General features: G+C 64.2%; 51 protein-coding genes and 2 pseudogenes. 30 read left to right on the top strand and 23 right to left on the bottom strand.

Features of this window, described 5'->3' with window-relative positions:
• The 5 genes from IVB12_RS19735 to IVB12_RS19715 all read left to right on the top strand — a co-directional run.
• Positions 1–304, top strand: a 304-nt coding sequence (locus IVB12_RS19735; RefSeq protein WP_247301210.1) for an efflux RND transporter permease subunit, incomplete at its 5' end; no start/stop codon positions are given.
• Positions 305–461: 157 nt separating this feature from the next.
• Positions 462–3,044, top strand: coding sequence for an ATP-binding protein (locus IVB12_RS19730; protein ID WP_247301209.1), 2,583 nt, complete (start codon positions 462–464; stop codon positions 3,042–3,044).
• Entirely contained in the window at positions 3,041–3,430 is a 390-nt protein-coding gene (locus tag IVB12_RS19725; RefSeq protein WP_247279850.1) for a response regulator, read from the top strand. Before IVB12_RS19730 ends, IVB12_RS19725 begins: the two co-directional genes overlap by 4 nt.
• Positions 3,427–4,677, top strand: coding sequence for an adenylate/guanylate cyclase domain-containing protein (locus IVB12_RS19720; protein ID WP_247301208.1), 1,251 nt, complete (start codon positions 3,427–3,429; stop codon positions 4,675–4,677). Before IVB12_RS19725 ends, IVB12_RS19720 begins: the two co-directional genes overlap by 4 nt.
• A 9-nt stretch (positions 4,678–4,686) precedes the next feature.
• A complete protein-coding gene (locus IVB12_RS19715) occupies positions 4,687–5,433 on the top strand; it encodes a hypothetical protein (protein WP_247301207.1) in 747 nt (248 codons plus the stop codon).
• A gap of 70 nt (positions 5,434–5,503) precedes the next feature.
• Here IVB12_RS19715 and IVB12_RS19710 read toward each other — a convergent pair whose 3' ends face one another.
• The 12 genes from IVB12_RS19710 to IVB12_RS19655 all read right to left on the bottom strand — a co-directional run bounded on the left by IVB12_RS19710 (position 5,504) and on the right by IVB12_RS19655 (position 19,224).
• Entirely contained in the window at positions 5,504–6,388 is an 885-nt protein-coding gene (locus IVB12_RS19710) for an ABC transporter permease (protein WP_247301206.1), read from the bottom strand.
• Positions 6,389–6,392: 4 nt separating this feature from the next.
• Positions 6,393–7,334 carry an ABC transporter permease gene (locus IVB12_RS19705; RefSeq protein WP_247301205.1) on the bottom strand — a complete coding sequence of 314 codons (942 nt, stop codon included), beginning with the start codon at positions 7,332–7,334 and terminating at the stop codon, positions 6,393–6,395.
• Positions 7,335–7,344: 10 nt separating this feature from the next.
• A complete protein-coding gene (locus IVB12_RS19700; RefSeq protein WP_247301204.1) occupies positions 7,345–8,853 on the bottom strand; it encodes an ABC transporter substrate-binding protein in 1,509 nt (502 codons plus the stop codon).
• A 22-nt stretch (positions 8,854–8,875) separates the two neighbouring features.
• On the bottom strand, positions 8,876–9,982 hold the full coding sequence (locus IVB12_RS19695; RefSeq protein ID WP_247301203.1) for a dipeptide ABC transporter ATP-binding protein: 1,107 nt from the start codon (positions 9,980–9,982) through the stop codon (positions 8,876–8,878).
• Positions 9,982–10,971 (bottom strand): ABC transporter ATP-binding protein, encoded by a 990-nt coding sequence (locus tag IVB12_RS19690; protein ID WP_247301202.1) that lies wholly within the window; start codon positions 10,969–10,971, stop codon positions 9,982–9,984. Before IVB12_RS19690 ends, IVB12_RS19695 begins: the two co-directional genes overlap by 1 nt.
• A complete protein-coding gene (locus IVB12_RS19685) occupies positions 10,968–11,678 on the bottom strand; it encodes a DUF1028 domain-containing protein (protein ID WP_247301201.1) in 711 nt (236 codons plus the stop codon). The genes IVB12_RS19690 and IVB12_RS19685 overlap by 4 nt, the downstream gene beginning before the upstream one ends.
• A 9-nt stretch (positions 11,679–11,687) precedes the next feature.
• Positions 11,688–13,493: a gamma-glutamyltransferase family protein gene (locus IVB12_RS19680; protein ID WP_247301200.1), complete on the bottom strand. Its 1,806-nt coding sequence runs from the start codon at positions 13,491–13,493 to the stop codon at positions 11,688–11,690.
• A gap of 81 nt (positions 13,494–13,574) precedes the next feature.
• Positions 13,575–14,564, bottom strand: coding sequence for an oligopeptide/dipeptide ABC transporter ATP-binding protein (locus IVB12_RS19675; RefSeq protein WP_247301199.1), 990 nt, complete (start codon positions 14,562–14,564; stop codon positions 13,575–13,577).
• On the bottom strand, positions 14,561–15,547 hold the full coding sequence (locus IVB12_RS19670; RefSeq protein ID WP_247301198.1) for an ABC transporter ATP-binding protein: 987 nt from the start codon (positions 15,545–15,547) through the stop codon (positions 14,561–14,563). The genes IVB12_RS19675 and IVB12_RS19670 overlap by 4 nt, the downstream gene beginning before the upstream one ends.
• Before the next feature lie 13 nt (positions 15,548–15,560).
• Positions 15,561–16,532, bottom strand: coding sequence for an ABC transporter permease (locus IVB12_RS19665; protein ID WP_247301197.1), 972 nt, complete (start codon positions 16,530–16,532; stop codon positions 15,561–15,563).
• Between the two features lie 10 nt (positions 16,533–16,542).
• Positions 16,543–17,523 carry an ABC transporter permease gene (locus IVB12_RS19660; RefSeq protein WP_247279837.1) on the bottom strand — a complete coding sequence of 327 codons (981 nt, stop codon included), beginning with the start codon at positions 17,521–17,523 and terminating at the stop codon, positions 16,543–16,545.
• Positions 17,524–17,628: 105 nt separating this feature from the next.
• Positions 17,629–19,224, bottom strand: a complete 1,596-nt coding sequence (locus IVB12_RS19655) for an ABC transporter substrate-binding protein (protein WP_247301196.1) — start codon at positions 19,222–19,224, stop codon at positions 17,629–17,631.
• Positions 19,225–19,528: 304 nt separating this feature from the next.
• Between IVB12_RS19655 and IVB12_RS19650 the strand changes: the two genes are divergently transcribed.
• The 6 genes and pseudogenes from IVB12_RS19650 to IVB12_RS19625 all read left to right on the top strand — a co-directional run bounded on the left by IVB12_RS19650 (position 19,529) and on the right by IVB12_RS19625 (position 26,970).
• Positions 19,529–19,786 (top strand): DUF6489 family protein, encoded by a 258-nt coding sequence (locus IVB12_RS19650; protein WP_091891548.1) that lies wholly within the window; start codon positions 19,529–19,531, stop codon positions 19,784–19,786.
• Positions 19,786–20,586, top strand: coding sequence for an alpha/beta hydrolase (locus IVB12_RS19645; RefSeq protein WP_247301195.1), 801 nt, complete (start codon positions 19,786–19,788; stop codon positions 20,584–20,586). The genes IVB12_RS19650 and IVB12_RS19645 overlap by 1 nt, the downstream gene beginning before the upstream one ends.
• 48 nt (positions 20,587–20,634) lie before the next feature.
• Entirely contained in the window at positions 20,635–22,185 is a 1,551-nt protein-coding gene (locus IVB12_RS19640) for a wax ester/triacylglycerol synthase family O-acyltransferase (RefSeq protein WP_247301194.1), read from the top strand.
• A gap of 10 nt (positions 22,186–22,195) precedes the next feature.
• Positions 22,196–23,095 (top strand): annotated as a pseudogene (locus IVB12_RS19635) (alpha/beta hydrolase); the annotation flags it as partial.
• Positions 23,075–26,265: pseudogene (locus IVB12_RS19630) on the top strand (cytochrome P450). The pseudogenes IVB12_RS19635 and IVB12_RS19630, both read left to right, overlap by 21 nt.
• A gap of 30 nt (positions 26,266–26,295) precedes the next feature.
• On the top strand, positions 26,296–26,970 hold the full coding sequence (locus IVB12_RS19625) for a spermidine synthase (protein WP_247301193.1): 675 nt from the start codon (positions 26,296–26,298) through the stop codon (positions 26,968–26,970).
• On the opposite strand, the gene IVB12_RS19620 is transcribed toward IVB12_RS19625, so the two are convergent.
• A complete protein-coding gene (locus IVB12_RS19620) occupies positions 26,967–27,881 on the bottom strand; it encodes an alpha/beta hydrolase (protein ID WP_247301192.1) in 915 nt (304 codons plus the stop codon). The genes IVB12_RS19625 and IVB12_RS19620 overlap by 4 nt on opposite strands.
• Positions 27,882–28,045: 164 nt before the next feature.
• On the opposite strand from IVB12_RS19620, the gene IVB12_RS19615 reads away from it, so the two are divergent.
• The 16 genes from IVB12_RS19615 (at position 28,046) to IVB12_RS19540 (ending at position 42,151) form a co-directional block, all read left to right on the top strand.
• Positions 28,046–28,429: a hypothetical protein gene (locus tag IVB12_RS19615; RefSeq protein WP_247301191.1), complete on the top strand. Its 384-nt coding sequence runs from the start codon at positions 28,046–28,048 to the stop codon at positions 28,427–28,429.
• Entirely contained in the window at positions 28,426–29,508 is a 1,083-nt protein-coding gene (locus IVB12_RS19610) for an alpha/beta fold hydrolase (RefSeq protein WP_247301190.1), read from the top strand. Before IVB12_RS19615 ends, IVB12_RS19610 begins: the two co-directional genes overlap by 4 nt.
• Positions 29,505–30,098: a GNAT family N-acetyltransferase gene (locus IVB12_RS19605; RefSeq protein ID WP_247301189.1), complete on the top strand. Its 594-nt coding sequence runs from the start codon at positions 29,505–29,507 to the stop codon at positions 30,096–30,098. The genes IVB12_RS19610 and IVB12_RS19605 overlap by 4 nt, the downstream gene beginning before the upstream one ends.
• 195 nt (positions 30,099–30,293) lie before the next feature.
• The gene (locus IVB12_RS19600; protein WP_247301188.1) at positions 30,294–30,749 is read left to right on the top strand and encodes a phasin; all 456 of its coding nucleotides are present in this window, start codon (positions 30,294–30,296) and stop codon (positions 30,747–30,749) included.
• Between the two features lie 202 nt (positions 30,750–30,951).
• On the top strand, positions 30,952–32,238 hold the full coding sequence (locus IVB12_RS19595; protein ID WP_247301187.1) for a DUF445 domain-containing protein: 1,287 nt from the start codon (positions 30,952–30,954) through the stop codon (positions 32,236–32,238).
• Between the two features lie 196 nt (positions 32,239–32,434).
• Positions 32,435–33,205 carry an alpha/beta hydrolase gene (locus IVB12_RS19590; protein WP_247301186.1) on the top strand — a complete coding sequence of 257 codons (771 nt, stop codon included), beginning with the start codon at positions 32,435–32,437 and terminating at the stop codon, positions 33,203–33,205.
• 96 nt (positions 33,206–33,301) lie between these two features.
• Entirely contained in the window at positions 33,302–34,168 is an 867-nt protein-coding gene (paaX, locus tag IVB12_RS19585; RefSeq protein ID WP_247301185.1) for a phenylacetic acid degradation operon negative regulatory protein PaaX, read from the top strand.
• 73 nt (positions 34,169–34,241) lie between these two features.
• Positions 34,242–35,234, top strand: a complete 993-nt coding sequence (gene paaA / locus IVB12_RS19580) for a 1,2-phenylacetyl-CoA epoxidase subunit PaaA (RefSeq protein WP_247301184.1) — start codon at positions 34,242–34,244, stop codon at positions 35,232–35,234.
• Positions 35,235–35,243: 9 nt separating this feature from the next.
• Positions 35,244–35,531 carry a 1,2-phenylacetyl-CoA epoxidase subunit PaaB gene (paaB, locus tag IVB12_RS19575; protein ID WP_106942621.1) on the top strand — a complete coding sequence of 96 codons (288 nt, stop codon included), beginning with the start codon at positions 35,244–35,246 and terminating at the stop codon, positions 35,529–35,531.
• Positions 35,531–36,307: a 1,2-phenylacetyl-CoA epoxidase subunit PaaC gene (gene paaC / locus IVB12_RS19570; RefSeq protein ID WP_247301183.1), complete on the top strand. Its 777-nt coding sequence runs from the start codon at positions 35,531–35,533 to the stop codon at positions 36,305–36,307. Before paaB ends, paaC begins: the two co-directional genes overlap by 1 nt.
• Positions 36,301–36,804 carry a 1,2-phenylacetyl-CoA epoxidase subunit PaaD gene (gene paaD / locus IVB12_RS19565; protein ID WP_247301182.1) on the top strand — a complete coding sequence of 168 codons (504 nt, stop codon included), beginning with the start codon at positions 36,301–36,303 and terminating at the stop codon, positions 36,802–36,804. The genes paaC and paaD overlap by 7 nt, the downstream gene beginning before the upstream one ends.
• A gap of 137 nt (positions 36,805–36,941) precedes the next feature.
• Entirely contained in the window at positions 36,942–38,024 is a 1,083-nt protein-coding gene (paaE, locus tag IVB12_RS19560) for a 1,2-phenylacetyl-CoA epoxidase subunit PaaE (protein ID WP_247301181.1), read from the top strand.
• Between the two features lie 55 nt (positions 38,025–38,079).
• Positions 38,080–38,529 (top strand): hydroxyphenylacetyl-CoA thioesterase PaaI, encoded by a 450-nt coding sequence (gene paaI / locus IVB12_RS19555; protein ID WP_247301180.1) that lies wholly within the window; start codon positions 38,080–38,082, stop codon positions 38,527–38,529.
• A gap of 41 nt (positions 38,530–38,570) precedes the next feature.
• A complete protein-coding gene (paaK, locus tag IVB12_RS19550; protein WP_247301179.1) occupies positions 38,571–39,902 on the top strand; it encodes a phenylacetate--CoA ligase PaaK in 1,332 nt (443 codons plus the stop codon).
• A gap of 51 nt (positions 39,903–39,953) precedes the next feature.
• Positions 39,954–40,958 carry a zinc-binding alcohol dehydrogenase family protein gene (locus IVB12_RS19545; protein ID WP_247301178.1) on the top strand — a complete coding sequence of 335 codons (1,005 nt, stop codon included), beginning with the start codon at positions 39,954–39,956 and terminating at the stop codon, positions 40,956–40,958.
• Positions 40,959–41,071: 113 nt separating this feature from the next.
• Positions 41,072–42,151, top strand: a complete 1,080-nt coding sequence (locus tag IVB12_RS19540; protein WP_247301177.1) for a YeeE/YedE family protein — start codon at positions 41,072–41,074, stop codon at positions 42,149–42,151.
• Between the two features lies 1 nt (position 42,152).
• Here the strand turns inward: IVB12_RS19540 and IVB12_RS19535 are convergent, their stop codons facing one another.
• Genes IVB12_RS19535 through IVB12_RS19515 form a run of 5 tightly spaced genes read right to left on the bottom strand, consistent with a single transcriptional unit; the run spans position 42,153 to position 46,908 of the window.
• Entirely contained in the window at positions 42,153–43,376 is a 1,224-nt protein-coding gene (locus tag IVB12_RS19535; RefSeq protein ID WP_247301176.1) for a bifunctional alpha/beta hydrolase/OsmC family protein, read from the bottom strand.
• 28 nt (positions 43,377–43,404) lie between these two features.
• Positions 43,405–44,064, bottom strand: coding sequence for a sulfite oxidase-like oxidoreductase (locus tag IVB12_RS19530; protein ID WP_247301175.1), 660 nt, complete (start codon positions 44,062–44,064; stop codon positions 43,405–43,407).
• 3 nt (positions 44,065–44,067) lie between these two features.
• Positions 44,068–45,390 (bottom strand): MFS transporter, encoded by a 1,323-nt coding sequence (locus tag IVB12_RS19525; protein ID WP_247301174.1) that lies wholly within the window; start codon positions 45,388–45,390, stop codon positions 44,068–44,070.
• A gap of 30 nt (positions 45,391–45,420) precedes the next feature.
• Complete coding sequence (locus IVB12_RS19520; RefSeq protein ID WP_247301173.1) at positions 45,421–46,644, bottom strand: cytochrome P450; 1,224 nt, start codon at positions 46,642–46,644, stop codon at positions 45,421–45,423.
• Between the two features lie 54 nt (positions 46,645–46,698).
• The gene (locus IVB12_RS19515; RefSeq protein WP_247301172.1) at positions 46,699–46,908 is read right to left on the bottom strand and encodes a ferredoxin; all 210 of its coding nucleotides are present in this window, start codon (positions 46,906–46,908) and stop codon (positions 46,699–46,701) included.
• A gap of 135 nt (positions 46,909–47,043) precedes the next feature.
• On the opposite strand from IVB12_RS19515, the gene IVB12_RS19510 reads away from it, so the two are divergent.
• Complete coding sequence (locus tag IVB12_RS19510; protein ID WP_247301171.1) at positions 47,044–47,688, top strand: TetR/AcrR family transcriptional regulator; 645 nt, start codon at positions 47,044–47,046, stop codon at positions 47,686–47,688.
• Here the strand turns inward: IVB12_RS19510 and IVB12_RS19505 are convergent.
• The 4 genes from IVB12_RS19505 to IVB12_RS19490 form a co-directional block, all read right to left on the bottom strand.
• Positions 47,685–48,323, bottom strand: coding sequence for an aspartate/glutamate racemase family protein (locus tag IVB12_RS19505; protein WP_247301170.1), 639 nt, complete (start codon positions 48,321–48,323; stop codon positions 47,685–47,687). The two genes, IVB12_RS19510 and IVB12_RS19505, sit on opposite strands and share 4 nt — an antisense overlap.
• A 141-nt stretch (positions 48,324–48,464) precedes the next feature.
• Positions 48,465–49,478, bottom strand: coding sequence for an amino acid ABC transporter substrate-binding protein (locus tag IVB12_RS19500; protein WP_247301169.1), 1,014 nt, complete (start codon positions 49,476–49,478; stop codon positions 48,465–48,467).
• Between the two features lie 12 nt (positions 49,479–49,490).
• On the bottom strand, positions 49,491–50,840 hold the full coding sequence (locus IVB12_RS19495; protein WP_247301168.1) for an aspartate aminotransferase family protein: 1,350 nt from the start codon (positions 50,838–50,840) through the stop codon (positions 49,491–49,493).
• Between the two features lie 3 nt (positions 50,841–50,843).
• Positions 50,844–51,716, bottom strand: coding sequence for a MurR/RpiR family transcriptional regulator (locus tag IVB12_RS19490; RefSeq protein ID WP_247301167.1), 873 nt, complete (start codon positions 51,714–51,716; stop codon positions 50,844–50,846).
• Positions 51,717–51,803: 87 nt separating this feature from the next.
• Here IVB12_RS19490 and IVB12_RS19485 point away from each other — a divergent pair, with 87 nt between their 5' ends.
• Complete coding sequence (locus tag IVB12_RS19485) at positions 51,804–52,991, top strand: ABC transporter permease subunit (protein WP_346657736.1); 1,188 nt, start codon at positions 51,804–51,806, stop codon at positions 52,989–52,991.
• A gap of 2 nt (positions 52,992–52,993) precedes the next feature.
• The gene (locus IVB12_RS19480; RefSeq protein WP_247301165.1) at positions 52,994–54,100 is read left to right on the top strand and encodes an amino acid ABC transporter permease; all 1,107 of its coding nucleotides are present in this window, start codon (positions 52,994–52,996) and stop codon (positions 54,098–54,100) included.
• A gap of 68 nt (positions 54,101–54,168) precedes the next feature.
• On the opposite strand, the gene IVB12_RS19475 is transcribed toward IVB12_RS19480, so the two are convergent.
• Positions 54,169–55,587, bottom strand: coding sequence for an amidase family protein (locus IVB12_RS19475; protein WP_247301164.1), 1,419 nt, complete (start codon positions 55,585–55,587; stop codon positions 54,169–54,171).
• Between the last annotated feature and the right edge of the window lie 139 nt (positions 55,588–55,726).

Here is a 55,726-nt window from a genome sequence, read left to right as displayed (position 1 = left end):
ACGCCGCTCGGCCATCGAGATGTCGGCGCGCATTCGGCTGCGCCCGATCCTGATGACCACGGCCGCGATGGTGACGGGTCTGATCCCGCTCCTGACCGCCACCGGCGCCGGCGCGGCCAGCCGCTTCTCGATCGGTCTGGTCGTCGTGGCCGGCATGTCGATCGGCACGCTGTTCACGCTGTTCGTGCTGCCGGCGGTTTACGTGGTGTTGGCGACCGACCATCGCGCGGCCGCCGATTCGGAGCGGAACAAGCAGGTCAACGAGCTCGACCTGGGCTCCAACAAGGCCTTGCGGCCGACCTGAGGCTGTAGGCGCGCGAACCAGAGGGCGGCAGCGGTTTCCGTTGCCGCCCTTTTATTGTGTTTTTTGTGCGCCGGCGAGGCGCCGCACCGGCCATCGGGCGGCCGCTCCCGGGTGCTTGCGAGAGACAAGGTCCGCTCTTCTTGGTAGTTTCCGAGGGATGAGCCTTTCCGTCCATCCCGACACCCTGCAAGCCAGGTCGCTGCCGAGCGCGGCAGCGGCTGGCGTCACTGCCGGCGCGGCGACGGGGCAGGGGATCAGGAGCCGGTTGTTCACCAAATACGTCGCGCTGTTCGTGGCCGTGGTCACCGTCGCGCTGCTCGCCAACGGCCTGTTCGAGGTCTTCTTCTATTATCGCGAGCACAAGGCCTCGCTGATCCGGGTCCAGCATGAGCAGGCCGAGGCGGCCGCGGCCAAGATCGGCCAGTTCGTCAAGGAGATCGAGGGCCAGCTCGGCTGGACCACGCAACTGCCCTGGTCTGGGGGCTCGATCGAGCAGCACCGGTTCGACGCGCTGCGGCTGCTGCGTCAGGTGCCTGGGATCACCGAGCTTGCCCAGGTGGATTCGACTGGCAAGGAGCGGTTGCGGGTCTCGCGGCTGGCGATGGATGCGATCGACAGCGGCATCGACCTGTCGAGCGACGCAAAGTTTGCCGAGGCAGTCGCACACAAGGTTTATTACGGACCCATCTATTTCCGCAGGGAGTCCGAGCCCTACATGACGCTGGCGCTGGCTGGTGCGCGCAAGGATGCCGGCGTCAGCATCGCCGAGGTCAATCTCAAGCTGATCTGGGACGTTGTGTCCCAGATCAAGGTCGGTGAGCGCGGAGTTGCCTACGTCGTCGGACCGGAAGGGCGCCTGATCGCGCATCCCGACATCAGTTTCGTGCTGCGCAACACCGACATGTCTGGTCTCGCGCAGGTGCGCGCTGCGCAGGCCGGGGGCGGCGTCATGCCGGACGCATTGCAGGAGGCGACGAACATCCAGGGGCAGAAGGTTCTGACGGCCTCCGCCCCGATCGCGCCGCTCGGCTGGACAATGTTCGTGGAATTGCCTGTCGAGGAGGCCTACGCTTCGCTCTACGCCTCGTTGCAGCGCCTTGCGATCGTGCTGTCGGCGGCTTCGATTTTCGCGGTGCTTGCAGGGATCTTTCTCGCGCGCCGCATGGTCGGTCCGATCCAAGCGCTGCGCAGCGGCGCCGAGCGGATCGGCGCCGGCGATTTCTCCCAGCGCATCTCGATCAAAACCGGCGACGAGCTCGAAGGTCTCGCCGACCAGTTCAACGAGATGGGCGCACGCTTGCAGGAATCCTACGCCGACCTCGAAAACAAGGTCGAACGACGCACCGCGGAATTGAGCGAATCCCTGCAGCAGCAGACTGCGACCGCCGACGTGCTGAAAGTCATCAGCCGTTCGGCGTTCGACCTGCAAGTCGTGCTGAACACGCTTGTTGGCTCGGCAGCTCGCCTGTGTGACGCGGAGGAGGGAACGATTTTCCGGCCCAACGATGGCGTTTTCTATTTGGCGGCAAGCTGCGGGCTCGACGCCGAGCAGGAAAACAAGCTCCGGACTTTCGCGTCTGTACCTGAACGGGGAAGTGTGGTCGGCCGCACCCTGCTCGATGGCAAGACGGTCCATGTCCCGGATGTGCAGGCCGACCCGGAATACGCGCCCTCGTCCGCCCGAAGGCGCGCCCACGTACGTACGATGCTGGGTGTGCCCTTGCTTCGAGAGGGGACACCGATCGGCGTGTTCGTTTTGACGCGACACGATGTGCGGCCGTTTAGCGCGAAGCAGATCGAACTCGCCACGACCTTTGCAGACCAGGCCCTTATCGCGATCGAGAATGTCCGATTGTTCGAGGAGGTCCAGGAACGAACCAGAGAGTTGTCGCAGTCGCTCGACGACTTGCGCGCCGCCCAGGATCGCCTGATCCAGACCGAGAAGCTCGCGTCCCTCGGCCAGCTCACGGCGGGCATCGCCCACGAGATCAAGAATCCGCTCAACTTCATCAACAACTTCTCCGCGGTTTCGACCGAGCTGATCGACGAGCTCAAGGAGGCCCTGCAGTCGGCCGCGCTCGACGGCAAGACGAAGGAGGAGGTCGACGAGCTGACCGGCATGCTCAGGAGCAATCTCGAGAAAGTGGTGCAGCACGGCAAACGCGCCGATTCCATCGTCAGGAACATGCTGCTGCATTCGCGCGAGGGCTCCGGCGAGCATCGCGCCGTCGATATCAATGCAGTCGTGGAGGAGAGCCTCAATTTGGCCTACCACGGCGCGCGCGCCGAAAGACCGGCCTTCAACGTCACGCTCCAGCGCGAACTCGATCCCGCCGCCGGTATGGTCGATATCTATCCGCAGGAGATCACGCGCGTCTTTCTCAACCTGATCTCCAACGGCTTCTACGCAACCGCTAAGCGCAAGGAGAGCGCCGCTGACGCCTTCGAGCCGATCTTGCGCGCGGCAACGAAGAACCTCGGCGAGAGAGTCGAGATCCGGATCCGCGATAACGGCACCGGGATCCCGCCCGAGGTGAAGGAGAAGATGTTCAATCCCTTCTTCACCACCAAGCCGGCTGGCGAGGGCACCGGGCTCGGCCTTTCCATGAGTCATGACATCGTCGTGAAACAGCACGGCGGCACGATCGACGTGAACACCGAGCCCGGTGTATTCACCGAATTCATCATCACGCTGCCGCGCATGATGGCGGCAAGCGGAACTACTGGAGACGGGACTTGAACGTTTATATCCTGGTCGTCGATGACGAGCCCGACGTCGAGGCGCTGTTCCGGCAGCAGTTCCGGCGGGAGCTGCGCGCGGGACGCTTCCAGATGGAATTTGCGTCCTCTGCGCCAGATGCGCTGAGGCGCGCGGCCGAAGTTCGCGATCCCTCGCTGATTTTGATTCTCTCGGACATCAACATGCCCGGCATGAGCGGGCTCGACATGCTGCCGAAGGTGCGTGCCGCGCATCCGGATGTTCCCGTCATCATGATCACGGCCTATGGCGATGCCGAAACGCGCCGCAAGGCGATCGAGCGGGGCGCCGTCGGGCTCCTCACCAAGCCGATCGACTTTGCGCTGTTGCGGCAGGAGATCGACACGAGGCTCGAGCAAGCCGCATGACTGCGACCATCCTCTTCGTCGATGATGAACCGGATCTCGAGGTGCTGATTCTGCAAAAATTCCGCAGGCAGATCCGGGACGGGCTCGTCGACATCATGTTCGCGCGCGACGGTCTCGAGGCGCTGCAATCGCTCGAGCAGAATCCGCATGTCGACATGGTGGTCTCCGACATCAACATGCCGCGGATGGACGGGCTGTCGCTGCTCGCGAAGCTTCAGGAGGCCGAGGACAAGAAGTCGACCATCATCGTCTCCGCCTATGGTGACATGAGCAACATCCGTACCGCCATGAACCGCGGCGCATTCGACTTCCTGACCAAGCCGATCGATTTCGCCGATCTGGAAGCCACGATCGATAAAACCATTCGCCACGTCGAGATGCTGCGCGAGGTGCGGCGGCGCCAGATGGAAGCCGAGCGCGCCCATGCCTCGCTGTCGCGCTTCTTCTCGCCGGAGATCGCAAGGCGCCTGGCGGCGGATGTCGCCGGCGACGGCATGGAGGTGCAGTGGCGCGACGTCGCGACCATCTTCACAGATATCACCGGCTTCACCTCGCTGGTGGAGAGCGCACCGCCCCAGATGCTCGGCGAGCTCCTCAATGAATATGTCGGCGGCATGACCGAAATCGTCTTCGCGCATGAGGGGACGGTCACGAAAATCATCGGCGATGCGATCCAGGTGCTCTTCAACGCGCCGGGGGACCAGCCGGATTATGCGGCGCGTGCAGTCACCTGCGCACATGATCTCGACGCCTGGGCGGAGGCGTTCTCGGCGCGTTGGAGGGGCAGAGGCGTGAATTTCGGGACCACCCGGATCGGCGTGCATGCAGGCCCGGCGCTGGTTGGCAATTTCGGCGGCAATCGCTTCTTCGACTACACCGCCTACGGCGACACCATCAATATTGCGGCGCGGCTGGAGGCTGCCAACAAGCATCTGGGAACGCGCATGTGTGTCAGCATCAGCGTCGCCACGTCGGCCGATAACTTTCAAGGCCGCCCAATAGGCGAGCTGATGCTGCGCGGACGCAGCGAGCCGCTGCGCGCGTTCGAACCGCTGTCGGAGGCCAAATTCGAAGCGCCGGAAACCGCGCTATATTCCGATGCTTTTGCCAAGATGGAGGCCGGCGACGTCGCCGCCATGCCCGCATTCGCAGCGCTGGTCGGCATGCACGCCGACGATCCCCTGGCCGGCTTTCACCTGAGGCGCCTGCTCAACGGCGCCAAGGGCATTCGCATGCAACTGGAATAGGAGTCCGCCATGATTCGTGAGTTCTCGGCCGGCAATTATCGTTTCATTCCGTCCGTGTTCCAGTATTCGGCGGGTGCCGCCGCAGATGAGGGCTACGAGATCGAGCGCGTCCGGTTCGACCGCCTGGTGCCGCTTGCGGAAGGATTTGCGCTGACGGCAAAGTTCATCCGGGAGGCAGGGCGGCCGCTCACGGCGTTCTGTGCCTGCGAATTGCGCTCGCCGGCGGCCTTCAGCGAGGAAGGTTTTCGCGCGTTCAGCCTGCACTATGTGAAGACGCTGTCGGAATGGGGGATCTTCGACGGCACCACCAATCCCGTGGCACGCAGCAATGTCTGTCCCGAGATCGATCCGCCGTCGGAGCCGTCGTTCTACGCGTTCTCCTTCACGCGCCCGACCCCGTCGAAATCGCCGAGCTTCGTGATCGCCGGCGGAGCCGAGGCTCGCGAGGGCAGCGGCACCTATGTCGAGCGCACGGTGCGTTACCGCGACCTCAGCCCGGAAGGGCTGCGGGAGAAAGTACGCTTCACAACGACCGCGCAGATGGAGAACCGGATGGCGGCCTTCGGCTTCGGCTGGAAGGACACCACCGGCGTGCAGGCCTATTCGGTGCACGACTTCCATCACGCGCTGGTCGACGAGTTGGTGCGCCGCGGCGCGCTGCGCTCCGGCCTCACCTGGCATTTTGCCCGGCCGCCCGTGGTCGATCTCGAATATGAGATGGACTGCCGCCGCGTGATGCGGGAGGTCGTGATTTGAGGTCTATCGGCAGGTGATCTTTACCTCTCCCCAACGGGGAGAGGTGGAGGGCGGCAGCGTTGATCCAATCTCAGCGCTGGCGCGGGTCGAGCGCGTCGCGCAGGCCGTCGCCAAGCAGGTTCAGCGACAACACCACGAGAAAGATCGCGAGCCCCGGCCAGATCGCCATCCAGGGCGCCTGGGTCAGGAAGCGCTGTGCGGCATTGAGCATGCTGCCCCAGGACGGTGCCGGCGGTTGCTGGCCTAGGCCGAGGAACGACAATGCCGCTTCGGCGATGATGGCGGCGGCGATCGACAGCGTCGCCTGAACCAGCAGCGCCGGAAGGATGTTCGGCAGGATGTGCGAGAATGCGATCCGCCATGGCGGATTGCCGAGTGCGCGCGCGGCCTCCACATAATCCTCCGCCTTGACGCTCAGCACCTGACCGCGGGTCAGGCGGATAAAGATCGGAGTGGCCGAGATGCCGATGGCGATCATGGCGTTGCCGAGGCTCGGGCCGAGGAATGCCGCGAGCGCAATTGCCAGGATCAGGAACGGGCAGGCGAGCATTGCGTCCGTGATCCGGCTGATCAGTGCGTCGGTGAAGCCGCCGCGATAGCCGGCGAGGAGGCCCAACGGCACGCCGATGCCGAGCGCGATCGCAACCGAGATCAGGCCCGCGAGCAGCGAGGCGCGCGCGCCGTAGACGACGCGGCTCAGGATGTCGCGGCCGAGCTCGTCGGTGCCGAACCAGTGCGCGGCGGTCGGCGGCTTGCGCACCAGGCTCCAGCTCGTCGCGATGGGGTCGAAGGGAACGACGACCGGCGCAAGCACCGCAAGAAGGATGAACGCGATGATCACGATGAGGCCAAACACAGCGGCCTTGCGCTTGAACAGGCGCCGCCGCGCGCGGCGTGCCGGGCTGTCCAGCTCGTGAGCTTGCGTAGCGGGACTGGCCAGCGTCGTGTCGCTCATGGCACTAGCCCCGCAGCCGCGGATTGACGAGGATATAGGCGACGTCCGCAATGAGATTCAGAGTGATGTAGACGGTGGCTGTCACCAGCACCACGCCCTGCACGACCGCATAATCGCGGTTGAATACCGCATCCACGATCAGCTTGCCGAAGCCGGGGATGGAGAAGATCTGTTCGGTCAGCACGGCGCCTGAGAGCAGGGTACCGAGCTCGAGCGCACCGAGCGTGATGATAGGTGTCAGTGCGTTACGCATCGCGTGCTTGAGGATGACCGAGCGTTCCAACAATCCCTTGGCGCGCGCAGTGCGGACATAGTCGCTCTCCAGCACCTGGAGCATAGCGCTGCGGGTGTGCCGCATCAGGATCGCGGCAATTGCATTGCCGAGCACGAAGGCGGGCATGATGGTGGCAGCCAGGCTCGCGCGCCAATTTTCGGTGAGCGGCACATAGCCCGAGGCCGGCAACCAGCCGAGCTCGATCGAGAACAGGAAGATCAGCATGATGCCGAGCCAGAAGTTCGGCGTGGAGATTCCCCATAGCGCAAAGAAATTGGCGCCGTAGTCCCAGGCGGTGCCCTTCTTCACGGCCGCGACGATGCCGGCGGGGATGCCGATCAGGAATGCGATCAGGATCGCCATCGAGCCGAGCTGTAAGGTCACCGGCAGCTTCTGCGCGATCAGCTCGCGCACCGGCATCTTGTTGCGCAGCGATTCGCCGAAATCGCCGGCGAGTACGCCCTTGATCCAATAGGCGTACTGCACAGGGACGGGCTGATCGAGCCGGTACTGATGGCGGATCTGTTCGATCACGGCAGGATCGCGCTCTTCGCCCGCCATCACCAGCGCAGGATCGCCCGGCAGCAATTGCTGGAGCGAGAAGATCAGCACCGAGACGAAGAACAGTGTCGGCACGATCTGCACAAGGCGGCGGGCGAGGAACTTCAGCATCCTTTCATTGTCACTTCAGCTTGAGGCCGATAACGCGCACGAGCCCGTCGGGCATCTGCCGGTAGCCTTCGAGCTTCGTCGTATGCGCGATGATGATGCGGCGGTGGTAGAGGTACAGGAGGGGCTCCTCGTCCTGGACCAGCCTCGCCAGGACTTCGTAGCTGGCTTTGCGCTTGGTGGGATCGGTCACCGATCGCGCATCCTCCAGCGCCTTGTCGGCCTGCGCATTGTTCCAAGCGCCGTAATTCTGCGGCGCGCCGCTGTGCAGGAAGACGAAGGTGTTGCCGTCGGGATCGACGCGCCCGCTCCAGGCCAGCATGAAGGCCTGGTAATCGCCGGCCTCGGCCTGCTTCAGCCCGGTTGCAAATTCGGTGACGCGGAGCTTCATGTCGAACCCGGCTTCGGCCGCCATGGACTGGATCACCTGCGCCGGCGTTTCGGTCTCCGCGCCCTTCGATACCAGGAAATCGACGCTGACCGGCGGTGTCACGCCGGCTTCCTTCAGCAGCGCCTTGGCCTTCTCGACGTTGCGGGGACGGACCGGCAGGGATTTCTGATAATAGGGATGATCGGGATTGACCCATTGATTGCCAACCTGAAACTCGCCGTTGAACACGACCTGGTTGATCGCCTCGCGGTCGATGGCAAGGTCGAGCGCCTGTCGCACCTTGGCGGATTGGCTGAGTGGCCCCTTGGCCTTGTCCTTGCCGATGTTGAGCGTGATGCCCTGATAGCCGAGCTCGATGGCGGTCGCGACCTTCAGCCGCGAATCCGCGCGGACCTCCTTGAGGTCGGTGGCGAGCACGCGCTCGATCAGGTCCAGTCCACCGGATTTCAGGTTCGCGAGCCGCACCGTGGCATCGACGATCGGCTGGAACACGATACGATCGATGAAGACGTTGTCCTTGTTCCAGTAGTCCGCGAACCTCTCGAATACGATGCGGTCCTGCTGCACGCGCTCGACGAATTTATAGGGGCCCGCGCAGACCGGACGCAGGCCGAACTTGTCGCCGGCTTCCTTCGCCGCCTTCGGCGACATCATCATGCCGGCCCGATCGGTGAGCTGCGCGAGCAATGGCGAGAACGGCGGCTTCAGCACCAGCTTGATCGTGAGGGGATCGACGACCTCGACGTGATCGACCGAGGCCAGCTCCGGCTTGCGGAAGGAGCCGGGGAAGGTGAGGTGTCGTTCCAATGAGAACTTGGCGGCCTCGGCATCGAACGGCTCGCCGTCGTGGAATTTCACACCGGGGCGGAGCTTGATGACGAGCGCCTTGCCGTCGTCGGCCGTTTCGCTCGACAGCGCGAGCTGCGGCACGATGTTGAGCTTCTCGTCGATGTCGAACAGCTTGTCGCAGAATGCGGAGAACACGATGCGGCCGACATAGGTGCGCGCCATGGTCGGATCGAGGATGTCGGGGTCCTCGGCGAGGCCGATGCGCAGCGTGGTCTGGGCTTGCGCTGTTACGACCGACAGCAGGAAGGCGGTGGCCGTTGCGGCCAGGCGAAACATGTTCATCGGACAGTCCCCATTGCTTCGGCTACGTCGTTGTGGGCGCGGTGCCTTGTATACCAACCCCGGAGACCGCTGCGCCTTCCGTCTTTCGGCTGAAGGCCGCGACCAATTTCGCAAGTGCTGGCGAAAACCCGCCGGCTGCCGGCAGGATAGCGTCGGCGGACGGCAGCTCTGCCGTACGGTGACAGGCGGCGGCGTGGCCCGCGCTGTCTGCCACGAGCTCCGGCGCCTCAATGCGACAGCGCTCGACAACGAAGGGGCAGCGGGTATGGAAGCGGCAGCCCGCCGGCGGATTGAGTGCGCTCGGGATCTCGCCCGTCAATAGCACCGTCGTTCGCTTCGCTTTCGGCTGTGGCAGGGGGATCGCGGACAACAGCGCCCGGGTATAGGGATGGCGGGGCGCTGCGAACAGCGCGTCCGCCTCCGCGGTCTCGACGATCTGGCCGAGATTCATCACGGCCACGTGGTCGGCGATGTGCTTGACCACGGCCAGATCATGCGACACGAAAATGTAGGCGAGGCCGAGCCGGTCCTGGAGCTCGCGCAGCAGGTTGAGGATCTGCGAGCGGATCGAGACATCCAGCGCCGAGACCGGCTCGTCGCAGACGATCAGCTTCGGCTCGACTGCGAGCGCACGGGCGATGGCAATGCGCTGGCGCTGACCCCCGGAGAATTCATGCGGATAACGGCGCTCCAGCCGCGGCTCCAGCCCGACCAGCCGCAGCAGTTCGGCGACCCGCCCGCGCCGCTGCGTCGGCGGCACCAGATCGTGCAGCGCCAGCGGCTCGGTCAGGATCTGGCCGACGGTCATGCGCGGATTGAGCGAGGCGTAAGGGTCCTGGAAGATGATCTGGGCTTCACGGCGGAAGGCGCGGAGCGCATTGGCGTCGAGGGAGAGAAGATCGCGGCCATCAAAGCGTACCGTACCCGCATCCGGCTCGATCAGCCGCAGCACCAGGCGGCTGACGGAGGATTTGCCGCAGCCGGATTCGCCGACCAGGGCCAGCGTCTTGCCGGCCTCGAGCGAGAAGCTGACGCCGTCGACGGCCTTGACATGCGCCCGCGCGCGGCCGAACAGCGAGCGTTCCGCGACGAAATGCTTGACCAGGCCTTGGACCTCGAGCAGTGCCATCACGACACCAAACGTTCGAGTGGCGCGCGGATACAGCGCGAGAGGTGGCCGGGGCTGACTTGCAGCAGTGGCGGCGGCGCCCTGGTGCAGGCGTCCAGCACGAACGGGCAGCGCGCGGCGAAGCGGCAACCGGCGGGCAGCCGTGCCGTGTTCGGCACCATGCCTTCGATCGTGGCGAGCTGCTCGGCGCGATGATCGAGCCGCGGGATCGAGCCGAGCAGGCCGACGGTGTAGGGATGCTGCGGCGCCGAAAACAATTCGTCCACAGGCGCGCGTTCGACGATCTCTCCGGCATACATCACCGCGACCTCGTCGCAGACTTCGGCAACGACGCCGAGATCATGCGTGATCAGGATGATGGCGGCGCCGCTCGCGGCCTTCAACTCGCGCATCAGCTCCAGAATCTGCGCCTGCAAGGTGACGTCGAGCGCCGTGGTCGGCTCGTCCGCGATCAGCAGGCGCGGATCGCAGGCGAGCGCCATTGCGATCATCACGCGCTGGCGCATGCCGCCGGAGAGCTTGTGCGGGAATTCGTCGATGCGTCGCTCCGGTGAGGGGATGTGGACGCGGCGCAGGAGCTCGATCGCCCGCTCCCGCGCATTGCGCCGCGAACCGCCACGATGGCGCAGGATCGTCTCGACGATCTGCTCGCCGATGGTCAGGCTCGGGTTAAGTGAGGTCATCGGCTCCTGAAAGATCATCGCCAGACGGTTGCCGCGCAGGTCGCGTAGCGTCTGGTCCGGCGTCTTCAAGAGGTCGAGCCCCTCGAAGCGGATCGCTCCGGATATCTCCGCGCTTCTCTTCGGCAGCAGGCCCATGATCGCCAACGAAGTCACGCTCTTGCCGCAGCCGGATTCGCCGACGAGGCCGAGCGTGGCGCCATTGGCGACGCTGAGATCGACACTGTCGACCGCCTGGGTGATACGGCCATCGTCGCCGTGGAAGCGGATGCGCAAATCCTCGATCTCGATGAGGGGGGTGGCGCTCATGACTGTCTTGCGCGGGCTGCGGCGATGCTGGCGTCGATCACGCTGCGATCGGTGTTGCCGGCCGGGTTCCGCCGCGTCGGCATGGAGGCGCGGAAGTGCACCCAGAGCTCGTGGCTGACACGCTCGAGCCGTTCGAGCTCGCCGAGCGGATCGGGATGATCGTCGGCCCGAATGTCCAGCGCCGGCCATTCCTCCTCGCCGTGGATCAACAGCGCGGCCGACTGCTTGCCGCGCTTGTCGCCGCCGGCGGCTTCGCCCGCACGCATCGCCGCGAGCAGGCGGCGCGGAAAGGGCAGGCTGTCGTTGGCAATGTAGGTCTTGGCCGTCTCGTCAAGCACGTCGGCCCCCGTCAGCATATTGCCGGCGATCGAGAAGCCGCTGCCTGCGATGTGCCCGCACCACTCGACGCAATCGCACCCGGTGTGCGCGGCGATGTCGCCGCTAGCGTCCATGATGTGGATCTGCCGGCTTTCGCGGCCGTCATCGGTCGCGAGCAGGGCGGCGAGCAGGTCGTGTGCATTGAGGCCTTCACGCAGCAGCTTGACACCGTCGATGCCGTAATAGGGATTGACGAAGGCCTGCGTCGCGATGGCGCCGAGGCCGGCGGCAATGTACGGAACACGCGCGCCGACCGCGAAGAAGCGGGTCGCGACGGCAATACCGAACTCGCCGGTGGCAGTATCTCGCGCGATGATCGACCAGGTCATGTGCTGCCTTCAGCGTCCCGCGGCATAGCCCTGCATCCCGCGCGGATTGGCGGCAGCGCGTCGACGGGGGCCGACGCGCGAGGCCGCGGTAAGACGGCCTTCGGACCAGTCGGGACCGACCTCGACGATATGCCCACGCTCGCGAAGGTTCTCGATCGTCGCCCTCGGCACGCGGTTCTCGACCACGAGCACGCCCGGGCGCGCAGTGCGCGGCCAGAACGAGATCGGAAAATGCTCGGAGTGCCAAGCCGGCGCGTCGATCGCCTCCTGGAGGTTGAGGTTGCAATGGACGTGGCGCAGGAAGAATTGCGTGATCCACTGGTCCTGCTGATCGCCGCCCGGCGAGCCCCAGGCGAGATAGGGCTCGCCGTCGCGCAGCGCCATGGTCGGCGACAGCGTGGTGCGCGGCCGCTTGCCCGGCGCAAGCGCGGCGGGATGGTCCTCCTCCAGCCAGAACATCTGCGCACGGCTGCCGAGGCAGAAGCCGAGCTCGGGAATGATCGGCGAGGATTGCAGCCAGCCGCCCGATGGCGTCGAGGACACCATGTTGCCGGCTTTGTCGATGATGTCGAAATGCACGGTGTCGCCGCGCACTTCGCCGAAGCGGCCCACGGTCGGCTCGCCGGCGCCGAGCGCGCCCACCGCCTCGCGCTGGCCCTCGGCACGGCGAAGCCTGACCACGCCACCAAAACCCTCGACCATACCGGGCGCGAAGTCGAGCGAGGCCTTGTCGGTGACGAGCTTGCGGCGCTCGTCATTATAAGCATCCGACAGTAGCGTCGTGATCGGGATCTCGGTGAATTTGGGGTCGCCGTAGAATTTTTCGCGATCGGCGAATGCCAGCTTGGCGCATTCGATCTGGACGTGGATGAACTCCGGCCCGGTCGGATCGAGCCCATCGAGCGCAAAGCCTTTCAACAGAGCGAGCTGCTGAAGCGTCACCGGCCCCTGGCTCCAGACGCCGGCCTTGCAGACGGTGTAGCGACCATAATCGTAGGTAAGCGGCGCCTCGATCGTCGGCTGCCACCGCGCCATGTCGTCCGCTGAGAGGACGCCGCGATGCGGCGAGCCGCTGACGTCCATCACCTCTTGCGTCCGGCAGAATTTGTCGATTGCTTCTGCGACACAGCCTTGCGACCAAGCCTTGCGCGCGCGCTCGATCTCGGCGTCGCGGCCGCCGCCGCCGCTTTCGGCTTCGCTGAGAATGCGGGAGTAGGTCGCAGCCAGTGTCTTGTTGGTGAACAGCGTTCCGGGCTTTGGCACTTGACCGTTCGGCAGGTAGACGGCAGCCGAGGTCGGCCAATGCTTGCGGAACAACTGCTCGACGGTGTGGATCGTGGCGCAGGCGCGCTCGACCAGCGGATAGCCGTCACGCGCATAGGAGATCGCGGGCTCGAGCACGTCGCGCACACGCATCGTGCCATAGTCGCGCAGCAGCATCATCCAGGATTCGAAGGTGCCGGGAACGCAAGCGGCGAGCAGGCCGGTGCCGGGCACCATGTCGAGTCCCTCGCTCCTGTAGTGCGCGATGGTGGCGCGCGCCGGCGCCGGGCCCTGGCCGCAGATCACCTCGGTGCGCCCGCGCTTCACGTCATGGACGATGATAGGCACATCGCCGCCGGGGCCGTTGAGATGCGGCTCGATCACCTGGAGCGTGAAGGCGGTGGCGACACCGGCGTCAAAGGCGTTGCCGCCCTTCTCCAGAATGGCCATGCCGACGGCGGTCGCGATCCAGTGCGTGGTGGCGACGACCCCGAAGGTGCCTTCGATTTCCGGTCTCGTCGTGAACGGATCGGGATTGATGTTGCTGGCCATAGGCTACCTCATTTGCGGCGCGCGCAATTGATCACAGGGCCACGCCGCCGCCAAATGCGCAGGTTGCATGGCACGCGCGCGTCACGCCGGGACCGGCGCGGTGTTGACCGCGTGGCAGGCGACGCCGTCGATCAGTTCCGGGATCTCCTTGCGGCAGCGATCGAACGCCAGCGGGCAGCGCGGATTGAAGGCGCATCCGGAGGGCGGATTGATCGGGTTCGGGATCTCGCCCTTGACTGGAATGCGCTGGCGGCCGCTCATGGCGAGATCAGGCACGGCACCGAGCAGCATCTTGGTGTAGGGCATGCGCGGACGGGCGAACAGCTCGCGTCCTTCCGCGATCTCGACGATGCGGCCGAGATACATTACGCCGACCCGGCTCGCCATGTGGCGCACCACGGCGAGGTTGTGGCTGATGAACATGTAGGTCAGGCCGAATTTGTCCTGGAGGTCGCGCATCAGGTTCAGGATCTGCGCCTGCACCGAGACGTCCAGAGCCGAGGTCGGCTCGTCGCAGACGATGAATTCGGCGTCCGATGCGAGCGCTCGCGCGATCGCGATGCGCTGGCGCTGGCCGCCAGAGAATTCGTGCGGAAATTTCAGTCGGTCGTCGGGGTGCAGGCCGACGAGGCTGAGCAGCTCGCCGACGCGCGCCTGGATGTCACGCTCACCCTGGATCAGGTCGAAGGCGCGGATCGGCTCGGAGATGATGGCGTCGACCCGGAAGCGCGGGTTCAGGCTCGCATACGGATCCTGGAAGATCATCTGGATGCGGCGGCGTAGCTTGCGGCGTGCGGGAGCCTGCCGCGGATCGGTCATCGACACGCCGTCGATCAGCACGTCGCCGGAGCTCGGCGGCAGCAGGCCGACGACCATCCGCGCCACCGTGGTCTTGCCGGAACCGGATTCACCGACCAGAGCGAACGTCTCGCCCTTCCTGATCTCGAAGGTGACGTGATCGACAGCCTTGAGATATTCGAGATGCCCGCCTTCGAGCACGCGGTTGAGCCATGGCTTCGACACGTCGAACACCCGGCGCAGATTTCTAGCCTGGACGAACGGTGCGCTCATGCCGCGCTCTCCGCCGGCACATTATCATAAAGGTGACAGGCGACCGACTGCGCGCCACGCGTGAGCGGCTCCGGCCGTTCCACGCGGCAGCGGTCAAAGGCGAAGGCGCAGCGCGGGTTGAACGAGCAGCCCGGCGGGATCGCCGACAGGCGCGGCATCGAGCCGGGAATCTGCACGAGGCGCTTGTCGTCTCCGGCCAGAGTCGGGATCGCGCCCATCAGCCCCCTGGCGTACGGGTGCAGCGGATTCTTCACGACATCTTGCACGGGGCCGATCTCGGCGATGCGGCCGGCATACATCACCGCGACCCGGTCCGATGTCTCCGCGATCACGCCCATGTCGTGGGTCACCAGCATCACGGCCGTGCCGTGGTCGCGCCCGAGCCGCTTGATCAGGGAGATGATCTGCGCCTGCACGGAGACATCGAGCGCGGTCGTCGGCTCGTCCGCGATGATCAGCTCCGGCTCGGCGCAGATCGCCAGTGCAATCACCACGCGCTGGCGCATACCGCCGGAGAATTCGTGGGGATAGCCGTCGATCCGCTTTTCCGGCGCTGGGATGCCGACTTCGGCCAAGAGTTCGACGGCGCGGCGCCGCGCCGCTTGTTCGGAGAGATTGAGATGGGTCCGGATCGTCTCCACGATCTGGTCGCCGACCCGGTAGAGCGGATTGAGCGAGGTGAGGGGATCCTGGAAGATCATGCCGATGCGCTTGCCCCGGATGCGGCGCATCTCTTCCGGCGGCAGATTGTCAATGCGCAGGCCCGCGAGATGAATCTCGCCGCCGGCGATGCGGCCGGGTGGATCGATCAGGCCGATCACGGAGAGGCCGGTGACGGATTTGCCGGCGCCGGATTCACCGACCACGCCGAGCACCTCGCCCTTGGCGATGTCGAAGGAGATGCCGTCGATGGCGCGCAGCGTGCCGCGGCGGGAGGCGAACTCCACATGAAGATTACGCACGGAGAGAACAGGTTCGGTCATGAGCGAGGCGTACTCATCTGAGCTTCGGGTTGAGCGCGTCGCGCAGCCAGTCGCCGAGCAGGTTGATCGAGAGGATCAGCGCTGCCAGCGCAAGCCCCGGGAAGGCGACGATCCACCATTCGCCGGCGAACAGGTAGTTGTTGCCGATCCGGATCAGCGTGCCGAGCGAGGGCATGGTGTCGGGCAGGCCGACGCCGAGGAAGGACAGCGTCGCCTCGGTGATGATCGCAAGAGCGAGATTGATCGTGGCGATCACCAGGATCGGGCCCATCGTGTTCGGCAGCACATGCCGCAGCATGATCTTCGGTGCGGGCAGACCGATCAGCTGCGCGGCGGCGACGTAGTCCTTATTCTTCTCGACCATCACGGAACCGCGCACGGTCCGGGCGTAACCCACCCAGAAACTGAGGCCGATCGAGATCACCAGCACGACCAGCATGCTGGTGGCATCCAGCCGGTTGCCAAGGATCGATTTGGCGACGCCATTGACCAGCAGCGCGATCAGGATGGCCGGGAAGGTGAGCTGCACGTCGGCGATGCGCATGATCACGCCATCGACTGCACCGCCGAAATAGCCGGCGATCAGGCCGAGCGCGATACCGAGCGCACCGGCGAAGATCACGCCGGCCACGCCCACGGCGAGCGAGATGCGCATGCCGTAGAGAATGGCGGAGAACACGTCGCGGCCCTGCTCGTCGGTGCCGAGCAGGAACGGGCTCTGGCCGTCGGCGGTCCACAGCGGTGAAATCCGCGAATTCATCAGTTGCAATTGTGCCGGATCGAATGGGTTCTGCACCGCGAGCGCGGATGCAAAGATCGCAAGCAGGAAGAACAAGACCGTGATCGCCGCTGCTGCCATGGTGAGCTTGGAGCGGCGAAACGAATAGAAGATATCGCTGTCGAGCGCGCGGCTGAGCCATCCGCGGGCCGTTTGCGCTGGCTGCGTGCTCTGCCCATTGGAATTGGAGACGACTGCGTCGGACATGCAGGCTGCCTTACGTGGCGCGGCCGACGGTCGCGCGTAGACGCGGATCGACCACGGTGTAGAGGATATCGACCACCAGATTGATGGTGACGAAGATCAGCGAGACCATCAGCAGGTAGGCGGCCATTATCGGGATATCGACGTTTTGCACGGCCTGCACGAACAGAAGTCCCATGCCCGGCCATTGGAACACGGTTTCGGTGATGATCGAAAATGCAATAACCGAGCCAAACTGCAATCCCGCCACCGTGATCACGGGGATGAGCGTGTTCTTCAGCGCGTGGCCGAAATGGATGGCACGGGTGGTCAGCCCGCGGGCGCGGGCGAAGCGTATATAGTCGGTTCGCAGCACTTCCAGCATCTCCGCGCGCACCAGCCGCATGATCAGGGTCATCTGGAACAGGCCGAGGGTGATCGCGGGCATGATCAGCGCCTTCAGGCCCGAAAGCGTGAGCAGGCCCGTAGTCCACCAGCCGAGCTTGACCACCTCGCCGCGGCCGAAGGAGGGCAGCCAGCCCAATGTCACCGCGAACAGATAGATCAGAAGAATACCGATCAGGAAAGTCGGCAGCGAGATGCCGATCAGCGAAACCGCCTGGAATAACTTGGCGAGCACGGTGTCGCGCTTGAGCGCCGAATAGACACCCATCAGAATGCCGAGCACCATTGCAAAGACGGTCGCGCAGATCGCAAGCTCCAGCGTCGCGGGCATGCGCTCCATCAACAGCGTCGAGACCGGCTGGCGGAACTGATAGGACACGCCGAACTTGAACTGCGCGGCATCGGCGAAATAGCGCACGAACTGCACCGGCACGGGATCATCGAGGCCGAGCGACTTGCGCACGGCTTCGCGTTCGGCCGCCGACGTGTCGATCGAGACGATCTGGTTGACGGGGTCGCCGGCGAAACGGAACATCGAGAAGGCGATGATGCCGACGGCGAACATGACGCCGATGGCCTGAACGGCGCGGCGAAGAGTGAAAGCGAGCATGCCTTCCACTGTCCTTGAGTGTGTGTCTGGCCGACGCCTTTGTCAGCCGGAAAAGGAAAAGGTCCCGGAGGCCTGATGCTGCCGGGACCTTGTGTTCAACTGAGGCTATTCCTTCTTGGTCGCCCAGTGGAACATGACGAGATTGTCGGCGCGCTGCGGTAGGTTGACCTTTTTCGATACGCCCCAGGCCAACGCCTGCTGGTGCAGCGGGATGTACGCCCAGTCCTTGTTGGCGATTTCGTAGGCTTGCTTGATCAACTGGTTGCGCTTGGCGGTGTCGGTTTCAACCAGCACCTTGTCGGTGATGGCGTCGAACTCCTTGTTGCAATAGCCGCCGAGATTGGCTTCGCCGCGCGAGGATTTCGCATCGTCCCGGCAGCCCATGATGTCGTAGAGCACGTTGTGGGAATCCATCGTGCTCGGCGTCCAGCCCAAGAGATAGAACGAGGTCTGGTAGCCACCTTGCTTGAGCACCTTGGCGAAGTATTGCGCCTTCGGCTGCGCCAGGAGATTGATCTTGACGCCGATACGGGCGAGCATGCCGACGACGGCCTGGCAGATCGCCGCATCGTTGACGTAACGATCGTTCGGGCAATCCATGGTGACCTCGAAGCCATCGGGGTAACCGGCCTCGATCAGGAGCTTCTTGGCGCCATCGGGGTCGAATTTCGGCCGCGTGAACTCCTTGGACAGCGCGAACAGTTCCGGCGCAATCATCAGAGCTGACGGCGTCGATAGCCCGCGCATCACGCGCGTCTTGATCAGCTCGATGTCGATAGCCTTGTAAAAGGCTTCGCGGACGCGGACGTCCTTGAACGGATTCTTGCCCTTGATGTTGGAGTAGAGCAACTCGTCGCGGGTCTGGTCGAAGCCGATGAAGATGGTGCGCAGCTCCGGCCCTTTGAGCACCTGGGCATTCGGGCTGGAATCGACGCGGGAGATGTCCTGGATCGGCACCGGCTCGATGACGTCGACTTCGCCCGAGAGCAGCGCGGCGACGCGGGTGGCGTCGGAGGCGATCGGGGTGAAGGTGATCTCCTTCAGGTTACCATCCATCTTGCCCCAGTAATTGGGGTTGGCCTTGAACACCGTCTTCACGCCGGGCTGATGGCTTTCGATGATGAAGGGACCGGTGCCGTTCTCGTGGAGCGAGGCGTAGCTCGGCGTGGTCGCCGCCACCGGCGTCGGATCGACGACGTTGTTCTCCTCGGCCCATTTCTTGTCCATGATGTACCAGACATCCCACGACGAATGCAGGATGGGATTGGGCGAGGGCAGGACGAAATCGACGGTGTAGTCGTCAACCTTGACGACCTTGACGTCGGGTGCAAGGCGGGTCTGCATATTGGACCCCTTCTTGCGGACGCGATCGGCGGAGAACAGCACGTCGTCGGCGGTGAACGGATCGCCGTTATGGAATTTCACGCCCTTGCGCAGGTGGAAGCGCCAGCGGGTCGGCTCCGGCGTCTCCCAGCTTTCCGCCAGCGCCGGAATGATCTTGAGGTCCTTGTCGCGCGCGGTGAGGCCCTGATAGACGTGGCCGAGATGGGCGTGGGTGGTGCTCTCGTTGAGGGTATAGGGATCGAGCGACTTCAGGTCGCCCTGGTTGGCATAGCGCAGCGCCTGGCTCGACGCCGGCGAGACCGAGAACGCAGCCATACCGGCGAGCGTCGCCGCAAACAGACTTCGACCTAATGACATTCTTGACCCTCTCCACACTGCCGTGCCGGTGATTTTTGATTTGTTCGGCCGGCCGATCAATCCATGTTGCCCAGAGTTCTCGACCCGTGCAAGCGCCATTCCAGCAAGGAACGCGCCAAGTTGCACCGCTGTGCAGCAATGCTGATCGTGCCGGCTGGCTTGGGCGGCTTTCGACTTTCGACTTGGTTGACCATATTCGGCCGTTGCGGGTCGGGATATGTCGCGCCGGCATCAGGCGCTTGCGTCGCACCACAACTCGCGGCGATACTGCCGGCAGGCCGCTCGAATCTCATCCGGAGGGGACATGAAGGTTAATATCGAAATCGACTGCACTCCCCTCGAGGCCCGCCAATTCTTTGGACTGCCGGACGTGTCGCCGATGCAGACGGCGGTGATGGACAAGCTGCAGCAGCAGGTCCTGAGCAACATCGACAAGGTCTCGCCCGAATCGTTGGTGCAGAGTTGGTTTACATACGATCCCAAGCTCGCCGAACGGTTTCAGGACATGTTCGTCGCGATGGCAGGCCTCGGCGGCACGCGCAGCAGCGACAAGAAGAAATAGTGTCATCAGGGCCGGACGGGACGCTGGATTCAGGCCGGCTTCGTCCGCCGGGTATCGGGCTGCTACTTGCCGAGGCTCGGGGTCTGCTCGAATTCAATGCGAGCCTGCTGCTGTCACCGCTTCTGATGCGCGCGCCCAGGGGCGACGGCCATCCGGTGCTGGCGCTGCCGGGCTTCCTCGCCAGCGATCTCTCGATGGCACCGATGCGACGCTATCTCAGCGAGCTCGGTTATGAGGCACATGCCTGGCGGATGGGCCGCAATCTCGGCGGGCTCGGGCGGATGCGGGATTCGCTGCGCATGCGCTTGGCCGAGATCCACGCCGCCTCCGGCCGCAAGGTCAGCCTGGTCGGATGGAGCCTCGGCGGCGTCTATGCCCGCGATCTCGCACTTCAGGCGCCGGAGATGGTCCGCTATGTCATCACGCTCGGCACCCCTTTTGCTAACGACGTACGGGCGACCAACGCCACGCGGCTGTACGAGGCGCTGTCAGGCGAGCGGGTCGAGGATTATGCCGAACAGCGCGAGGCGCTCGCCGGCGATCTGCCGGTGCCCACGAGTTCGATCTATTCGCGTGCCGACGGTGTCGTGAATTGGCGGACCTGTCTGCTCCGTCCCTCCGCCCGTGCCGAGAACATCGAGGTGCACCTGGCGAGCCATATCGGGCTCGGGGTCAATCCCGCGGCGCTGTGGGCCGTGGCGGACCGGCTGGCGCAAGCGGAGGGGGAATTCCGGCCATTTGACCGGGCCGGACCGTTTGCCATTGCATATGCCCCGGCGGAACAGGCAGTATCGGCCTGACGAGAAGCGCGGACCAAACGCGCCCGTCAAGTCTTGCGGGAGGGAATTATGGCTGACGGGAAGAAGCTGTCGTCGCTGGACGCGTCGTTTCTCTATCTGGAAACGCCGGAAATGCCGATGCATGTCGGAAGCATGGCAATCTTTCACCTGCCCGACGACTACAAGGGCGACTTCTTCGAAGACTTCAAGGCCATGATCGTCTCGCGCCTGCACATCGCGCCGATCCTGAAGGCGCGGCTAGAGAAGGCGCCGCTCGACATCGATCATCCCTCCTGGGTCGAGGACGATCAGTTCGACATCGATCGTCACATTTTCCGCGCCAGCCTGCCGCAGCCGCGCGACCGAGCCACGCTCGAACGCATCGTCGGCTGGATGCATGCCAAGCTCCTGAACCGGGCCCGTCCGCTCTGGGAGTTCTACGTGTTCGAGGGCATGAAGGACAACGAGGTCGGCCTTTATTCCAAGATGCATCATGCCGCCATCGACGGCGGCGCCGGTGCGGCCTTGACCAACTTGATCTACGACATCTCGCCGATCCCACGGAAGGTCGAGCCGCCGACGGCTGGAGCCAAGCCCGGACAGGAGCCGCGCGATATCACGGCCAACCTGCTCGATTCCTATCGACAGCTCTTCAGCCAGCCGCTCGATGCGTCGGCGGCCGCGAAGAACCTGCAATTGCCGCGTACCGGCAAGAGCGACATCGGCTCGATCCTGTTCGACAATGCGATGTACCAGATCGAGAGCGCGGTGCGGTTCGCCGGCAACATCCCGACGGTGCTCAAGAGCGTCTCCGACGTGCTCGGCAAGGTCGCAGATCCGAAATCGCGCGAGAGCCTCGCCAGCATGGTGTCGCCGCCGACCATGCTCAACAAGACCATCTCGTCGGAGCGGAGCTTCGCCGGCGTATCGATCTCGTTGTCGCGGGCCAAGGCGCTGGCCAAGCAGGCCGGCGGCAAGCTCAATGACGTCGTGCTGGCGCTCGCCTCGGGCGTGGTCCGCCGCTATCTCCAGCAATATGGCACGCTGCCGGCGAAATCGCTGACTGCGGCGGTGCCGATCTCGCTGCGCGAGGAGGGCAACACCGAGGCCAATAACCAGGTGTTCGGCATGATCTGCTCGATCGCGACCAACATCGACAATCCAAAGGCGCGGCTGGAAGCCATCATCGCGCAATCGGCCAAGTCCAAAGAGATGTCGCATCCACTGCGGGCGCTGATGCCGCAGGTCTCCAACATCTCGATGCTGGGTGCCCCGATCATGGTGCAGATCCTGGCGCTGCTCTACAGCCGCTCCAATCTGTCCGACGTGCTGCCGCCGGCCGCCAATATCACGGTGTCGAACGTCCCAGGACCGCGGCAGACGCTCTATGCTGCAGGGGCCGAGCTTCTGCACATTTTCCCGGTCTCGATCTCGACGCATGGGCAGGCGCTCAACATCACCGTGCAGAGCTACCGGGACCAGCTCGATTTCGGCTTCATCGTCGGCGCCAATATCATTCCGCACGTGCAGGTGATGAGCGACATGCTGCCGGAAGAGTTCGCCGCACTGGAGGCGGCCTATGCGCCGCCCGCGGCCGACATCAAGCGTGCTGCGGAATAAGGAGTTCGCGATGATTGAAATGCCGCCGCTCAAGTTCGCGACGACGAACGGAATCCGCATGGGCTATTACGAGGCTGGCCCGGCCGACGACAAGCCGCCGGTCGTGCTGTGCCACGGCTGGCCCGAGCTCGCCTTTTCCTGGCGCCACCAGATCAAGGCACTGAGCGAGGCCGGCATCCGCGTGATCGCGCCCGACCAGCGCGGCTACGGTGCGACCGACCGGCCCGAGCCGGTCGAGGCCTACGACATTGAGCACCTGACCGGCGATCTCGTCGGACTGCTTGATCATCTGCAGATCGATAAGGCGATCTTCGTCGGTCACGATTGGGGCGGCTTCATCGTTTGGCAAATGCCGTTGCGGCACATCGACCGGGTCGCCGGCGTAGTCGGCATCAACACGCCCCACACCAATCGCCCCTGGGCCGATCCGATCGAGCTGTTGCGCGCACGCTTCGGCGACAAGATGTACATCGTTCAATTCCAGGATCCGGCGCGCGAGCCGGACAGGATTTTCGGCAGCCGTGTCGAACAGACTTTCGATGCGTTCATGCGTAAGCCGGTGCCGCGCCCGGCCGACACCCCGCCGGAGGAGGTGGTTGCCGGTGTCGGCGCTTCGCCGCGGCTCAATCTGGCATTTCCGCAGATGATTGCCGGCTATGACGCGAAGCACGATCCGCGTACGCCGATCCTGTCGCCGGAAGAGAAGAAAGTCTTCGTCGATGCCTTCACCAAAACGGGTTTTACCGGGGGCATCAACTGGTACCGCAACATGTCGCGCAACTGGGCGCGCTCCGAAGGGCTCGATCATACGGTCCGCGTGCCGTCGCTGATGATCATGGCCGAGAATGACGCGGTGTTGCCGCCATCCTCCGCTGATGGCATGGACAAGCTGATTCCCGATCTCGAGAAGCTGTCGCTGGACTCGGCCGCCCCCGTGCAGCACCTGACGCGGCTCGCCAAGGAGCTGGGTCCGATCTTCTGGCTCGACATGATGGGCTCGCCGATCGTGGTCGTCTCCGGCCACGACCTCGTCGACGAGCTCTCCGACGAGAAGCGCTTCGACAAGACGGTGCGCGGTGCGCTGCGGCGTGTACGTGCGGTCGGCGGCGACGGCTTGTTCACGGCCGATACCAAGGAGCCGAACTGGAGCAAGGCCCACAACATCCTGCTCCAGCCGTTCGGCAACCGGGCCATGCAGTCGTATCATCCGAGCATGGTCGACATCGCCGAGCAGCTCGTTCGCAAATGGGAACGGCTCAATGCCGACGACGAGATCGACGTCGTCCACGACATGACCGCATTGACGCTGGACACAATTGGCCTGTGCGGCTTCGACTACCGCTTCAACTCGTTCTACCGGCGCGACTATCACCCGTTCGTCGAGTCGCTGGTGCGCTCGCTCGAAACCATCATGATGACGCGTGGCCTGCCCTTCGAGCAGCTTTGGATGCAGAAGCGGCGCAAGACCTTGGCCGAAGACGTCGCCTTCATGAATAAGATGGTCGACGAGATCATTGCAGAACGACGCAAGAGTGCGGACGGCATCGACGACAACAAGGACATGCTGGCCGCGATGATGACCGGCATCGACCGCGCGACCGGCGAGCAGCTTGATGACGTCAACATTCGCTACCAGATCAACACCTTCCTGATCGCGGGCCACGAGACCACCAGCGGCCTGTTGTCCTACACCCTCTATGCACTGCTGAAGCATCCGGACATCCTCAAGAAGGCCTATGACGAGGTCGACCGCGTCTTCGGTCCCGACGTCAATGCGAAGCCGACCTATCAGCAGGTGACGCAGCTCACCTACATCACGCAGGTCCTGAAGGAGGCGCTGCGGCTGTGGCCGCCGGCGCCGGCCTATGGTATCTCGCCGCTCAACGATGAGACCATCGGCGGCGGCAAGTACAAGCTCAGGAAGGGCACGTTCACCACCATCCTGGTGACGGCGCTGCATCGCGATCCCTCAGTCTGGGGACCGAACCCTGATACATTCGATCCCGAGATTTCAGCCGCGAGGCGGAAGCCAAACGGCCGGTCAATGCCTGGAAGCCGTTCGGCAACGGCCAACGCGCTTGCATCGGCCGGGGCTTTGCCATGCACGAGGCTGCGCTTGCGCTCGGGATGATCCTCCAGCGCTTCAAGCTGATCGATCACCAGCGCTATCAGATGCACTTGAAGGAAACGCTGACGATCAAGCCGGAGGGTTTCAAGATCAAGGTTCGCCCGCGCGCCGATCGCGAGCGCGGTGCCTTTGGCGGACCAGTCGTGGCAATGGCTTCGGCACCCAAGGGACCGCGTCAGCCGGCCGCCCGGCCCGGCCACAACACGCCGATGCTGGTGCTCTACGGCTCCAATCTCGGCACCGCCGAGGAACTCGCGACGCGCATGGCCGACCTCGCGGAAATCAACGGCTTTGCCGTGCGTCTCGGCCCGCTCGACGATTACGTCGGCAAGCTGCCGCAGGAAGGCGGCGTGCTGATCATCTGCGCCTCCTACAACGGCGCACCGCCTGACAATGCGACGCAATTCGTCAAATGGCTCGGCGGCGACTTGCCGAAGGACGCCTTTGCCAATGTGCGCTACGCCGTGTTCGGCTGTGGCAACAGCGACTGGGCAGCGACGTATCAGTCGGTGCCGCGCTTCATCGACGAGCAATTGTCGGCACATGGCGCGCGCGCCGTCTATCCGCGCGGCGAGGGCGATGCGCGCAGCGATCTCGACGGCCAATTCCAGAAATGGTTTCCGGCGGCTGCTCAGGTCGCGACCAAGGAATTCGGCATCGACTGGAATTTCACCCGCACCGCGGAGGACGATCCGCTCTATGCAATCGAGCCGGTGGCGGTGACCGCCGCCAACACTATCGTGGCCCAGGGCGGTGCTGTCGCGATGAAGGTTCTGGTCAATGACGAGCTTCAGAACAGAAGCGGGCCTAATCCGTCGGAGCGTTCGACGCGCCATATCGAGGTGCAACTGCCGTCCAATGTCACCTATCGGGTCGGCGATCATTTGAGCGTGGTCCCGCGCAACGACCCGACGCTGGTCGATTCGGTCGCTCGCCGCTTCGGCTTCCTGCCAGCCGATCAGATCCGGCTTCAGGTCGCGGAAGGCCGCCGGGCGCAATTGCCCGTCGGCGAGGCCGTGTCGGTCGGCCGTCTGCTCAGTGAGTTCGTCGAATTGCAGCAGGTCGCGACACGGAAGCAGATCCAGATCATGGCGGAGCACACCCGCTGCCCGGTGACGAAACCAAAGCTGCTCGCCTTTCTTGGCGAGGAGGCGGAGCCGCTCGAGCGTTACCGCACCGAGATCTTGGTCAGACGCAAATCGGTGTTCGACCTGCTGCTCGAATATCCGGCCTGCGAATTGCCGTTCCACGTCTATCTCGAAATGCTCTCGCTGCTCGCGCCGCGCTATTACTCGATCTCGTCCTCCCCGTCGGTCGACCGGGCGCGCTGCAGCATCACCGTCGGGGTGGTCGAAGGGCCGGCCGCTTCCGGGCGCGGCACCTACAAGGGCATCTGCTCCAATTATCTCGCGAACCGGCGAGCGGGTGATACGATCTTCGCCACCGTGCGTGAGACCAAGGCCGGCTTCCGCCTCCCCGACGAGCCATCGGTGCCGATCATCATGATCGGACCGGGCACGGGACTTGCCCCGTTCCGCGGCTTCCTTCAGGAGCGCGCTGCGCGCAGGGCGAAGGGGGCTGCTCTTGGTCCGGCGATGCTGTTCTTCGGCTGCCGCCATCCCGATCAGGATTTTCTCTACGCGGACGAGCTGAAGGCGCTGGCGGCAAGCGGCATCACCGAGCTTTTCACCGCGTTCTCGCGTGCCGATGGCCCGAAGACCTATGTGCAGCATCTCCTGGCCGCGCAGAAGGACAAGGTCTGGCCGCTGATCGAGCAAGGCGCCATCATCTATGTCTGCGGCGACGGCGGCAAGATGGAGCCCGATGTGAAGGCTGCCCTCGTCGCGATGCACCGCGAGAAGAGCGGTAGCGATGCCGCGGCCAGTGCACGCTGGATCGAGGCGATGGGCGCGAACAACCGCTATGTGCTGGACGTTTGGGCGGGTGGGTGACCACGGGCCCGATCGTGCTAAACGTCAGGCATGATTCCCTGGGAAAAGATCGGCACCGCGCAAATCCCCGGTTCCGACGGTGAGCTCCGCCTGATGCGGCGCGGCAAGGAGTTCTCTATCAAGCTCGGCAGCAACGAGCTGATGAACAGCCGCTTGTCGGGCTCGGAGGCCGCGCTTGCAACGCTGGCGGCAAAGCAGATCGAGAACGTCGCAAACCCTGTCGTCCTCATCGGCGGCCTCGGCATGGGTTTTACGCTGCGCGCGGCGCTTGCCGTGCTCGGAGGCAAGGCGAGGATCGTGGTCTCCGAACTTGTGCCTGCGGTGGTGGCCTGGGCACGCGGCCCGATGGCGTCGGTCTTCGGCGACAGCCTCGACGATCCCAGGGTGAGCATCCGGGAGACCGACGTTGGCGAAATCATTCGGGCGCAGCGCTCCGCCTTCGACGCCATTCTCCTCGACGTCGACAACGGGCCGGAAGGGCTGACACGAAAGGATAACGACGCGCTCTACAATGCGGACGGTTTGAGGGCGGCCAAGACGGCGCTGCGGCCAACCGGCGTGCTCGCTGTCTGGTCGTCAGGGCCCAACCCGGCCTTCACCAAGCGCATTGCGAGCGCCGGCTTCGACGTCAACGAAGTCAACGTCCGTGCTACCGGCAGAGGCGGCGGCGCGCGCCACGTGATCTGGATCGCGAGGAAGGGCTAGGCGGCTTGCGCCGCCGCGCCATGCGCGTGGTCGTCGATGGCGCCGATGATCTCGGGCCAGAAGCGCATCGGCAGCGCGTGGCCCATGCCTTCGATCATCAACAGCTTGGCGCCGGGAATTGACGCTGCCGTGTCCTTGCCGCCTTCGGGATGGACCAGGGGATCGACGGTGCCGTGAATGACGAGCGTCGGCGTCTTCACCCCATGCAGCCGTTCCTTGCGGCTGCCCGAGGCGAGCACGGCGCGGAGCTGCCGGCCGACGCCGGCCGGATTGAGTCCGCGTGCGAACACGCGCTCGGCGCGTTCAGGGTCGAGCGCTTCCTCTTCCGGAAATGACCCGGCGCGCAAGATCTTCCAGGTCTGGCCGAAGCGGACCATGAATTCCTCCTTGCTGCGTGGCGGCGGCGCCATCAGCATTGCGGCGGCCTCGCGTGTCGGCGGTGGCACGCGCGGATTGCCCGTGGTCGACATGATCGAGGTCAGCGAGCGTACGCGCTCGGGAAATGACAGCGTCACCTCCTGGGCGATCATGCCGCCCATGGAGGCTCCGACCAGATGCGTCGACTTGATGCCGAGCGCATCCATCAGCCCGATCGTGTCCTTCGCCATGTCGATCAGCTTGTAGGTTGCAGCAACCGGAATCCTGAGGAAGCGTAGCTTCAGCAGCTCGAGCGGCGTCAGCCGCTTGCCGCCGGTCAGATGGCTCGACTTGCCGATGTCGCGGTTGTCGAAGCGGATCACGCGAAAGCCGCGCGCGGCAAGCTGCTCGCAGAACGCATCATCCCAATGGATCATCTGCGCCCCGAGCCCCATGATCAGCAGCAGCGGCTCGGCATTGTCGTTGCCGAAGATTTCGTAGCAGATGTCGATCCCATTGGCGCGGTCGGTCTGGGGCGGCTGATGGACGTTCACGGTCGCTATCCCTTGCTGCTGACCAATGCTGTATTGCACGGTTTCCCGCGGCAAAGAAGCCGTGTGCGCGGCACCGGGCCGCTCGCCGGTTGACCGGCCCCTCGCAAGGGTGTGGTATGGCCCAAAAGAAGAGCATCGAAGCTCTCGACATCAGGAGGACGCCGATGACCGACAAGACCAACGACCCTGTCGCCATGTGGCAGAAGATGATGGGCGAGATGGAGAAGGGGTTCAACTCCTTCGCCAACCAAGCCATGTCGTCGCCCGAATTCTCACAGGCGATGAACCGCGCGGGAGGAGTTGCTGCAGGTGCTCAGAAGCAGCTCGGTGAACTCATGGAGAAGTATCTCGTCGCAATGAACCTGGCGAGCCGGCAGCAGGTCATGGGTCTTGCGGAACGGCTCCAGTCCATCGAAGCTCAGATCGGCGAGATGAGGTCGATGCTGAGTCAGATGGCGGCAAATTCCGGAATATCGCAAGGCGGCGACGGCGCCCCACGGCCGCCGCGGACGAAGCGCCCGCCCTCCGAAGACGGAGAGCGGACATGAACGCGCCGACGGGACTTGATTTCGCATCTATCCCGGAGCGCATCCAGACCGAGGTGCAGCGCGCGATCCAGCGCAGCATCAAAGGCGTCGAATATTTCTCGACCTCCGGCCCCACGCTCGGATCGACACCGAAGGACGTGCTGCATTCGCGCGGCACGATGAGCCTCTATCACTACCGGCCAATGTCGAACGAGATCTACCGCGTGCCGGTGCTGATCGTGATGGCCACCACCAACCGTGGCTACATTCTCGACCTCGTCCCTGGCCAGAGCTTCATCGAGTTCCTCTTGAGGCGCGGCTACGACGTCTACATGCTGGATTGGAGCGCGCCGCGGCCGGAGGAGAAGAGCCTGCGGATGGAGGACTATGTCCTCGACTTCATTCCGGATTGCGTCCGCCGTGTGCAAGCCGATTCCGGCGAGCAGGACGTTTCCATCATCGGCTATTGCTTCGGCGGGGTGCTGTCGCTGCTCTACGGCTCGATCCACAAGGACGGGCCGATCAAGAATCTGATCTGCTTCACTACGCCGATCGACTTTCGCGAGATGAAGCTGTTCTCGAACTTCTCCGACCGCCGCTATTTCGATGTCGACCATCTCGTCGATAGCGTCGGCAACGTGCCGCCGGAGATGATCCTGTCCTCGTTCGAGATGTTGCGCCCGGCCTCGCGCACGGTGAGCCAGATCCAGCTTTGGGAGAACATCTGGAACGACGAGTTCGTCAAGTCTTACCGCATGTTCGACCGTTGGGCGACCGACACGCTGCCGCTGGCGGGTGAATATTTCCGCACCATCACCAAGGATCTGATGTGGGACAATAAGCTGTTCAACGACACCATGTCGGTCGGCGGCCGCGCAGCGAAGCTCGAAAACATCAAGGTGCCGCTCCTGCATGCGGTCGCCGAGCATGACCACATCGTGCCTTATGACTCCGCAAAGCACCTGATCGCAAAGATCGGCTCCGCGGACAAGGAAGAAGTGATGTTGAAGGGCGGCCACGTCTCCCTCGTGGCCGGTGCCAACGCGGTGAAGCGGCTGTGGCCGAAACTGGACTCCTGGCTGGGAAAGAGATCGACATGAATGAGCAGCGTTCCTATCCGCGTCACCTCAGGACCGATGCCGGTGATATCGAGATCCGCCTGATGTCGCCTGGAGACGAAGCCGCGGTGCTGGCCTTCGGCCAAGGTCTTCCGTCCCATGATCTGTTGTTCCTGCCGCGCAATATCAGCCAGCCGAAGGTGCTCTCCGCCTGGGTCAAGGAGATCGAGCGCGGCGCGATCACGAGCCTGCTTGCGGTGAGGGACGGCAAGGTCGTCGGCTGCGGCACGCTGGTGCGCGATCCGCATTCCTGGTCGCCTCATGTCGGTGAGATCCGCATGGTGGTCTCGTCCGACGTACGCGGGCAGGGTGTCGGGAAGGCGCTCTCGCAGGAGACCTTTGCACTTGCGCTCGGAGCTCGCCTGGAAAAGCTCTCGGTGCAGATGACGGTCGACCAGCAGGCGGCGATTGCCTTGTTCGAAAGCCTCGGCTTCAAGGCCGAGGCTCTGCTGCGCGATCATGTCCGGGACGTCGATGGCAAGACCCACGACATCGTCGTGCTCGGGCACCATATCGCGCAGGTTCAGGCCCAGATGGAGGCCTATGGATTGCCAGGCGCGGTCCAGCACTAAGGTGAAGATCGGGTGGTCCGGGACGGCCGCTGACGAAGGCAGCGCGGCGCCTTTTTCTAAGGCTTTTCACGATTCCGTGATGCCGCAGTGCAATAATGATATTGCATCGCACAATAGTCCATGCCATATATGTCGTGCCCCGGGCCATGCGGACGGGGTGAGCCATAGCTCAGCGCAATGAGGATGGAGGAACCCATGACCACCGAAACCAACACCGCCTTCGAGGGCTTCAAGGACGCTTTCAAGAACATCCAGAATTTGGAAGTTCCTGAGGCCGCCCGCGAGTTCGTCAAGAAGACGGCCAGCACCGCTAAAGACCGTGCTGCCGAAGCTTTCGCCGGCTCCGAGCGGGTGACCGCCGCCGTCGAGAACGCGGTGACAGAATCGATCGCCGAGGCCGGCAAGATCAGCCGCAACATTCAGCAGGCGATCTATGAGGACGCTGAGGCGTTCTTCTCGGGCATCGACAAGCTCGCGTCCGCCAAGTCGATCAGCGAGGCCGTCGAGATCCAGTCGAGCCTGCTCCGCGCCCGCGGTGAAGTGTTCGTCTCGCGAGCCAAGGCGACTGCCGACTATTTCGGCAAGCTCGCCGCCAACGGTGCGAAGTCTGCGCAGGACAATTTCGCCAAGGTCTACAACAAGACCGCGTGATACGGCGCCTTGGGACGAGAAACTGATTTTGAGGCCCGCTTCGGCGGGCCTTTGTTTTTTTTCGCCACCGTCACTGCGAGCCACCGGGCCCGCGCAAAGCGCGGCCCGATGACAGGCTCCGCGAAGCGAATCCAAAGTCTTTCCACGGAAGCAGACTGGATTGCTTCGCTTGGCTCGGAATGACGAGTACTGTGATGCAGTGATGACTCCATCCGCCGCCTTCTCCTTCGACACCCCTGGTGACGCCAAACGTGCGGCCGAGCTGCGCCGCGTGAAAGCGCTCGCGACGTTGGTTCTGGCCGCGACGCTTGCGCTCTTCATCGTCGCGAAGATCCTCCTGAACGTGCATCCCGTGTTCGGCTTCGTCGCGGCCTTCGCGGAAGCCGCGACCATCGGCGGGCTCGCCGACTGGTATGCCGTGGTTGCGCTGTTCAAGCGGCCGCTCGGCCTGCCGATCCCGCATACCGCGATCATCCAGAGCAACCAGGCCCGCATCGCCGACAAGCTCGGCGAGTTCATCCAGGTGCATTTCCTCGAGGCCGGACCCGTCGAGGCCAAGCTGAAGGAAATCGATTTCGGCTCCTTCGTTGCCGACTGGCTGCGTGATCGTAAGCGCAGCGACGATCTCGCGCGCTTTGCGCTGCGCCTGCTGCCGGAGGCGTTCTCAGCGACGGAGAGCTCGGGCCTGATGACCTTCATCATCCGCCGCATGTCATCGCAGCTCCAGGCGATCGACCTTGCGCCGCTCGCAGCCGGCACGCTGCGCGGATTCGTAGCTGAGGGGCGGCACCAGATTCTGTTCGACGATCTCCTGCGCGTGATGCACGAGACGCTGAATCAGAAGGAGACGATGGCGATGATCCGCGAGAAGGTGCGCGCGGAATTGCCGACCCTGCTGAGACTCTACCGCGCCGACAAGTTTCTGGTGAACAAGATCGTCGCATCCGCCACCGCCTTCTTCAATGAGGTGCGCAGTGATCCCAAGCATCCGTTTCGCGGTGAATTCGACCGCATGGTGCTGACCTTCGTCGAGAGGCTCGGCACCGACCAGGCCTATATCGACCGTATCGCCGGGCTGAAGCGCGATCTGCTGGCGCGCCCCGAGCTTGCCCAACTCGCCCGCACCGTCTGGGCCAACACGCGCTCCTTCATTGAGCGCAGCGCCAGCGGCGAAACGCAGATGCTCCAGCATCATCTCGCCGGCATGTTCGTTGCCGCAGGCGAAGCGCTCGCGGGCGATGCCGAGTTGCGGGGCGAGATCAACAAGGGCCTGGTGACCGTGCTGCGCAGCTTCGTCGCCGATCAGAAGGGCGGCGTCTCGACTTTCATCTCCGACCAGGTCAAGGCGTGGAATATGACGCAGTTGATTTCTCTGATCGAAATCAATATCGGGCGCGACCTGCAATACATCCGCTTCAATGGCTCGCTGATCGGCGGTCTCGCCGGACTTGTGCTCTACTCCGTCGAATTCCTGCTCCGATTGTTGTGACTTTTGCGTCACGGCGTAAGCATTAACGCCTGAGCCTATTGTCGCCTTGCGCCTCTCCCGCTTGAATATCGGGAACCGGCCGCCTAGCTGATTCATGTTGCGCTGCGGAACGTTCAAGAGGCCGGCGTGTTGGAATCCATGCCCATTTTCCGCAATGCAGCCGGCCTTTCCAGGAATTCTTCCCAGGGGAACATTGATGAGCGCAACTGCCCAGACGCTGCGTCCGCCGTCCCGCTCCCTGATGTTTCTGGAGGGGCGCGCGATCCACGAGTTCGGCGCATTCCTCGGCGCGCTGCCGCTCTTGAGCCTCGCGCCGCGCGGCGACGGGCATCCGGTGCTGGTGTTGCCAGGCCTCGTGGCCTCCGATTCCTCCACGCGCGCGCTGCGCGCGTTTTTGACCAGCAAGGGCTATGCGGTGAGCGGCTGGGGCCAGGGTCGCAACTACGGCCTGCGTCCCGGCGTCCAGCAAGCGATGGTCGATCTGGTCCAGGAACTCAGCGATACGCATGGCCGCAAGATCAGCCTGATCGGCTGGAGCCTCGGCGGCCTCTATGCACGCCAGCTCGCCAAGATGATGCCGGAGCGCGTGCGCCAGGTGATCACGCTCGGCAGCCCCTTTGCCGGCAATCCGCGTTCGACCAACGCCTGGCGCGTCTATGAATGGGCGAGCGGGCGGAAGGCCGACGAGGTCGATCCGCACTTCGGCGGCGAGCTCGCCGTCCCGCCGCCCGTGCCGACCACCGCCATCTTCAGCCGCACCGACGGCATCTGCGCCTGGCAGGGCTGTATGGAGAAATCGGGAGCGCAGACCGAGAGCATCGAGGTCGAAAGCAGCCATTGCGGCATGGGACATCATCCCGCGGTGGTCTACGCGGTCGCCGATCGCCTCGCACAGACGGAAGGCCAGTGGCAGCCGTTCGACCGCAGCGGCTGGCGCAGCCTGGCCTATCCCGATCCGCACAGGTGATGCTTCGCCTCTGCCCGTAAGAACAAACGGGAAGAGGAGCAACGGCGTGGTTCCCCTCCATTGTCGCGCCCGCACCAAACGCGCTATGCCTTGCGCATGGCACATCCGTTGTCCCGCATCATCGATCAGCTCAAGCGCGAGCCGTCGCGCACTGGCTCCATCGTCATCACCGTATTCGGTGACGCCATCGTACCGCGTGGCGGTGTGGTGTGGCTCGGTACGCTGTTGGAATTCTTCGAAAGCCTCGACATCGACAGCGGCGTGGTGCGTACCGCGATGTCGCGCCTTGCAGCCGATGGCTGGCTGACGCGCGAAAAGGTTGGCCGCAACAGCTTCTATCGGCTGGCCGAAAAGGGACGCCAGACCTTCGAGGCCGCGACGCGCCACATCTACGATCCGCCGCCGTCCAACTGGACCGGGCGTTTCGAGCTGCTGCTGATCGGCAATGGCGAGGACCGCGACGCCTCGCGCGAGGCACTCCGCAATGCCGGCTTCGGCACTCCGCTGCCGGGCGTATGGGTTGCGCCATCGGGCGTACCGGTGCCCGACGAGGCCGCTGGCGCGATCCGCCTTGAAATCTCGGCGGAGGATGACAGCGGGCGCCGCCTGCTCAGCGCGAGCTGGCCGCTGGACCGTACCGCGGACGCCTATGTGAAGTTCATGAAGACGTTCGAGCCGCTCCGTGCCGCGATCGCGCGCGGCACGGATTTGTCCGAGACTGACGCCTTCACCGCGCGCATCCTCCTGATCCACTATTACCGCCGCGTCGTGCTGCGCGACCCGCTGTTGCCCGAAAGCCTGCTGCCGGCGGATTGGCCGGGCAGGGCAGCGCGTGCGCTTTGTGGCGAGATTTATCGCGCGCTGCTGGCTCCGTCGGAACAGTGGCTCGACAGGCATGGAACTAACGAGAGGGGACCCTTGCCGGCGGCGCGGAAGCTTCTGGAACGGAGGTTTGGGGTCTGATATATGTTACAGAAATATCTTGCATGAACTAAATTTTGTTATACATTTCCTCCAACAAATCGGGAGGATGCGCATGTACACCCAGGCGCTGAACATGGCCGAGACCGATGATCGCGGTCTTGAGGACGCAGCCAGGGCTGCACAATTCCAGGCCCGCATTGATACCGAGGAGCGCATCGAGCCGAACGACTGGATGCCGGCGGCCTATCGCAAGACGCTCACCCGCCAGATCTCCCAGCACGCCCATTCCGAGATCGTCGGCATGCTGCCGGAGGGCAATTGGATCACGCGCGCCCCGACGCTGCGCCGCAAGGCCGCGCTGCTCGCCAAGGTGCAGGACGAATGCGGCCACGGGCTCTATCTCTATGCCGCCGCCGAGACGTTAGGGACCTCGCGCGAAGAGCTGGTCGATGCCATGCTCGCCGGTAAGGCCAAATATTCCTCGATCTTCAACTATCCGACGCTGACCTGGGCCGACATCGGCACCATCGGCTGGCTGGTCGACGGCGCCGCGATCATGAACCAGATCCCGCTGTGCCGCTGCTCCTATGGCCCCTATGCGCGCGCGATGATCCGCGTCTGCAAGGAGGAGTCCTTTCACCAGCGCCAGGGCTACGAGATCATGTTGACGCTGTGCCGCGGCTCGGAGGAGCAGAAGGCGATGGCGCAGGATGCGTTGAACCGCTGGTGGTGGCCGGTGCTGATGATGTTCGGCCCACCCGATGCCGCGAGCCAGCACAGCGACACCTCGACGAAGTGGAAGATCAAGCGCTTCTCCAATGACGAGCTGCGCCAGAAATTCGTCGATGCCACCGTGCCGCAGGCGCAATATCTCGGCCTCACCATTCCCGATCCCGGCATGACCCAGGATGCCGACGGGCACTGGCGCTACAGCGAAATCGACTGGACCGAATTCAAGCAGGTGCTCGCCGGCAACGGTCCCTGCAATCGCGATCGGCTGGCCGCGCGCCGCAAGGCGCACGAGGAGAGCGCCTGGGTGCGCGAGGCCGCGGCTAGCTATGCCGCCAAGCGCGCGCAGCGTCAGACCGCACAAGCCGCGGAATAGGAGATTACGATGGCCACGCCGAACACGCCGCTGTGGGAAGTCTTCATTCGCAGCCGCAACGGGCTCGCGCACAAGCATGTCGGCTCGCTGCATGCGAGCGACGCAACGATGGCGCTGCAGGCCGCCCGCGACATCTACACCCGCCGCGGCGAGGGCCTGTCGATCTGGGTCGTGCCGTCCACTGCGATCACCGCGAGCGATCCCGCCGACAAGGGCATGATGTTCGAGCCGGCGGAGTCGAAGATCTATCGGCACCCGACCTTTTATGAGGTGCCCGAAGAAGTGGGACATATGTGATGCCGGTCGCCAACATCCAGGTCTCTGAAACGCCGCTGGTGCTCTACGCGCTGCGCCGGGCCGACGATGCGCTGATTCTCGGCCACCGGTTGTCGGAATGGTGCGGGCATGCGCCGATGCTGGAAGAGGACATGGCGCTGTCCAACATCGCGCTCGATCTCATCGGGCAGGCACGGGAGCTCTATGGCTATGCTGCCAGGGTCGAGGGCGAGGACAACGACGAGGACAAGCTCGCTTATCTGCGCGACGTCAGGCAGTACCGCAATCTGCTGCTGGTCGAGCAGCCGAACGGAGATTTCGCCCAGACGCTGGTTCGGCAGTTCTTCTATTCCGCCTTCGCCGATCTCTATTGGCGCGCGATGATGACCTCGCGCGATCCAACGCTTGCCGCCATTGCAGCCAAGTCGGAGAAAGAGAGCGCCTATCATCTGCGCCATGCCTCGGAGTGGATCATCCGGCTCGGTGACGGCACGCACGAAAGCCACGCCCGCGCGCAGGCCGCGATTGATCATCTCTGGGCCTTCACCGGTGAGATGTTTGCCGTCGACGAAGGCGAACGCGCCCTGATCGATGCCGACATTGCGGTTGATCCGGCGAGCTTGCGCGGTCGCTGGTTGACGACGTTGTCGGATATCGTCAGCGAGGCGACACTTGAGCTGCCGCAGAACGACTGGATGCAGCAGGGTGGCCGTTCTGGCCGGCACAGCGAGCATCTCGGCCATCTCCTGTCCGAGCTGCAATCGATGCAGCGCACTTTTCCGGGGCTGACATGGTGACGGTGCTGGATCGCGACACTGACCTGCGCCGGCGCGCCTGGGATGCTGCGGCGAGCGTGGTCGATCCCGAGATTCCGGTGCTGACCATCGGCGATCTCGGCGTGCTCCGTGACGTCGTTCTGGACGGCGATCGCGTCGAGGTCGCGATCACGCCGACCTATTCGGGCTGCCCTGCCATGAACATGATCGCACTCGAAATCGAGCTCGCGCTGGAACGCGCCGGCTTCCGTCGTCCGAACGTGCGTACAGTGCTGTCGCCGGCCTGGACCACGGATTGGATGAGCGAGGAGGGGCGCGCCAAGCTGCACGCCTACGGCATCGCGCCGCCGCAGGCCTCAAGCTCGCGCCGCGCGCTATTCGGCGGACAGACCGTCGCGTGTCCGCAATGCGGTTCTGACAAGACCGAACTCTTGTCCGAATTCGGCTCGACCTCCTGCAAGGCGCTCTGGCGCTGCAAGGCCTGCCGCGAACCCTTCGACTATTTCAAGTGTCATTGAGCTGAACGAATGCCAACCCCATCGTCATTGCGAGGAGCTTTTGCGACGAAGCAATCCAGACTGCTTCCGCGGAGAGACTCTGGATTGCTTCGCTTCGCTCGCAATGACGTCGGAGAGACCGAACGAGCGGGCACGTAATGTCAGCAGCCGCACCGCGCTTCCATCGCCTGGCCGTCAACGACCTCCGCCGCGAGGCCTCGGACGCCATCTCGATGACCTTCGCCATCCCCGGCGAACTCGCCAGCGATTACGCCTTCACGCCCGGCCAATACCTGACGCTCCGCACGACGCTCGATGGCGAAGAGGTTCGTCGCTCCTATTCCATCTGTTCCGGACCCGAGGACGGCGAGATCCGGATTGCCGTGAAGAAGGTCGACGGCGGCGCATTTTCGAGCTGGGCGGCGGACGAGCTGAAATGCGGTGACGAGCTCGATGTGATGACGCCGACGGGGCGCTTCGGCCTAGTCCCATCGGCGGAGAGCGGGCGCATCCATGTCGGCTTTGCCGCGGGCTCCGGCATCACGCCCATCCTCTCGATCGTGAAGGGCATACTCGCGCGTGAACCGCAGAGCCGCTTCTTCCTGTTCTACGGCAATCGCTCTACCGACAACATCATGTTTCTCGAAGCGCTGGAGGAGCTGAAGGACCGCTTCATCGACCGTCTTTCGATCTTCTACGTCATCTCCGGCGAGGAACAGGACATCCCGATCCTGCATGGCCGGCTCGACGGCGACAAGGTGAGGGTGCTCTTGCGTTCGCTGGTGCCGGCGGAAAGCGTCGACCATGTCTTCATCTGCGGTCCATCAGGCATGAGCGAGGACATCGAGGCGACCTGCCGCGATCTTGGGGTCGCGGAAGAGCGTATCCATGTCGAGCGCTTCGTCTCCGAATTCGGCGGCAAGCCGCGGCCGAAGAAGGTCGTTGCCCCCGACGCGCCGCCGAAGGCGGTCGCATCCCTTATCATCGACGGCAAACGCCGCGACGTGCCTGTTGCCGAGGACGAGGCGATCCTCGATGCCGCGCTCCGCGCCGGCGTCGATCTGCCCTTCGCCTGCAAGGGCGGCATGTGCTCGACCTGCCGCGCCAACCTGATCGCGGGCGAGGCGCCGATGGACATCAACTACTCGCTGGAACCCTGGGAGCTGAAGGCCGGCTTTATCCTGACCTGTCAGGCGAAGCCGTCGTCGGAGCGCGTCGTGGTCGATTACGACCATGTTTGACAGTTTTGGCCGAGCAGCAGAGCATGATGGATAAACACTTGCCCGGGAGAAGCGCGTGAACATCAAAGCTGCTCTTTCGTCCGAGGATATTGCCCGCGCCTGTGCTGACGCGATGTGGGTGGAGGACGATGCTTCCAAGGGGCTCGGCATGGAGATCGTCGAAATCGGCCCGGGCTTCGCGACGCTGACGATGGTGGTGCGGCCGGACATGGTCAACGGCCAGCGCATAGCCCACGGCGGCTTCATCTTCACGCTCGCCGATTCTGCCTTCGCATTTGCCTGCAACTCGCACAATGAGCGCGCCGTCGCGGCGCAGGGCCAGATCACTTTCATCAGACCGGGCAAGCTCGGCGATCGCTTGGTTGCGAAGGCTAGAGAGGTCACCCGTGGCGGCCGCTCCGGCATCTACGACGTGCGTGTCACTGTCGGCGACACCGTCATCGCGGAATTTCGCGGGCATTCGCGTGTCATTCCCGGCACGTGGCTGCCGGCGCAGGATCAATAAGAGAGCAAAGAAAAGAACAAACGAAATGAGGGGAAACGAGGATGGCTCTGACGAGACTCAAGGAAGGTGGCAACACTTATAGCGCGGAGATGGACGCGCAGGAGCGCGCCTCGCGTGACCAGATCATGGCGCTGCAGAAGCAGCGGCTGGCCTGGTCGCTGAAGCACGCCTATGACAACGTCGCGCATTACCGTAGCGCCTTCGACAAGGCCGGCGTGCATCCGTCCGACTTTCGCGAGCTTGCGGATCTTGCAAAATTCCCCTTCACCGTGAAGACGGATCTCCGCGACAATTATCCTTTCAACATGTTCGCCGTGCCGCGCGAAAAGCTGGTGCGGGTGCATGCCTCCTCAGGCACCACGGGCAAGCCGATTGTAGTCGGCTATACCCAACGCGACATAGACACCTGGTCGGACGTGATGGCGCGATCGATCCGCGCTGCCGGCGGCCGGACTGGCATGATCATCCACAATGCCTATGGTTATGGTCTTTTCACCGGCGGACTCGGCGTCCACTACGGCGCCGAGAAGCTCGGCTGCACCGTGGTGCCGATCTCCGGCGGCATGACCGAACGGCAGGTGCATCTCATCAACGACTTTCGGCCCGACATCATCACGGTGACGCCGAGCTACATGCTGGCGATCCTCGACGAGTTCAAGCGTCAGAAGCTCGATCCGCGCCAGTGCTCGCTCAAGATCGGCATCTTCGGCGCCGAGCCTTGGACCAACGCCATGCGCGGCGAGATCGAGGACGCCTTCGACATGGATGCGACCGACATCTATGGTCTCTCCGAGGTGATCGGTCCCGGCGTGGCGCAGGAATGCATCGAGACGAAGGACGGGCTCCATATCTGGGAGGACCATTTCTATCCCGAGGTGATCGACCCCGAGACCGGCGTGGTGCTGCCCGACGGCGAGAAGGGCGAACTGGTCTTCACCTCCCTCACCAAGGAAGCGTTCCCGGTGATCCGCTATCGCACCCGCGACTTGACGCGGCTATTGCCGGGCACGGCGCGGCCGGGCATGCGGCGCATGGAGAAAGTGACAGGGCGCTCGGATGACATGATCATCCTGCGCGGGGTCAATCTGTTCCCAACTCAGATCGAGGAGGTGCTGCTCGCCACCGACTGGTGCGGCGGCCACTTCATCCTGGAACTCACCCGCGAAGGCCGCATGGACGAGCTCACCATCATCGCGGAAGCGCGTCCCGAAAGCTGGGACGGCCGCGGGCTTCTCGATCATGCCGACAGGGTATCGACCCAAATCAAGAATACGATCGGGATCAGCTCCAAGGTTCAGGTGGTCGCGCCGGCCACGCTGGAGCGCTCGCTTGGCAAGGCCAAGCGGCTCTATGACAAGCGGCCGAAGGATTGACTTGATCGTCTCCAAAGGCGACAAGCCCCGCAAGAAATCACGGGTCTTTCGATGTCGCCAGCCGATGCCAAAACCGTTGAAGCGCGCTGCGTCCGCCTCAATGCCAGGGCCGAGAACGCCGCGGCGCTTGCTCCGGTGGTCGAGCCTCAGACGCTCATGCGCGGTCCGAACGATCTCCTGATCGAGGTGAAGGCTGCCGCAGTCAATCCCTCGGATGTGAAGGCCGCAACGGGCCTGATGCCTTATGCCGTCTTCCCGCGGACGCCCGGCCGTGACTACGCTGGTGTAGTGATCGATGGGCCGGCCGGCACGATCGGCCGTGAGGTGTTCGGCTCGTCCGGCGATCTCGGCATCCGCCGCGACGGCACCCACGCAACCCATCTCGTGGTCGAAGCCGATGCCGTGATGGAGAAGCCGAAGACGTTGTCCTGGGAGGAAGCCGCCGGCATCGGCGTGCCCTTCGTCACGGCCATGGAAGGCTTTCGCCGCGCCGGCGTGCCGAAGAGCGGCGACACCGTGTTGGTGTTCGGCGTCAATGGCAAGGTCGGCCAGGCTGCCGTGCAGATCGCGACCTGGCAGGGCGCACGCGTGATCGGCGTGGTGCGCAAGGCAGAAGCCTATGAAGGCCACACCAACGCGCCGATCGAGGTGATCGATGCCTCCACGAGCGATATCGCCACGCGCGTGCGCGATTTGACCGGCGGCAAAGGCACAGACATCGTCTTCAACACGGTCGGCGATCCCTATTTCCAGGCGGCGCACAAGTCGCTTGCCTTGCGCGGCCGCCAGATCCTGATCGCCGCGATCGACCGCATCGTGCAATTCAACATTCTCGAGTTCTACCGGGGTCAGCATACATATGTCGGCATCGACACGCTTGGCCTGTCGTCGTCGGCGACGGGCGCGGTGCTGCGCGATCTCGGTGCGGGCTTTGCGAGTGGCCACCTGAAGCCGTTCCCGATCAAGGCGAATGCCGTCTACCCGCTGGAGCGCGCCAAGGACGCCTATGTCGCCGTCGCTGGCTCGTCCCGCGACAGGGTAATCCTGCGGCCATGAAACGCGTCATTGCGAGCGCAGCGAAGCAAATCCAGGGTCTTTCCACGGCGGCAGTCTGGATTCTTCGCTGCGCTCGCAATGACGGCGAATGGCTAGAGACCTGAGAACCACCGATGGAATCTGCACAGCTCGTCATCCTCGCCGGTCTCGTCATCGGCCTGATCTATGGCGCCGTCGGCCTGCTCAGTGGCTTCTGTCTGATGAGCAGCATGCGCGGTGTTCTGGCGGAGGGCGACGGGCGGCTGGTGCGCACTTATGCGCTGGCGATTGCGGTTGCGATCGCCGCCAGCCAGTTGCTGGCGGGCAGCGGCACGGTCGATCTCGGCAAGTCGATCTATCTGCAACAAACCTTTTCTGCGCCGGCGTTGTTCCTCGGCGGCTTGCTGTTTGGCTATGGCATGGTGCTGTCAAATGGCTGTGGCTCGCGCGCGCTGGTGCTGCTCGGCCGCGGCAATCTGCGCTCCTTCGTCGTCGTGATCGTGCTTGCGATTGCCGCGCAGATGACGCTCAAAGGCCTGATTGCGCCGGCCCGCATTGCGCTGGTTCAGGCGTCGCAAGCTACCGTCAACGCGAATTCGCTGCCGTCGCTGCTGGCCGCGCTTGGTGCCGCTGAGCCGGTTTCGCGCGCGCTCGCTGCTGCCGCGGTCGTCGTCGCGCTGATCCTGTTCGCCTTCGCGCAGCCGGCGTTCCGGCGCTCGCCGGGCCAGATCGCGGCCGGCGTCATCATTGGACTTCTCGTTGCCAGTGGCTGGTTCGCCACCGGCTCTCTCGGCGCCGACGATTTCAATCCGGTGCCGGTGACTTCGCTCACCTTCATCGCGCCGATAGCCGATAGCCTGCAATACGCCATGCTCTCGACCGGCCTGACACTCAATTTCGGGATCGCGACCGTCGCTGGCGTCTTCGCCGGTAGCCTGGTCACGGCGCTCGCGACGGGTTGTTTCCATGTCGAAGGCTATTCCTCGCCCCGCCACATGCTACGTTCGGCCGGCGGCGCCGCGCTGATGGGAATCGGCGGCGTGATGGCGTTCGGTTGCTCGATCGGGCAGGGGCTCACCGGAATTTCGACGCTGGCGCTGGGCTCGTTCGTCGCTGTTGCCGGCATCCTGCTCGGCACGGCGGCGGGACTGCGCGGTGCGCTGCGCGTTCAGCCTCTCAAGACGGCAGCCGGGGCTGGCTCATCGGCCCCTTGAGCTACTCCACGGCTTTCGTCACGATGCGGATCTCCGAGGTCAGCGTCCGGTGCACCGGGCACTTGTCGGCGATCTCCATCAACCTCTTGCGCTGCTCGGCATCGAGCGCGCCCTCCATTGCAATGCCGCGCTCGATCTGATCGAGCATCCCCTCGCGCGTTTCGCACTCCGCACAGTCCTTGGCATAGATCTTGGAGTGCTTCAGTGTGACCGTGACGCGGTCGAGCGGCAGTGACTTGCGCTCGGCATAAAGACGCATGGTCATGGAGGTGCAGGCGCCGAGGCCGGCGAGCAGGAAATCGTAAGGGCCGGGCCCGGCATCCTCGCCGCCGGCGGCGACCGGCTCGTCCGCCACCAGACGGTGCGGACCAACCGAGACGATCTGGTGGAACTTGCTCTTGCGGGTCTCCTGGACCACGACCTGGCGCGGCGTCTCCGGGAGATCCATCGCCTTCGCGGACTTTGCGGTGTCGACATAGCGGCTGGCCCAGGCCGCGATCACATCGGCTGCGTAGAGAGCATCGCCGGGCTTCGCCAGCAGATGGTCGGCGTGGTCGAGGGAGACGAAGCTCTTGGGGTGCTTGGCCGCGACGAAGATCTTGGTCGCATTGTCGATGCCGACGGTATCGTCGACCGGGGAGTGCATCACCAGAAGCGCTTTGTGCAGACGGGTGACGTCCTTCATCAGCTCATGCTCGACGATATCGTCGAGGAATTCACGCTTGATCCGGAATGTACGGCCGGCCAGCGAAACGTCGACTTCGCCCTGCGCGCGGATGTTGTCGATGTGGTCCTTGAAAAGACCGGTGACGTGGGCGGGATCGGACGGCGCCGCGATGGTCACAACCGCGGTGGCTTCGGGGATCTGTCCTGCTGCCGCGAGGATCGCGGCACCGCCGAGGCTGTGGCCGATCAAGACGGACGGCGCTCTGCGCGTCGCGCGCAGGTGATCGGCGGCGCGCACGAGATCGGCGACATTGGAGGAGAACGTGGAATTGGCGAAATCGCCCTCGCTGGAGCCGAGCCCGGTGAAGTCGAAGCGCAGCACAGCAATGCCCTTGGCCGCGAGCGCGACCGCGATGCGCTTGGCCGCCAGCGTATCCTTGCCGCAGGTGAAGCAATGCGCGAACAGCGCGAAAGCCGCAGGCTCTCCGTCCGGCAGCTCCAGCGCGGCCGAAAGCTGATGGCCGCCTTCACCCCTGAATTGAAAGCGCTCCGTCGCCATTGGACTTCCCCCCCGTCCTTTGTTCAACCTAATCGCCTGAATAGCGCTGCCCGGTCCATGGATCGCCGCGGTTATGATAGCCGCGGACTTCCCAGAAGCCCGGCGCGTCCTTGTTCAAAAACTCGATGGCCTGGAGCCATTTGGCGCTCTTCCAGAAATACAGATGCGGCACGACCAGCCGCACCGGGCCGCCGTGCTCGGCCGATAGCGGCTGGCCGGACCAGCTATGGGCGAGCAGCGCATCCTCGGCGGCAAAGTCTTCCAGCGCGAGATTGGTGGTGTAACCATCATAGGAATGCAGCACGACGAAGCGCGCATCCTCGCGCGGCTGGCAGGCCGCGAGCAGCTCACGCGTCGCGAGTCCTTCCCACTCATTGTCATAGCGCGACCAGGTCGTCACGCAATGGATGTCGGAGGTGAACCGCGCCTGCTTCTGCGCGACAAACTCGTCGAAGGTCCAGAACACGGGATTTTCGATCGCGCCATAGACGTCGAGCCGCCAGCGCTCACGCGATACCGGCGGCACGACCCCGAGATCGAGCACCGGCCAATCCTTGGTGAGATGCTGGCCGGGCGGTAGCCTTTGGTCTTCAGGCCGCGTGATCTTGCCGGTGAGGAAGCGGCCCTCGCGCGCCCATTTCTCCTTGGTGCGCGTCAGCTTGCTGTCGGATGGCGTCTCGTCGGTCATGGCCTACTCGTGCCGATGCATTGCAGAGGCGTGCTTGGTGTCGCGCATGGTGGAGTAGATGATCAGCGACAGGCAGATGATGCCGGCAAGATAGAAATAGAACCACTCCTCGTGCCCGATGCTCTTGAAGTAGAGCGCGATCGCCGGCGCCGTGCCGCCGAAGATCGAGACCGTGATGGCGTAGGGCAGGCCGACGCCGAGCGCGCGGACATTGGTCGGGAACAACTCGGCCTTCACCACCGCATTGATCGAAGTGTAGCCGGCGACGAACAGCCAGGCGGCGCAGATCAGGATGAACGCGACGAAGGGTGACTTTGTCTCCTTCAGCGTCATCAGCAGCGGCACGGTCGCGAGCGTGCCCGCGGCACCGAAGAAGATCAAGAGCGGCTTGCGCCCGATCCTGTCTGAGATGGCGCCGTAGATGGGCTGGAGGATGGTTGCGAAAATCAACGTGCCGAAGATCACGAAAGTGGTCTGGTCCTCGGTCAGCCCGACCGAAAGCTTGACGAAGGTCTGCATGTAGGTGGTGAAGGTGTAGAACGCCGCAGTGCCGCCGGCGGTGAGGCCGACGACTAACAGCAGTTCGCGCGGATAGCGCAGCAGATTGGTGATCGAGCCGGTCGGCTTCACCACCTTCTTGGCTTCCTCGAACGCTTCGGTCTCGTGCAGGCCGCGCCGCATCACCGCGGCGAAGATCGCGAGCGCCGCCCCGATCGCGAAGGGGATACGCCAACCCCACTCCTTCAGCTCCGCCGGCGTGAGGAAGACCTTCTGCAGAAGCAGCAGCACGATGATCGCGGTGAGCTGACCACCGATCAGCGTCACGTACTGGAAGCTGGAATAGAAGCCGCGGTGCTTGGGGTCGGCGACTTCGCTGAGGTAGGTGGCGCTGGCGCCATATTCGCCGCCGAGGCTCAGGCCCTCGATCACACGGGCGAGCGCCAGGATCACCGGTGCGGCGAAGCCGATCGTGGCATAGGTCGGCGTCAGCGCGATGATCAGCGAGCCGAAGCACATGAAGACGACGGACAGGGTCAGCGAGATGCGGCGACCGAAATGGTCGGCGAGATAGCCGAAGAACCAGCCGCCCAAGGGCCGCATCAGGAAGGTCGCCGCGAATACGACGGCGACGTTCAATTGCTGGACGACGGGGTCGTTACCAGGGAAGAACGCGGGAGCGAAGTAGAGCGCGAACGCCGTATAGGCGTAGAAATCGTACCATTCGACGAGATTGCCGATCGAGCCGATGAAGATCGCCTTGATCCGCCGTTCAGCGTCGGCAACGTCAAAATGCCCAGAGGCCGGCTTGGTTGCTTGCTCTGTCACGTCCGGCCTCCCGTACTCTGTTGGAGAGGCCTACATCGCCTTTCCGAGCAGAAATGGCAACTGGCGGGGGCCTCTCACCGTGCCCTGCGACCAGGTCACGGTGCCTGCCGGGTCGAGCGCGAAGTCTGGAATGCGTCTCAGCCATTCCTCCAGCGCAACCTGCATCTCCATGCGCGCAAGGTTGGAACCGACGCAGCGATGGATGCCAAGCCCGAAGGCGGCGTGGCGGTTTTCGCGGCGGTCGATCACGACTTTGTCAGCGTCCGGAAACATCTTGGGGTCACGGTTCGCCGCCGGGAAGGACAAGAGCACCATATTGCCCGCCTTGACCGGGCAGCCCGAAATGGTGGTGTCCTGGACCACCTCGCGCGCCATGGTCACCGGCGAATAGGCGCGCAGCAGCTCTTCCACCGCGATCGGGATCAGCCCGGGCTCGGCGATCAGCCGCTCGCGATCGGCCGGCGTTTTCGCAAGATGCCACAGCGAGGAGCCGATCGCGCTCCAGGTGGTGTCGATGCCGGCGATCAGCAGCAGGCGCAGCGAGCCCACCACGTGGGAGTCCTCAAGCGGATTGCCGTCCTTGTCCCTGGCATCCATCAGATAGGAGATCAGGTCATCGGTCGGCTTGGTCTTGCGCGCCTCGATGTGTCCGCCGAAATACGCGCTCATCTCCTCGACGGCCTGGAGCAGCTTGGTCTCGTCCTTGATGCCGAGCTCGAGGATCATGTGGATCCAGTTGATGAAGAGGTCGCTGTCGCTCTCGGGAATGCCGAGCATATGCGCGATCGCGCGCACCGGAATGTGCTTCGTGTAGCTCGCCGCAGCGTCCACGCTCTTTTCGGCGATGAAGTCGTCGATCAGTTCGTTGCAGATGGCGCGGACCCGCGGTTCGAGCTTCTTCATCGCATCCGGCGTGAACGGCGGCAGCAGCAATTGCTTGGCCGGCTTGTGCACGGGCGGGTCGGAGGTGATCGGCGGGGCGGCGTTCTTGCTGGTGATCTCCGGCCGCACGTCGCGGACGATGATCCGGCGCGAGGAGAAATGCGTGGTGTCGTTGGCGATCTCGCGCACCGCTTCATAGGTCGTCGGCAGATAGCAGCCGAGGAAGCGTTTTGTGTGCACCACCGGACTCGCGGCGCGCAACTGGTCCCAGATCGGGAAGGGATCTTCCGTCCATTGCGGATCGGTGTGGTCGAAATCATGGACCCAGTCGGTGACGGGTGGATGGGCGGCAGGCAGGCTGGCGTCGGACATCTCTAATCCCTCGGTTCGTGGTCGCTGAAGACAGGCGAGCGGGCGAAGAGCGCGCTACTCCTCGATCACGTCGATTGCGATTTCCGGGCAGTTGGATTTGGCAAGCCAGGCTTTGTCTTCCAGACCCGGCGGGACCGTGCCGTCGCCGGTTTCATGGGCGTTGCCGAATTCGTCGAGCTCGAATAGCTCCGGCGCGAGCGCCTTGCAGCGGGCGTGGCCCTGGCACTTGTCGGGATCGACGTGAACCTTCAGTCGCTCTGTCATCGCGGCTTCCTCGGTCGTTTGCGCGCGAGGCCCGAAGGCGGCGCGTTTCCTCGTCTGAGTTCTTCTTAAGTTATATCCTATTACATTCGCGACAGGCTTCCCCTGTCAAGCGCAAACTTATAGGCTTCGCTCGATATGCGCTCACAACTCACTCGCAAGCCCGAGAAGACCTACCACCATGGCGATCTTCGCGATGCCTTGATCAAGGCCGCTCTGCGCGAAGCGGAACGCGGCGGCGCCGAGGCGATCAGCATCAAGGCGCTGGCCAAGCAGCTCGGCGTCTCGCAGCCGGCCCCATACCGGCATTTTGCCGACCGCGAGGCCTTGCTCGCGGCGGTGACGGCGGAGGCGTTCCGGCAGCTCAGTGCAATTCTGCGCGAGGCGATGGCAAGGCCGTCGAAGCAATCGAAGCTGTCGCGGCTCGCGCTGGCCACGCTCGATTTCGGCCTCCGTCGCAATGGTGTCTACCGCCTGATGTTTGCCTCGCGCACCGTGTCATGCGCCGCCAAGGGCAGCGAGCTGCACGAGGCCACGCGCGAAACCTTTGCGCTCGTGATCGAGGCCTTGGAGGCTCCGGCGGTCGGTTACTTGCGCGAGCGGCAAGCGCTCAAGATCTGGGCGGCACTGCACGGCGTCGTGATGCTTGCCGAGCAGGGTCTGTTCACCGGCGAGGCGGCGCATGCCACGCGTGAGGAATTGGTCGAGGACTTCGTGAGCGAAACGAAGGCCGCCCTGGCCGTCGCGATCAAGGATGCCCGGCGAAAAAAGAACGGCGCTTAGGCCTTCGCCTTCAGCAGCCTCATCAGCTTGTCGACCGCGCTGTCCGGTGTGGTTACGACAGGGCGGCCGGTGGCCTCGGCGACCAGCGGCGCCGTCGCGGCGATGCTGAACTGCGCCAGCGCAATGACGTCGCAATCGCGCAAATCGCGCGATGCGTCTGCAATCAGCCGATCGTGCGTGGCGCGGTCGCCGCGGTCGAGTGCCGCCAGCGCCCCTTCGGCAAGTTTCGGTACGACCTCGACGGCGGCCGGAAACTCCTCGGGCATCGAGGCCAGGGTCGGCGGGAAAGTCGAGAGCAGGCCGATGCGCTGACCCATGGTCACGGCACGTTCGATCATGGCCTCGTTCGGCCTCAGCACCGGCATCGGTGCATGGGCGCGCGCGACCGCTTCGATGCAGGGACCGAAGGCCGAACAGGTGAACAAAATCCCATTCGCCCCCGTTGCCGCCGCGTAGTCGCCCAGTGCCAGGAAGCGCTCGGTCATGGAATCGCTGAGCACGCCCTCGCGCGCCAGATCGGCCGACAGGCTGTCGTCGAGCAGGTTCATCAGCCGTGCCTCGGGCCAAGCCTTCGCGAACGCCGTCTCGATCGGCGCGATGGAATGCTTGAGGGCGTGGATGAGGGCGATCCGCATATCTTCGCTGCTTCTCCCTCTCCCCGTTCTTACGGGGAGAGGGCTGGGGTGAGGGGCTCTATCTGCGCTAAGGTGAGGGTGGAGAGTCCTGCCTCACCCAGATTGCTGCGCAATCCGACCAAGCGCGGAGAGGTAAACTCCTTACTTGAACGGAATGGCGTACATCAAGCCGCCTTTGCTCCAGAGACCATTGAGGCCACGATCGAGCTTGAGCGGGCTGGCCTTGCCGACATTGCGCTCGTAGATCTCGCCATAATTGCCGGTGGTCTTGATCGCCGCGACCAGCCATTTGTTGTCGAGCCCAAGCCGCGAGCCGAGGTCGCCGGAGGCACCAAGGAGCCGCTGGATTGCAGGCGTCTGCGACTTCGCCATTTCGTCAACATTGGCTTGCGTGACGCCGAGCTCTTCTGCCTCGATCAGGCCGTAATGCAGCCAGGTGATGATGTCGCTCCAGACCTCGTCGCCGTTGCGGGTGAAGGGGCCGAGCGGCTCCTTGCTGATGGTCTGCGGCAGCACGACGTAGTCGGCCGGGTTCGGCGCCGCGGTGGTCACTGCACCTGCGAGCGCGGAAGCGTCCTGGGTCATGGCATCGCAACGGCCGCCGAAGAAGGTCTGGTACATGGTGTCGATGCGGTCGAACACCAGCGGCTTCCAGTCGATGCCGTTGGCGCGGCCGTAATCGCCCAGCGTGACCTCATGCGTGGTGCCTTGAGCCACGCAGACGGTGGCGCCCTTGAGGTCCTTGAGCTCCTTCACGCCGAGGTCCTTCTTCACCACGAAGCCCTGACCGTCGTAGAAGTTGATCGGACCCTGCCGCAGGCCCAGCGTGACGCCGCGCAAGTAGGTCTGGGTCGAGTTGCGGTAGAGTACGTCGATCTCGCCCGATTGCAGTGCGGTGAAGCGATTCTGCGCAGTCAGCGAGACGTAACGCACCTTGTTGGGATCACCGAGCACGCCGGCCGCAAGGGCGCGGCAATAGTCGACGTCGAGGCCTTTGTAATTGCCTTGCGAATCCGGCGCGGAGAAGCCGGCAAAGCCGGCGCTGACGCCGCACACCAGCGTGCCGCGGCTCTTCACCGTGTCGAGCGTCGCGGCCGAAGCGACAACAGCCGACGCTGCGAGCACGCCCGCTGCGATAACCACTTTCCTCATCATGCTACTCTCCCCTCAGTTATTGACATTACGCAACACGTTGTCGACGGCCGTGCCAAGCCTGTCGACGATCAGGTCGATCTCGTCTGCGGAAGCGATATAGGGCGGCGCCAGCAGCACGTGGTCGCCGCGCACACCATCCACGGTGCCGCCGCCGGGATAGCAGCCGAGCCCGTTGGCGAGCGCCTCCGCCTTGATTTTCTGGTGCAGCTTGAGCGCCGGATCGAACGAGGTGCGGCTGGCGCGATCGGCGACGAGCTCGATGGCCCAGAACAGGCCGCGGCCCCTGATGTCGCCGACATGGTGGTGATTGCCGAAGCGTTCGGTCAGCCGCTGCTCGAGTTGTCGTCCGCGCTCCCTGACCCGATCGAGCAGGCCGTCCTCGCGGATCACGTTTTGCACCGCGAGCGCGGCCGCGCAGGCGAGGGGATGCGCCAGATAAGTGTGACCGTGCTGGAACGCGCCTGAGCCGGCGCGGATCGTGTCGATGATCTTGCCGCTCGCCAGCATCGCGCCGATCGGCTGGTAGCCACCGCCGAGCCCCTTTGCGATCGCCTGGATATCGGGCGCGACACCTTCCTGCTCCCAGGCGTGCATGGTGGCGGTGCGGCCCATGCCGCACATGACCTCGTCGAGGATCAGCAGCGCGCCGTGCCGATCGCAGATCTCGCGTATCGCCTTGAAGTAGCCGTCGGGCGCGGTCACGGCGCCGGCGGTGGCGCCGACCACGGGCTCGGCGAGAAACGCCGCGACCGTGTCGGGCCCCAGCCGCTGAAACTCGGCCTCGAGCTCGGCGGCAAGGCGCGCGACGAACTGCGCGTCCGACTCGCCCTCGCGCTTCTCGTGATAGACGAAGGCCGGCGTCACGTGGCTGAACGCAGTCGAGAGCAGCGGCGCGTAGGGCGCGCGTCGCCAGGCATTGCCGCCGGCGGCAAGCGCGCCGAGCGTGTTGCCGTGATAGCTCTGCCGCCGCGCGATGAAGTGTTGCCGCTGCGGCTCGCCGCGCTCGATGAAATATTGCCGCGCGAGCTTGATGCTGGCCTCGATCGCTTCCGATCCGCCGCTGACGAAATAAGCATAGGCGAGACCGCCGGGCTCGTGCCCAACCAGCGCTTCGGCCAGCGCCTCGGCCGGCTCGGAGGAGAAGAACGCCGTATGAGCATAGGCAAGCGTCGCGGCCTGCTTCGCCATCGCCGCGATCACGCGCGGGTGCTGGTGCCCGAGGCAGGAGACCGCCGCGCCGCCGGAGGCATCAATGATGCGCTGGCCATCCTCGGCGAAGAGATAGACGCCTTTACCGCCGATCGCCTTAGGCGGCGTTTCGCGCAATGAGCGATGCAGCACACGGCTGGTGCGGGCGGCCATGGGTCAACCTTTCTCTGGGACGTAAGTGGAGGCCGCGGCGAGTCGCGCCTCAGTACTTTCCAGACGCTTCTTCGCGGCAACGCCGCCGAGCGAGAACGTGACCGCCGCGAGCGACTGCGCGATCGCAATCGCGCCAGTGAGGCTCGGAAAGAAGCCGGGGGAGGAGGCCGCCTCGAACAGCAGCACGTGGTCGGCGCCCTCGGCCATGGGTGCCGAGAGACTATCCGCGATGGCGACCAGTGTCGCGCCGGTACGATAGGCCGCCCGTGCGACGCAGACGCTTGCATGCGTGTAGGGCAAGAAGCCGACGACAATGACCGCTTCCCCGGGCCGGAAGGCGCCGAGATCGAGGTCGTCGGGCCCGGAAGCGCCGACGAGCTGGACCTGTTCGGGTCGAAACAGTCGCAGCTCGTAGTTCAGCAATTCCGCGACGCTGCGGCAGCTTCGATAGCCGGCGATCCAAATCCGCTTGGCGTCGTGCAGCGCGCGGGCAGCTTCCGCGATCGGCTGCGCCGGGATCCGTCGAAGACCCGCGGCCTCCGCCTGGAGCTTGTCGATAACGAGCGCGACATCGGCGTTCGGCCCGTGTCGACGGCCCTTTGCGCGGCCGGAGAAGGGCGCCGCCTGCGATGGCCGCCGCGCCTCGGTCAGCGCCGCGCGCAATTCCTCCCAGCCGGAATAGCCGATCGCCTTCGCAAGCCGCGTGAACGCGGCAGGATCGGCGCCGGCTTCCGCCGCGAGATCGCGCATGGAACGGGTGGTGGCGTCGTAATCGTTGGCGGCGACGAAACGTCCGACCTCCTGCAAGCGCATCGGGAGCGATGGCAATGCAATACGCAGCTCGCTCAACGGCGAGGATTTCGCAGGCTCGACCATGAAACATTTGTTGCATGAATTGAGGTTTGGTGCAACACTTGACGTGCGCTGCCGGAAGTCGCTGCCTTTTGAGAAGGTTTTTGTGCCGTGACATCAGACGTGCCGAGACCGCCGCCACGCCGTCGTTTCTTCGGCGCCTTCGGGCGCCGCGAGCTGAAAGGCCTGTTCTGGCAGGTGCTGGTCGTCGGCATCGCGGTTGCGGTCATCGCTTTCCTTTGGTCCAACACCGTCACGAACCTCTCGGCTCGGCGCATCACGACCGGCTTCGCCTTCCTCGGTCGCGAGGCCGGCATGCCGATCGCCGACAGTCTGCTCGCCTATAATCCGAGAGACACTTATTTTTGGGCGTTCGTCGTCGGCGTCACCAACACCTTGCGCGTTGCCGTGATCGGAATCGTGCTCGCGACGATTTTGGGCACGCTGATCGGCATTTCGCGATTGTCGGCGAACTGGCTGCTGTCACGGCTCGCTGCGGTCTATGTCGAGACGCTCCGCGACATCCCGCTGCTGCTTCAGCTCCTGTTCTGGTACGTATTGATGCAGGCGCTGCCGGCCGCACGCGCCGCGTGGCGACCAGTCGAGGGTGTGTTCCTGTCCAATCGGGGCCTGATCCTGCCGGCGATCCCGTTCGGGCCGGCGCAGCTCGCGGTCCTCGGCACCGCCGTGCTGGGTTGCGCGGTGCTCTATATCGTCCGGCGATCGCTGGTCGCGCAGCAGATGCGCGATGGCAAGCCGCGGTCGGCGTGGCCCTTTGCGGTTGCGCTGGTGATTGCGTTGCCGGCGCTGGCGTCCGTGCTGCTCGGTGCATCCTGGAGCATCGAATGGCCCGAGTTGCGCGGCTTCAACTTTGTTGGTGGGCTGACGCTGGCGCCGGAATATTTCGCGCTGTTGCTCGCACTCGTCACCTACACCTCGGCCTTCGTCGCCGAGATCGTGCGCAGCGGCATCCAGTCGGTGCCGCGGGGACAGTGGGACGCCGCCAACGCGCTTGGCCTGCGCCGCAGCTTCATGCTGCGGCAGATCATCCTGCCACAGGCATTGCGCGTGATCGTTCCGCCGATGACCAGTCAGTATCTCAATTTGACAAAGAACTCATCGCTTGCGGTCGCGATCGGTTACCAGGACGTGGTCTCGATCGCCAACACCACGCTGAACCAGACCGGGCAGGCGATCGAGGCGATCGCGCTGATCATGGCGGTGTTCTTGACCATCAGTCTCGGGATCAGCTTTTTCATGAACTGGTACAATGCGCGCATCGCGCTGGTGGAGCGCTGAGAATGACGGCGATCAGCGATATGCCGGACGTGCCGCGTGCCGCTCGCCGCCCGCAAGTTGGTAATCCGATGCTGCGCTGGCTGCGCAGCAACTTGTTCTCCTCGATTCCGAACGGCATCCTCACGATCGTGCTGCTGGCGGTGCTCGCGAAGGGCGTGATCAGCTTCGTGCAATGGGGCATCGCCAGCGCTGTCTGGCTTACGCCGGCGAATGATTCCAGCGCTTGCCGCGCGGTGCGCGGCATCGGCGCCTGCTGGGCTGTCATCCCCGAAAAGTACCGCTTCATCCTGTTCGGCACCTATCCATTCGACGAGCAGTGGCGACCGGCGTTGTCGGTCGTGCTGTTCATCGCGCTGTTCTATCTCTCGACCCGCCGCGCGCTGTGGCGGCGCGAACTCGTTTTCATCTGGATCGGTGCACTCGCGCTGATCAGCGTGCTGATGTGGGGCGGGGTGCTCGGGCTCTCGTTCGTCTCGCAGGACCGCTGGGGCGGATTGCCGGTCACGCTGATCCTGGCGACGTTTGGACTCGCGTTCGGCTTTCCGCTCGGCATCCTCGTCGCGCTCGGCCGTCGTTCGAAGCTTCCGGCAATCCGCTCGCTTAGCGTGCTCTATGTCGAGCTGATCCGCGGCGTGCCGCTGGTGAGCCTCTTGTTCATGGCGAGCGTGATGTTTCCGCTGTTCATGCCGAGTGGGTTCAACATCGACAAGCTGTTGCGCGCACAGATCGCGATCATACTGTTCGCGGGCGCCTACCTTGCCGAAGTCATCCGCGGTGGTCTCCAGGCCGTACCGCGCGGGCAGTATGAGGCTGCCGACGCGCTGGGACTGTCCTACTGGCGCAAGCACCGGCTGATCATCTTGCCGCAGGCGATCCGCCACGTCATCCCGCCACTGGTCAACACCTTCATCGCCTTCTTCAAGGATACCAGTCTCGTGCTGATCATCGGCATCTTCGACCTGCTGACGACGGCGAAGACCGCGATCATCGATCCCGCTTGGCAGCAGTTTTCCGTCGAGGTCTATATCTTCGTCGCCGCAATCTATTTTGTCTTTTGCTTTGCGATGTCGCGCTATAGCCGGAGTCTGGAGGCATCAGGCGCGCGGTGACGCTCGGCCCCGGCGATGCAGCGCATCGCTGAAAGAGCGCTGCGCTGCATCCGGGCACCAGAGCGAGATTAATTCTTCACCTTCGGATCAATCGGGGTCGTGCCGCGCAGGCCCAATATATCCTCCAGCACCTTCGCGCCTGCAATCACCTGCGCATCTGCGCGCGGTGCGCCGACCACCTGCACGCCGACAGGCAGGCCGGACGCGGTAAAGCCGCAGGGCAGCGACAGCGACGGGCAGCAGGCGAGCGTGATGGCGTAGACGATGCCGAGCCATTCGACATAGTTCTCGAACGTCTTGCCGGCGCATTCGGCGACATAGCGATGCTCGACCGGGAAGGGCGGCACGATCGTCGTCGGCACCAGCAGGAGGTCGTAGGTCTTGAAGAACTCGACGGCGCGCGCCGTCATGCCAACGCGCTGGGCCTCGGCGCGCGCAAGCTGCTCGACGGTGAGCTTGAGGCCTTCCTCGATGTTCCAGATCACCTCGGGCTTGAGCAGGTCACGCTTGGTCCGGAGAAGTTGCGCCTTGCTGATCGCGAAATCGAAAGCGCGCAGCACGTGGAAGCATTCATGCGCCTCGCGCCAGTCCGGATGCGCCTCCTCGACGATGACGCCGGCCTCGGCAAAACGTTCAGCCGCCTTGCCCGTGATCGCCTTGACCTCGGGATCGACCGGCGTGATGCCGAGATCGGGCGAATAGGCGATGCGCTTCGGCCTCTTGCCAGACTGCGCCGCCGAGAGAAAAGAAGTCAAAGGCGCCGGCAGCGACAGCGGATCGGCGGCATAGTCGCCGCTCATGGCATCCAGCAGCAGCGCGAGATCCTCGACGTTGCGTGCCATCGGACCCTGCACGCCCAGATTGCGGTCGATGCCTGCCTTCGGCGTATGCGCGACGCGGCCGATGCTCGGCCGCATGCCGACGATGCCGCAGAAGCTCGCAGGGCTGCGCAGGCTGCCGCCCATGTCTGAGCCCTGCGCGAGCCAGGCCATGCCGGTGGCGAGCGCAACTGCTGCGCCGCCGGAGGACCCGGCCGCAGATTTCGAAGTATCCCAGGGATTGAGGGTCGCGCCGAATACCTCGTTGAAGGTGTTGGCGCCGGCGCCGAATTCCGGAGTGTTGGATTTGGCGTAGACGACTGCGCCGTTGGCCTCGAGGTTCTCGACCATGAGATCGGATTTCGCTGGGATGTTGTCCTTGAAGATCGGCGAGCCCTGGGTGTTCAGCACGCCCGCAACGTCGGTCAGATCCTTGATCGGCACCGGCAGGCCCGCGAGCAGCCCGCGCGCGCCGGCCGGCTTCTGCATCAGCGCCTTGGCGTTATCCCGGGCGCGGTCGAAGCACAGCGTCGGCAGCGCGTTGACCTTGCTGTCGACTTCACTGATGCGCTTCTCCAGCACATCCAGCAGCTCGAGCGGCGAGACGTCGCCGGACCGCAATTTGTCGACGACGGTGCACGCAGTTTCGCGAATCAGCTCTTGAGACAATTATCGTGCTCCTGTGTTTCAACCATCATTGCGAGCGTAGCGAAGATTCCATGGGGGTGGATAGCGACCAAGTCTGAGGCCAGACTGAGGTTGCATCCATTCAACCTGGAGACGACGATGTTGCTCGATCATCCTATCG

The sequence above is a fragment of the Bradyrhizobium sp. 179 genome (genome assembly GCF_023073535.1).
Lineage (GTDB): Bacteria > Pseudomonadota > Alphaproteobacteria > Rhizobiales > Xanthobacteraceae > Bradyrhizobium.
This window is presented reverse-complemented; position numbering and strand designations above follow the sequence as displayed.

What these genes read in the sequence shown, in the direction of transcription:
- IVB12_RS19685 (WP_247301201.1), bottom strand. Translation starts at nt 11,678, where the DNA reads ATGACCTGGTCGATCATCGCGCGAGATACTGCCACCGGCGAGTTCGGT.
- IVB12_RS19545 (WP_247301178.1), top strand. Translation starts at nt 39,954, where the DNA reads ATGTCGCCAGCCGATGCCAAAACCGTTGAAGCGCGCTGCGTCCGCCTC.
- IVB12_RS19705 (WP_247301205.1), bottom strand. Translation starts at nt 7,334, where the DNA reads ATGCTGAAGTTCCTCGCCCGCCGCCTTGTGCAGATCGTGCCGACACTG.
- IVB12_RS19670 (WP_247301198.1), bottom strand. Translation starts at nt 15,547, where the DNA reads ATGACCGAACCTGTTCTCTCCGTGCGTAATCTTCATGTGGAGTTCGCC.
- IVB12_RS19480 (WP_247301165.1), top strand. Translation starts at nt 52,994, where the DNA reads ATGACGGCGATCAGCGATATGCCGGACGTGCCGCGTGCCGCTCGCCGC.
- IVB12_RS19490 (WP_247301167.1), bottom strand. Translation starts at nt 51,716, where the DNA reads ATGGTCGAGCCTGCGAAATCCTCGCCGTTGAGCGAGCTGCGTATTGCA.
- paaE (WP_247301181.1), top strand. Translation starts at nt 36,942, where the DNA reads ATGTCAGCAGCCGCACCGCGCTTCCATCGCCTGGCCGTCAACGACCTC.
- IVB12_RS19530 (WP_247301175.1), bottom strand. Translation starts at nt 44,064, where the DNA reads ATGACCGACGAGACGCCATCCGACAGCAAGCTGACGCGCACCAAGGAG.
- IVB12_RS19720 (WP_247301208.1), top strand. Translation starts at nt 3,427, where the DNA reads ATGACTGCGACCATCCTCTTCGTCGATGATGAACCGGATCTCGAGGTG.
- paaD (WP_247301182.1), top strand. Translation starts at nt 36,301, where the DNA reads ATGGTGACGGTGCTGGATCGCGACACTGACCTGCGCCGGCGCGCCTGG.
- IVB12_RS19505 (WP_247301170.1), bottom strand. Translation starts at nt 48,323, where the DNA reads ATGCGGATCGCCCTCATCCACGCCCTCAAGCATTCCATCGCGCCGATC.
- IVB12_RS19730 (WP_247301209.1), top strand. Translation starts at nt 462, where the DNA reads ATGAGCCTTTCCGTCCATCCCGACACCCTGCAAGCCAGGTCGCTGCCG.
- paaK (WP_247301179.1), top strand. Translation starts at nt 38,571, where the DNA reads ATGGCTCTGACGAGACTCAAGGAAGGTGGCAACACTTATAGCGCGGAG.
- IVB12_RS19655 (WP_247301196.1), bottom strand. Translation starts at nt 19,224, where the DNA reads ATGTCATTAGGTCGAAGTCTGTTTGCGGCGACGCTCGCCGGTATGGCT.
- IVB12_RS19665 (WP_247301197.1), bottom strand. Translation starts at nt 16,532, where the DNA reads ATGTCCGACGCAGTCGTCTCCAATTCCAATGGGCAGAGCACGCAGCCA.
- IVB12_RS19660 (WP_247279837.1), bottom strand. Translation starts at nt 17,523, where the DNA reads ATGCTCGCTTTCACTCTTCGCCGCGCCGTTCAGGCCATCGGCGTCATG.
- IVB12_RS19520 (WP_247301173.1), bottom strand. Translation starts at nt 46,644, where the DNA reads ATGTCCGACGCCAGCCTGCCTGCCGCCCATCCACCCGTCACCGACTGG.
- IVB12_RS19515 (WP_247301172.1), bottom strand. Translation starts at nt 46,908, where the DNA reads ATGACAGAGCGACTGAAGGTTCACGTCGATCCCGACAAGTGCCAGGGC.
- IVB12_RS19600 (WP_247301188.1), top strand. Translation starts at nt 30,294, where the DNA reads ATGACCACCGAAACCAACACCGCCTTCGAGGGCTTCAAGGACGCTTTC.
- IVB12_RS19675 (WP_247301199.1), bottom strand. Translation starts at nt 14,564, where the DNA reads ATGAGCGCACCGTTCGTCCAGGCTAGAAATCTGCGCCGGGTGTTCGAC.
- IVB12_RS19710 (WP_247301206.1), bottom strand. Translation starts at nt 6,388, where the DNA reads ATGAGCGACACGACGCTGGCCAGTCCCGCTACGCAAGCTCACGAGCTG.
- IVB12_RS19625 (WP_247301193.1), top strand. Translation starts at nt 26,296, where the DNA reads ATGATTCCCTGGGAAAAGATCGGCACCGCGCAAATCCCCGGTTCCGAC.
- IVB12_RS19680 (WP_247301200.1), bottom strand. Translation starts at nt 13,493, where the DNA reads ATGGCCAGCAACATCAATCCCGATCCGTTCACGACGAGACCGGAAATC.
- IVB12_RS19715 (WP_247301207.1), top strand. Translation starts at nt 4,687, where the DNA reads ATGATTCGTGAGTTCTCGGCCGGCAATTATCGTTTCATTCCGTCCGTG.
- IVB12_RS19610 (WP_247301190.1), top strand. Translation starts at nt 28,426, where the DNA reads ATGAACGCGCCGACGGGACTTGATTTCGCATCTATCCCGGAGCGCATC.
- IVB12_RS19500 (WP_247301169.1), bottom strand. Translation starts at nt 49,478, where the DNA reads ATGATGAGGAAAGTGGTTATCGCAGCGGGCGTGCTCGCAGCGTCGGCT.
- IVB12_RS19615 (WP_247301191.1), top strand. Translation starts at nt 28,046, where the DNA reads ATGACCGACAAGACCAACGACCCTGTCGCCATGTGGCAGAAGATGATG.
- IVB12_RS19510 (WP_247301171.1), top strand. Translation starts at nt 47,044, where the DNA reads ATGCGCTCACAACTCACTCGCAAGCCCGAGAAGACCTACCACCATGGC.
- paaC (WP_247301183.1), top strand. Translation starts at nt 35,531, where the DNA reads ATGCCGGTCGCCAACATCCAGGTCTCTGAAACGCCGCTGGTGCTCTAC.
- paaA (WP_247301184.1), top strand. Translation starts at nt 34,242, where the DNA reads ATGTACACCCAGGCGCTGAACATGGCCGAGACCGATGATCGCGGTCTT.
- IVB12_RS19535 (WP_247301176.1), bottom strand. Translation starts at nt 43,376, where the DNA reads ATGGCGACGGAGCGCTTTCAATTCAGGGGTGAAGGCGGCCATCAGCTT.
- IVB12_RS19495 (WP_247301168.1), bottom strand. Translation starts at nt 50,840, where the DNA reads ATGGCCGCCCGCACCAGCCGTGTGCTGCATCGCTCATTGCGCGAAACG.
- IVB12_RS19605 (WP_247301189.1), top strand. Translation starts at nt 29,505, where the DNA reads ATGAATGAGCAGCGTTCCTATCCGCGTCACCTCAGGACCGATGCCGGT.
- IVB12_RS19695 (WP_247301203.1), bottom strand. Translation starts at nt 9,982, where the DNA reads ATGGCACTGCTCGAGGTCCAAGGCCTGGTCAAGCATTTCGTCGCGGAA.
- IVB12_RS19650 (WP_091891548.1), top strand. Translation starts at nt 19,529, where the DNA reads ATGAAGGTTAATATCGAAATCGACTGCACTCCCCTCGAGGCCCGCCAA.
- IVB12_RS19540 (WP_247301177.1), top strand. Translation starts at nt 41,072, where the DNA reads ATGGAATCTGCACAGCTCGTCATCCTCGCCGGTCTCGTCATCGGCCTG.
- paaB (WP_106942621.1), top strand. Translation starts at nt 35,244, where the DNA reads ATGGCCACGCCGAACACGCCGCTGTGGGAAGTCTTCATTCGCAGCCGC.
- IVB12_RS19640 (WP_247301194.1), top strand. Translation starts at nt 20,635, where the DNA reads ATGGCTGACGGGAAGAAGCTGTCGTCGCTGGACGCGTCGTTTCTCTAT.
- paaX (WP_247301185.1), top strand. Translation starts at nt 33,302, where the DNA reads ATGGCACATCCGTTGTCCCGCATCATCGATCAGCTCAAGCGCGAGCCG.
- IVB12_RS19690 (WP_247301202.1), bottom strand. Translation starts at nt 10,971, where the DNA reads ATGAGCGCCACCCCCCTCATCGAGATCGAGGATTTGCGCATCCGCTTC.
- IVB12_RS19700 (WP_247301204.1), bottom strand. Translation starts at nt 8,853, where the DNA reads ATGAACATGTTTCGCCTGGCCGCAACGGCCACCGCCTTCCTGCTGTCG.
- IVB12_RS19590 (WP_247301186.1), top strand. Translation starts at nt 32,435, where the DNA reads ATGAGCGCAACTGCCCAGACGCTGCGTCCGCCGTCCCGCTCCCTGATG.
- IVB12_RS19595 (WP_247301187.1), top strand. Translation starts at nt 30,952, where the DNA reads ATGACTCCATCCGCCGCCTTCTCCTTCGACACCCCTGGTGACGCCAAA.